General features: G+C 70.0%; 56 protein-coding genes and 1 tRNA gene (2 of these 57 cut by a window edge). 33 read left to right on the top strand and 24 right to left on the bottom strand.

The genetic code is table 11. From position 1 onward, the window contains the following. A protein-coding gene (locus tag ACWCOV_RS01680) for a hypothetical protein (RefSeq protein WP_449827281.1) crosses the window boundary here: on the bottom strand, window positions 1–69 show its start. 291 nt of this gene lie to the left of the window's left edge; only the first 69 of its 360 coding nucleotides appear in the window; it begins with the start codon at window positions 67–69; its stop codon lies beyond the left edge, outside the window. Window positions 70–271: 202 nt separating this feature from the next. Here ACWCOV_RS01680 and murI point away from each other — a divergent pair, with 202 nt between their 5' ends. Genes murI through ACWCOV_RS01660 form a run of 4 tightly spaced genes read left to right on the top strand, consistent with a single transcriptional unit; the run spans window position 272 to window position 2,819 of the window. After that, a complete protein-coding gene (gene murI, locus ACWCOV_RS01675; RefSeq protein WP_360472023.1) occupies window positions 272–1,075 on the top strand; it encodes a glutamate racemase in 804 nt (267 codons plus the stop codon). Further along, on the top strand, window positions 1,072–1,251 hold the full coding sequence (locus ACWCOV_RS01670) for a hypothetical protein (RefSeq protein WP_449827280.1): 180 nt from the start codon (window positions 1,072–1,074) through the stop codon (window positions 1,249–1,251). The genes murI and ACWCOV_RS01670 overlap by 4 nt, the downstream gene beginning before the upstream one ends. A 10-nt stretch (window positions 1,252–1,261) precedes the next feature. Then, complete coding sequence (locus ACWCOV_RS01665; RefSeq protein WP_449827279.1) at window positions 1,262–2,008, top strand: MBL fold metallo-hydrolase; 747 nt, start codon at window positions 1,262–1,264, stop codon at window positions 2,006–2,008. Then, complete coding sequence (locus ACWCOV_RS01660) at window positions 1,989–2,819, top strand: alpha/beta fold hydrolase (protein WP_449827278.1); 831 nt, start codon at window positions 1,989–1,991, stop codon at window positions 2,817–2,819. Before ACWCOV_RS01665 ends, ACWCOV_RS01660 begins: the two co-directional genes overlap by 20 nt. A 141-nt stretch (window positions 2,820–2,960) precedes the next feature. Here the strand turns inward: ACWCOV_RS01660 and ACWCOV_RS01655 are convergent, their stop codons facing one another. The 3 genes from ACWCOV_RS01655 to ACWCOV_RS01645 all read right to left on the bottom strand — a co-directional run bounded on the left by ACWCOV_RS01655 (window position 2,961) and on the right by ACWCOV_RS01645 (window position 6,130). Further along, entirely contained in the window at window positions 2,961–3,707 is a 747-nt protein-coding gene (locus ACWCOV_RS01655; protein ID WP_449827277.1) for a DNA glycosylase AlkZ-like family protein, read from the bottom strand. A 256-nt stretch (window positions 3,708–3,963) separates the two neighbouring features. Further along, window positions 3,964–4,794 carry an SAM hydroxide adenosyltransferase gene (locus ACWCOV_RS01650; protein ID WP_449827276.1) on the bottom strand — a complete coding sequence of 277 codons (831 nt, stop codon included), beginning with the start codon at window positions 4,792–4,794 and terminating at the stop codon, window positions 3,964–3,966. A 163-nt stretch (window positions 4,795–4,957) separates the two neighbouring features. Further along, window positions 4,958–6,130 (bottom strand): Gfo/Idh/MocA family protein, encoded by a 1,173-nt coding sequence (locus ACWCOV_RS01645; protein ID WP_449827275.1) that lies wholly within the window; start codon window positions 6,128–6,130, stop codon window positions 4,958–4,960. A gap of 147 nt (window positions 6,131–6,277) precedes the next feature. Between ACWCOV_RS01645 and ACWCOV_RS01640 the strand changes: the two genes are divergently transcribed. From ACWCOV_RS01640 to ACWCOV_RS01615, 6 genes are all read left to right on the top strand, one after another. After that, window positions 6,278–7,111 (top strand): SGNH/GDSL hydrolase family protein, encoded by an 834-nt coding sequence (locus tag ACWCOV_RS01640; protein WP_449827274.1) that lies wholly within the window; start codon window positions 6,278–6,280, stop codon window positions 7,109–7,111. Between the two features lie 10 nt (window positions 7,112–7,121). Next, on the top strand, window positions 7,122–7,838 hold the full coding sequence (rph, locus tag ACWCOV_RS01635) for a ribonuclease PH (protein WP_449827273.1): 717 nt from the start codon (window positions 7,122–7,124) through the stop codon (window positions 7,836–7,838). Beyond that, a complete protein-coding gene (gene rdgB / locus ACWCOV_RS01630) occupies window positions 7,835–8,440 on the top strand; it encodes an RdgB/HAM1 family non-canonical purine NTP pyrophosphatase (RefSeq protein ID WP_449827272.1) in 606 nt (201 codons plus the stop codon). The genes rph and rdgB overlap by 4 nt, the downstream gene beginning before the upstream one ends. Window positions 8,441–8,442: 2 nt before the next feature. Next, window positions 8,443–9,039: a hypothetical protein gene (locus ACWCOV_RS01625; protein WP_449827271.1), complete on the top strand. Its 597-nt coding sequence runs from the start codon at window positions 8,443–8,445 to the stop codon at window positions 9,037–9,039. A 100-nt stretch (window positions 9,040–9,139) separates the two neighbouring features. After that, complete coding sequence (locus ACWCOV_RS01620) at window positions 9,140–9,535, top strand: hypothetical protein (RefSeq protein ID WP_449827270.1); 396 nt, start codon at window positions 9,140–9,142, stop codon at window positions 9,533–9,535. 94 nt (window positions 9,536–9,629) lie between these two features. Next, a complete protein-coding gene (locus ACWCOV_RS01615; RefSeq protein ID WP_449827269.1) occupies window positions 9,630–12,569 on the top strand; it encodes a helix-turn-helix transcriptional regulator in 2,940 nt (979 codons plus the stop codon). On the opposite strand, the gene ACWCOV_RS01610 is transcribed toward ACWCOV_RS01615, so the two are convergent. The 6 genes from ACWCOV_RS01610 to bcp all read right to left on the bottom strand — a co-directional run bounded on the left by ACWCOV_RS01610 (window position 12,566) and on the right by bcp (window position 18,058). Continuing rightward, a complete protein-coding gene (locus tag ACWCOV_RS01610; protein WP_449827268.1) occupies window positions 12,566–13,264 on the bottom strand; it encodes a SagB/ThcOx family dehydrogenase in 699 nt (232 codons plus the stop codon). The genes ACWCOV_RS01615 and ACWCOV_RS01610 overlap by 4 nt on opposite strands. Window position 13,265: 1 nt before the next feature. After that, window positions 13,266–15,137: a TOMM precursor leader peptide-binding protein gene (locus ACWCOV_RS01605; protein WP_449827267.1), complete on the bottom strand. Its 1,872-nt coding sequence runs from the start codon at window positions 15,135–15,137 to the stop codon at window positions 13,266–13,268. Next, a complete protein-coding gene (locus ACWCOV_RS01600; protein ID WP_449827266.1) occupies window positions 15,134–15,400 on the bottom strand; it encodes a hypothetical protein in 267 nt (88 codons plus the stop codon). Before ACWCOV_RS01600 ends, ACWCOV_RS01605 begins: the two co-directional genes overlap by 4 nt. 60 nt (window positions 15,401–15,460) lie before the next feature. After that, window positions 15,461–15,541, bottom strand: a tRNA-Leu gene (locus ACWCOV_RS01595). A 54-nt stretch (window positions 15,542–15,595) separates the two neighbouring features. Then, window positions 15,596–17,200 (bottom strand): substrate-binding domain-containing protein, encoded by a 1,605-nt coding sequence (locus tag ACWCOV_RS01590; protein ID WP_449827265.1) that lies wholly within the window; start codon window positions 17,198–17,200, stop codon window positions 15,596–15,598. Between the two features lie 390 nt (window positions 17,201–17,590). After that, window positions 17,591–18,058, bottom strand: a complete 468-nt coding sequence (gene bcp, locus ACWCOV_RS01585; RefSeq protein ID WP_449827264.1) for a thioredoxin-dependent thiol peroxidase — start codon at window positions 18,056–18,058, stop codon at window positions 17,591–17,593. A gap of 103 nt (window positions 18,059–18,161) precedes the next feature. Between bcp and ACWCOV_RS01580 the strand changes: the two genes are divergently transcribed. From ACWCOV_RS01580 to ACWCOV_RS01555, 6 genes are all read left to right on the top strand, one after another. Further along, window positions 18,162–19,760, top strand: coding sequence for a circularly permuted type 2 ATP-grasp protein (locus ACWCOV_RS01580; RefSeq protein WP_449827263.1), 1,599 nt, complete (start codon window positions 18,162–18,164; stop codon window positions 19,758–19,760). Between the two features lie 16 nt (window positions 19,761–19,776). Further along, window positions 19,777–20,721 (top strand): alpha-E domain-containing protein, encoded by a 945-nt coding sequence (locus tag ACWCOV_RS01575; protein ID WP_449827262.1) that lies wholly within the window; start codon window positions 19,777–19,779, stop codon window positions 20,719–20,721. Then, window positions 20,718–21,560 (top strand): transglutaminase family protein, encoded by an 843-nt coding sequence (locus ACWCOV_RS01570; protein ID WP_449827261.1) that lies wholly within the window; start codon window positions 20,718–20,720, stop codon window positions 21,558–21,560. The genes ACWCOV_RS01575 and ACWCOV_RS01570 overlap by 4 nt, the downstream gene beginning before the upstream one ends. 58 nt (window positions 21,561–21,618) lie before the next feature. Then, a complete protein-coding gene (locus tag ACWCOV_RS01565) occupies window positions 21,619–22,608 on the top strand; it encodes a glucose 1-dehydrogenase (protein ID WP_449827260.1) in 990 nt (329 codons plus the stop codon). A gap of 75 nt (window positions 22,609–22,683) precedes the next feature. Then, the gene (locus ACWCOV_RS01560; RefSeq protein ID WP_449827259.1) at window positions 22,684–22,956 is read left to right on the top strand and encodes a DUF3618 domain-containing protein; all 273 of its coding nucleotides are present in this window, start codon (window positions 22,684–22,686) and stop codon (window positions 22,954–22,956) included. After that, window positions 22,953–23,291 carry a GroES family chaperonin gene (locus tag ACWCOV_RS01555; protein WP_185759412.1) on the top strand — a complete coding sequence of 113 codons (339 nt, stop codon included), beginning with the start codon at window positions 22,953–22,955 and terminating at the stop codon, window positions 23,289–23,291. Before ACWCOV_RS01560 ends, ACWCOV_RS01555 begins: the two co-directional genes overlap by 4 nt. On the opposite strand, the gene ACWCOV_RS01550 is transcribed toward ACWCOV_RS01555, so the two are convergent. From ACWCOV_RS01550 to ACWCOV_RS01540, 3 genes are read right to left on the bottom strand one after another with little or no spacing between them, the layout of a single operon-like run. Beyond that, entirely contained in the window at window positions 23,282–24,397 is a 1,116-nt protein-coding gene (locus tag ACWCOV_RS01550) for an amidohydrolase family protein (RefSeq protein ID WP_449827258.1), read from the bottom strand. The two genes, ACWCOV_RS01555 and ACWCOV_RS01550, sit on opposite strands and share 10 nt — an antisense overlap. Continuing rightward, window positions 24,387–25,448: an FAD-dependent oxidoreductase gene (locus ACWCOV_RS01545; RefSeq protein ID WP_449827257.1), complete on the bottom strand. Its 1,062-nt coding sequence runs from the start codon at window positions 25,446–25,448 to the stop codon at window positions 24,387–24,389. The genes ACWCOV_RS01550 and ACWCOV_RS01545 overlap by 11 nt, the downstream gene beginning before the upstream one ends. Continuing rightward, entirely contained in the window at window positions 25,445–26,089 is a 645-nt protein-coding gene (locus ACWCOV_RS01540; RefSeq protein WP_449827256.1) for an FMN-binding negative transcriptional regulator, read from the bottom strand. The genes ACWCOV_RS01545 and ACWCOV_RS01540 overlap by 4 nt, the downstream gene beginning before the upstream one ends. A 46-nt stretch (window positions 26,090–26,135) precedes the next feature. Between ACWCOV_RS01540 and ACWCOV_RS01535 the strand changes: the two genes are divergently transcribed. After that, window positions 26,136–27,608 carry an amidohydrolase family protein gene (locus tag ACWCOV_RS01535; protein WP_449827255.1) on the top strand — a complete coding sequence of 491 codons (1,473 nt, stop codon included), beginning with the start codon at window positions 26,136–26,138 and terminating at the stop codon, window positions 27,606–27,608. On the opposite strand, the gene ACWCOV_RS01530 is transcribed toward ACWCOV_RS01535, so the two are convergent. Continuing rightward, on the bottom strand, window positions 27,605–27,982 hold the full coding sequence (locus ACWCOV_RS01530) for a DoxX family protein (protein ID WP_449827254.1): 378 nt from the start codon (window positions 27,980–27,982) through the stop codon (window positions 27,605–27,607). The genes ACWCOV_RS01535 and ACWCOV_RS01530 overlap by 4 nt on opposite strands. 87 nt (window positions 27,983–28,069) lie before the next feature. Here ACWCOV_RS01530 and ACWCOV_RS01525 point away from each other — a divergent pair, with 87 nt between their 5' ends. The 9 genes from ACWCOV_RS01525 (at window position 28,070) to ACWCOV_RS01485 (ending at window position 36,653) form a co-directional block, all read left to right on the top strand. Further along, window positions 28,070–28,540, top strand: coding sequence for a MarR family winged helix-turn-helix transcriptional regulator (locus tag ACWCOV_RS01525; protein ID WP_449827253.1), 471 nt, complete (start codon window positions 28,070–28,072; stop codon window positions 28,538–28,540). Between the two features lie 41 nt (window positions 28,541–28,581). Beyond that, window positions 28,582–29,178, top strand: coding sequence for a TetR/AcrR family transcriptional regulator (locus tag ACWCOV_RS01520; RefSeq protein WP_449827252.1), 597 nt, complete (start codon window positions 28,582–28,584; stop codon window positions 29,176–29,178). 29 nt (window positions 29,179–29,207) lie between these two features. Next, on the top strand, window positions 29,208–30,110 hold the full coding sequence (locus tag ACWCOV_RS01515) for an alpha/beta fold hydrolase (RefSeq protein WP_449827251.1): 903 nt from the start codon (window positions 29,208–29,210) through the stop codon (window positions 30,108–30,110). Further along, entirely contained in the window at window positions 30,110–31,210 is a 1,101-nt protein-coding gene (dapC, locus tag ACWCOV_RS01510; protein ID WP_449827294.1) for a succinyldiaminopimelate transaminase, read from the top strand. Before ACWCOV_RS01515 ends, dapC begins: the two co-directional genes overlap by 1 nt. A gap of 84 nt (window positions 31,211–31,294) precedes the next feature. Continuing rightward, window positions 31,295–32,659, top strand: a complete 1,365-nt coding sequence (locus ACWCOV_RS01505) for a M15 family metallopeptidase (RefSeq protein ID WP_449827250.1) — start codon at window positions 31,295–31,297, stop codon at window positions 32,657–32,659. Beyond that, window positions 32,656–33,429 carry a hypothetical protein gene (locus ACWCOV_RS01500; RefSeq protein ID WP_449827249.1) on the top strand — a complete coding sequence of 258 codons (774 nt, stop codon included), beginning with the start codon at window positions 32,656–32,658 and terminating at the stop codon, window positions 33,427–33,429. The genes ACWCOV_RS01505 and ACWCOV_RS01500 overlap by 4 nt, the downstream gene beginning before the upstream one ends. A gap of 45 nt (window positions 33,430–33,474) precedes the next feature. Continuing rightward, the gene (locus tag ACWCOV_RS01495) at window positions 33,475–34,629 is read left to right on the top strand and encodes an amino acid deaminase/aldolase (protein WP_449827248.1); all 1,155 of its coding nucleotides are present in this window, start codon (window positions 33,475–33,477) and stop codon (window positions 34,627–34,629) included. Next, window positions 34,626–35,924, top strand: a complete 1,299-nt coding sequence (locus ACWCOV_RS01490) for a D-arabinono-1,4-lactone oxidase (RefSeq protein WP_449827247.1) — start codon at window positions 34,626–34,628, stop codon at window positions 35,922–35,924. Before ACWCOV_RS01495 ends, ACWCOV_RS01490 begins: the two co-directional genes overlap by 4 nt. Before the next feature lie 9 nt (window positions 35,925–35,933). Then, on the top strand, window positions 35,934–36,653 hold the full coding sequence (locus ACWCOV_RS01485; RefSeq protein ID WP_449827246.1) for a PIG-L deacetylase family protein: 720 nt from the start codon (window positions 35,934–35,936) through the stop codon (window positions 36,651–36,653). Here the strand turns inward: ACWCOV_RS01485 and ACWCOV_RS01480 are convergent, their stop codons facing one another. From ACWCOV_RS01480 to gndA, 4 genes are all read right to left on the bottom strand, one after another. Continuing rightward, window positions 36,654–37,064, bottom strand: coding sequence for a hypothetical protein (locus tag ACWCOV_RS01480; RefSeq protein WP_449827245.1), 411 nt, complete (start codon window positions 37,062–37,064; stop codon window positions 36,654–36,656). 220 nt (window positions 37,065–37,284) lie between these two features. Further along, complete coding sequence (locus ACWCOV_RS01475; RefSeq protein ID WP_449827244.1) at window positions 37,285–37,821, bottom strand: DUF6817 domain-containing protein; 537 nt, start codon at window positions 37,819–37,821, stop codon at window positions 37,285–37,287. A gap of 300 nt (window positions 37,822–38,121) precedes the next feature. Further along, complete coding sequence (locus ACWCOV_RS01470) at window positions 38,122–38,544, bottom strand: DUF6319 family protein (protein ID WP_449827243.1); 423 nt, start codon at window positions 38,542–38,544, stop codon at window positions 38,122–38,124. Between the two features lie 113 nt (window positions 38,545–38,657). Continuing rightward, window positions 38,658–40,097, bottom strand: coding sequence for an NADP-dependent phosphogluconate dehydrogenase (gndA, locus tag ACWCOV_RS01465; RefSeq protein ID WP_449827242.1), 1,440 nt, complete (start codon window positions 40,095–40,097; stop codon window positions 38,658–38,660). Window positions 40,098–40,277: 180 nt separating this feature from the next. On the opposite strand from gndA, the gene ACWCOV_RS01460 reads away from it, so the two are divergent. From ACWCOV_RS01460 to ACWCOV_RS01440, 5 genes are read left to right on the top strand one after another with little or no spacing between them, the layout of a single operon-like run. Beyond that, on the top strand, window positions 40,278–43,457 hold the full coding sequence (locus ACWCOV_RS01460; protein ID WP_449827241.1) for a DUF2961 domain-containing protein: 3,180 nt from the start codon (window positions 40,278–40,280) through the stop codon (window positions 43,455–43,457). After that, window positions 43,454–45,100 carry a family 43 glycosylhydrolase gene (locus tag ACWCOV_RS01455; RefSeq protein ID WP_449827240.1) on the top strand — a complete coding sequence of 549 codons (1,647 nt, stop codon included), beginning with the start codon at window positions 43,454–43,456 and terminating at the stop codon, window positions 45,098–45,100. Before ACWCOV_RS01460 ends, ACWCOV_RS01455 begins: the two co-directional genes overlap by 4 nt. Further along, entirely contained in the window at window positions 45,097–45,633 is a 537-nt protein-coding gene (locus tag ACWCOV_RS01450; protein ID WP_449827239.1) for an isochorismatase family protein, read from the top strand. The genes ACWCOV_RS01455 and ACWCOV_RS01450 overlap by 4 nt, the downstream gene beginning before the upstream one ends. A gap of 35 nt (window positions 45,634–45,668) precedes the next feature. After that, complete coding sequence (locus ACWCOV_RS01445; RefSeq protein ID WP_449827238.1) at window positions 45,669–46,976, top strand: cytochrome P450; 1,308 nt, start codon at window positions 45,669–45,671, stop codon at window positions 46,974–46,976. Beyond that, window positions 46,976–47,365 (top strand): VOC family protein, encoded by a 390-nt coding sequence (locus ACWCOV_RS01440; RefSeq protein WP_449827237.1) that lies wholly within the window; start codon window positions 46,976–46,978, stop codon window positions 47,363–47,365. Before ACWCOV_RS01445 ends, ACWCOV_RS01440 begins: the two co-directional genes overlap by 1 nt. Here the strand turns inward: ACWCOV_RS01440 and ACWCOV_RS01435 are convergent. From ACWCOV_RS01435 to tyrS, 3 genes are read right to left on the bottom strand one after another with little or no spacing between them, the layout of a single operon-like run. Continuing rightward, window positions 47,362–48,186, bottom strand: a complete 825-nt coding sequence (locus ACWCOV_RS01435) for an NAD(P)H-binding protein (protein WP_449827236.1) — start codon at window positions 48,184–48,186, stop codon at window positions 47,362–47,364. The two genes, ACWCOV_RS01440 and ACWCOV_RS01435, sit on opposite strands and share 4 nt — an antisense overlap. Then, a complete protein-coding gene (locus ACWCOV_RS01430; RefSeq protein ID WP_449827235.1) occupies window positions 48,183–49,370 on the bottom strand; it encodes a phosphotransferase family protein in 1,188 nt (395 codons plus the stop codon). The genes ACWCOV_RS01435 and ACWCOV_RS01430 overlap by 4 nt, the downstream gene beginning before the upstream one ends. Window positions 49,371–49,383: 13 nt before the next feature. Beyond that, a complete protein-coding gene (gene tyrS, locus ACWCOV_RS01425; protein WP_449827234.1) occupies window positions 49,384–50,604 on the bottom strand; it encodes a tyrosine--tRNA ligase in 1,221 nt (406 codons plus the stop codon). 208 nt (window positions 50,605–50,812) lie between these two features. On the opposite strand from tyrS, the gene idi reads away from it, so the two are divergent. Beyond that, entirely contained in the window at window positions 50,813–51,373 is a 561-nt protein-coding gene (gene idi / locus ACWCOV_RS01420; protein WP_449827233.1) for an isopentenyl-diphosphate Delta-isomerase, read from the top strand. On the opposite strand, the gene ACWCOV_RS01415 is transcribed toward idi, so the two are convergent. The 3 genes from ACWCOV_RS01415 to ACWCOV_RS01405 form a co-directional block, all read right to left on the bottom strand. Then, the gene (locus ACWCOV_RS01415) at window positions 51,368–52,363 is read right to left on the bottom strand and encodes a 2-dehydropantoate 2-reductase (protein ID WP_449827232.1); all 996 of its coding nucleotides are present in this window, start codon (window positions 52,361–52,363) and stop codon (window positions 51,368–51,370) included. The two genes, idi and ACWCOV_RS01415, sit on opposite strands and share 6 nt — an antisense overlap. 114 nt (window positions 52,364–52,477) lie before the next feature. Then, window positions 52,478–53,917: a HAMP domain-containing sensor histidine kinase gene (locus ACWCOV_RS01410; RefSeq protein ID WP_449827231.1), complete on the bottom strand. Its 1,440-nt coding sequence runs from the start codon at window positions 53,915–53,917 to the stop codon at window positions 52,478–52,480. A 3-nt stretch (window positions 53,918–53,920) separates the two neighbouring features. Further along, window positions 53,921–54,604, bottom strand: coding sequence for a response regulator (locus ACWCOV_RS01405; RefSeq protein ID WP_449827230.1), 684 nt, complete (start codon window positions 54,602–54,604; stop codon window positions 53,921–53,923). A gap of 166 nt (window positions 54,605–54,770) precedes the next feature. On the opposite strand from ACWCOV_RS01405, the gene ACWCOV_RS01400 reads away from it, so the two are divergent. After that, window positions 54,771–56,389, top strand: partial view of an ABC transporter substrate-binding protein gene (locus ACWCOV_RS01400; protein WP_449827229.1) — the 5' portion only. The gene runs 175 nt beyond the window's last position; 1,619 of the gene's 1,794 nt are visible here — the first part of the coding sequence; its start codon is at window positions 54,771–54,773; the stop codon falls past the right edge of the window.

Here is a 56,389-nt window from a genome sequence, read left to right as displayed (position 1 = left end):
ATTCTCCGGTTGCGGATTCGGTGCGGCGGTGGTGCTCAGCACCACCGCGACGTGGTGCGCCAGGTTCATGGCATCACGAGGGGCGGTCGAACAAACATCGCTCCAGAGTGGCGCGCATCACGCGAAAAGGCAATTCCGGAGAGTAAAGATGTGGACAAGTCCGGCGTGTCGTTTGATGACCTTAGGTAAGCCTGACTTCAGAACTGCCCGATCGCGGGTTTGTCCACAGGCGCGGCCGGGTGCGTGGGATCGGCCGGTTAAGCTTTCCGGCGTGGCTGACGCACCGGTGGGGATCTTCGACTCAGGCTTCGGGGGACTCACGGTTGCGCGGGCAGTGCTCGACCAGTTGCCGCACGAGCCGATCCTCTACCTGGGCGACACCGCGCGGCAGCCGTACGGCCCGAAGCCGATCGCCGAGGTGCGCGAGTATGCGCTGGAGTGCCTCGACCACCTCGTCGAGGCCGGCGTGAAGATGCTCGTGATCGCCTGCAACTCGGCCAGCGCCGCGATGCTCCGGGACGCTCGCGAGCGGTACGACGTACCGGTCGTCGAGGTGATCCTGCCCGCGGCCCGCCGCGCGGTCGCCGCGACCCGGAACCAGCGCGTCGGCGTGATCTGCACCCGGGCGACCGCGGCCTCGCTGGCCTACGAGGACGGCTTCGCCGCCGCGCCGCAGGTGGAGCTGTTCACCCGGGCCTGCCCGAAGTTCGTCGACTTCGTCGAGTCCGGCGTGACGTCCGGCCCCGAGCTCCTCGAGGCCGCCCACGAGTACCTCGACCCGCTCGTCGAGGCCGGCGTCGACACCCTCATCCTCGGCTGCACGCACTACCCGTTGCTGACCGGCGTGATCTCCTACGTGATGGGTGACAACGTCACTCTGGTCAGCAGCGCCGAGGAGTGCGCCAAGGACGTGTACGGCGTGCTGACCAAGACCGGCCTGCTCCGCCCGGACAACCTGCCCGAGCCGCGGCACCGGTTCGTCACCACCGGCAGCCCGGCCGAGTTCGCCGCGATCGGCTCCCGCTTCCTCGGCCCGGTGCTGTCCGGCGTCGACCAGTTCGCCTGGATCCGGTGACCCTCCGCCAGAACCTTGCCGCGGACCTGCTCGTCGCGGGTGTGACGGGTCTCGCACTGGATGTTGTCCATGGCACCAGATCGAGTGTGGACGTGCGCGAAATCATTGCCAGGCAACTGGATCAGCTCTTCGGTGACGCCACCGGCTTCCCTGCGAAGCAGGCAACCCGCCGGTAATGTTCAAGCTATGAAGCTCACCGTGCTCGGCTGCTCCGGGTCCGTCCCCGGGCCGGACTCGGCCGCCTCGGGCTATCTGGTCACCGCCGACGGGTTCAACCTGATCCTGGACCTCGGCAGTGGCGCGCTCGGCTCGCTCCAGCGGCATCTCGCCGTACCGGAGATCGGCGCGATCGGCCTGTCCCACTTGCATCCTGACCACTGCATGGACCTGTGTGGCCTGTACGTCTCGGCCAAGTACGCGCCAGGCTCCCCGATCCCGCGGATCCCGGTCTACGGCCCGCCCGGTACGGCGTACCGGATGGCGCTGGCCTACGACCTGCCGCTCGACCCGGGGATGGAGGAGGAGCTGGAGTTCCACAGCTGGAAGGACGTTCAGCAGATCGGGCCGTTCACGGTGCGCACCGCGTCGATGGTGCACCCGGTGCCGGCGTACGCGATTCGTGTTGAGCACGGCAACAAATCGCTCGTCTACACCGGCGACACCGGGCCGAACGAGGCGCTGGTCGAACTCGCCCGCGGCGCCGACCTGCTGCTGTCCGAGGCCGCGCTGCAGGACAACAACCCGCGCAACCCGACCGACCTGCACCTCACCCCCGCCGACGCCGGCGAACAGGCCAAGAAGGCCGGCGTCAAACGCCTCGTCATCACCCACGTCCCACCCTGGTACGACCGCGACACCCAAGCCGAGAACGCCCGCAAGACCTACCCCGGCCCGGTCGACGTCGCCACCCCCCATGCCGTTTTCGACATCTGACGGCGTCCGGCTCTGGAGCACGACCACGGGTACGGCGACCTCCGCCGCACCCGTCGTGATCCTGCACGGCGGTCCGGGCCTCTGGGACGACTACGCCGTCCTCGCGGAGATGCTGGACGACCTGACCGTCGTCCACCGCTTCGACCAACGCGGCTGCGGTCGCTCAGGCCCCTCGGACGTGCAGACGATGGCGCGGCTGGCGCAGGACATCGACGAGCTGCGCGCGTACTGGGGGCACGAGAAGATCGTGGTCGTCGGGCACTCGTTCGGGGCGACGCTGGCATTGGTCTACGCCGCGTCGTACCCGTCGTCGGTCGCCGGTGTCGTGTATCTCGACGGGGTCGGGGTCGGTGACTGGCGTACGGCGTACGACGTGACGCAGCGGCGGCGGATGACGCCGGAGCAGCAGGCGCGGCTGGAAGCGTTGGGCGCCGCGGACCGGTCGGCTGACGAGGAGATCGAGTTCCGGGTGCTGTCGTGGTTCACCGACCACGCGGACGCCTCGAGGGCGATGGAGTGGGCGCTGGAGAGCGCTTCGGTCGACCTGCCGATCAACTTCGCGGCGAACAATGCGCTCGGTGCCGAGATCAAGTCGTGGCCGGCCGACTACGTGGCTGGGCTGGCGGCGGGGCTGCCGATGCACGTGACCTACATCCACGGTGACGGGGATCCGCGGCCGGCGTCCGCCGTACAGGATCTGGCCGCCCACACTCCGCGGCACACCTTCCACCTGATTCCCGGCGCCGGCCACTCGCCGTGGCGCGAGCAGCCGGACCTGGTGCGGGAGGTGCTGCGGACGGCGCTGCGCTAGACAAACTCCGGAACTCCGTACGCGCCGGTGCCGTGGTCGGTGTCGTGATGGCCACCCACGAGATGACGCCTGACCTGTCCCCTGCCGGACAGCCTTCGACTGATGGATCAGGCCTTCGAGCACCTGCAGGCGGGGTTGCCGCTATAGCTCGGTGATGGCGACCGACATGGTCGCGCCGGGGATCGGCATGGACAGCGCCTCGGCCTCGATCGCTGCTCGGTCGCCGGGGGAGAGGGGTTTGACGGCTCGGACGTCGACGTCGCCCTTCCGGCGGCCCCAGGTCCCGACGAGTCTGCCGTCCAGCATGAGCCCGTTCGGGTGGAACGTGTCGTGCAGATGGATGCGTGGCTTCTGTCCCGGAGCGATGAACAAACCGTGCTTGTCCTGGCCGAACAGCCGCAGTTCCGGCGCTGCCAGGAACCGAACCCCGGTCGCCTCCGGTGCGGCGCGCACTGCAGCTTCGTCCGCCGTACGAATCCAGCCCTGCCGGCCTTCGAGGTCGACCGGCATCAACTCGCCGGCCAGCTTCCGCCAGACCTCGGCCGCATCCGGCTTCGACAAGCCCGCCCACCACGCGAACGCCTCGACCGTGGTCGGTCCGAACGCCTGCACGTGCCGCCGGCACAGCTCTAGGTGCGCGTCCCAGAAGTCGATCGCGGGCCGCGGAACCTCCCGCACGTACAGCGCACTCGTCGTCCACCGAAGCGCCAATCGCCCGCTCCCGCACGAACCCCGCAGCTCCGGCCCACGTCCACCCCGATGCTCTCCACCGGCCAGGTCACGGCAGATCCGGTCGGCCTTCTCCTCGATCGCCTTCCGCTCCGCCGGATCCAACGGCAACCGCCCAACGGTGAAGACCCCGAAGTCAGCCTCCGGCAACACGTACACGGCCCACCGCGGACTGTAGGTCTGAATCAGCCCCGGACTCTCCCAAGCCCCCGCCTCGCACCCGTCCACCCGCGCATGCAACCCCACCAACGCATCCCGGGGAGCCGTGTCCTGCAAGCCAAACCGAGCCGCCTGCACGTAGCTCCCGACCGGCAACCGCACCCCCAGCCGATTCACCGACAACCGGTACCGAACAGCCTGCTCATAACTGACTGAGAGCCCTCGAGACATAGAAGATCTCTAGCCGCCAAGCGGGTCAGCAGGCGCTGTGGAGCGGGGTGTCGCCTGGTTGGAGGTTGAAGTGGGCTGCGGCGGAGGCGTTGCGGATGACCAGTTCCAGGTAGCCGGTGCCGGAGCTGCCCGGGATCAGGCCGGGGGTGTTGCGGGGGACGGCCGTGAGGTGCGGGTAGCAGGTGACGTCGGTGATCGTGGTGGCGCCGGTGGGGGTGCGGTGAGTGATGGGGAGGGTGGCTCCGAGGGCGAAGCCGGCTTCGGATGGGAGGCAGTTGAGTTTGCAGTTGCCGAAGTTGTCGATGACGCTGACGGTCGGCGGCTCGTCCGGGGTGAGCGGTACGACGGTTGGCGTCGAGGCGACCGGGCGGTCGTCGGCGACCCACCTGGCGAGCAGCGGCAGGTACCACAGGCTGCGGAACTGGGTGTCCGCGATTGTGTCCACGTCGGCGGGCGTGAGGTTCGTCCACGTTGCCGACGACAGGACCTCGCGGATGTCCGTGACGAACACCTTGTCGACGTCGAACTCCCGCCGTACCAAGGCCAGGGCCCGTGGGTTGAACGTGCTCGCGACCAGGTGCCGGCCGAACCAGAAGTAGCAGAACGGCACGCCGTTGGGCCACGCGCCGTCGCGGGGCGCGATGTTGAGCAGCGTGATGGTGGGATGGCCGTCCTCACCGAGGGACTGCGTCGATCTCAGACAGTCCAGCAGGGTCAGGGCCGCGAAGGCCTCCGGGTCGGGACCGTCGGCGGCCACGATGGTCGGGGACTGGCCGAACAGCGCGCCGATGCGGGTGCTGAGCCGGGCCCGGGCGTTCCCGACGGAACAGTCGGTGATGTAGGTGATCGGGTACACGATTCTCCAAGGACGTTTGCAGCCGGAACGAAAAGAGAGAGGCCCCCGACGCGTCGGGGGCCTCTCTCGCTGCAAGCATCAGTGCGTGCGCCGCTAGAGTCTTCCGCATCGAGGGCTCAGCATTCGCATGGCGGCGTACACGGTCACGGACGCGATGGTAGCACTACCGCGTCTGACCGCCGTCGAAATAGGCGACCAGGGCGGGATCCAGGGCCGGGATGTCGATCGGGGTGCCGTGCTCGCGCAGGGACGTGGTCGCGGCGTACCCGGCGGCGACCGCGGCGCGGGCCGCGATCGGGGAGGTGAGGGTCGCGCCGCCCTCGCGGACGAACCGGATGTACTCGTCGACCAGCCGCGGGTCCGCCCCGGCGTGGCCGCCGTCGGCGTCCGGGATGTCGACCACCAGGTCGGCGTCGTCGCGGTACCCGGACCGCTTGCTGTTCCACACCTTCACCACGCCACCCGGGCCGTCTCCGAAGTTCTCCAGCCGGCCCTCGGTGCCGATCACGGTGTAGTTGCGCCAGTAGTCCGGCGTGTAGTGGCACTGCTGGTAGGTGAGGTAGACCCCGTTGTCCAGCAGGAGGTTCGCCATCGACAGGTCCTCGACGTCCATCACCGGAGCCATCCCCTTCTGGGACAGCGGCGGCCAGTTCGACTCGGACACGAAGTCGGCGAACCGCTGCCCGGACCGGTCCAGCCGGTCCTCGATCCCGCCGTACAGGGTGAGCGCGCCCATCGCGTTCACCCGGGTCGTGTAGCCGCCGGCCAGCCAGTGCATCACGTCGATGTCGTGGGCGCCCTTCTGCAGCAGCAGGCTGGTGGTACGGCGCCGGTCCGCGTGCCAGTCCTTGAAGTAGAAGTCCCCACCGTGGCCGACGAAGTGCCGGCACCAGATCGCCTTCACCTCGCCGATCGCGCCGGACTGGATCAGGTCGCGCATCGTCAGTACGACGGGCATGTGCCGCATGTTGTGGCCGACGTACAGCCTCGAACCGCTCTCGTACGCCGCCTGCAGCACCCGGTCGCACCCGGACGTGGTGATCGCCAGCGGCTTCTCCACGAACACCGCGACGCCGGCCCGGAGAAAGTCGATCGCCGGGTCCTCGTGCAGGTCGTCCGGGGTGGTCAGGAAGACCCCGTCGAGCTTCTGGTCGAGCAACTCGCTGTGGTCGGCGTGCGTGGTGGCGTCCGGGTACTGCGCCTGCGCGGCGTCCCGCTGCGCGGCGGCCGGGTCGGCGAGGGCCACGACCTCGGATCCCTCGCCGGGGCGGTGGGCATAGTGCGCGATGCGGCTCCGGGCCCCGAGGCCCACCACACCGAACCGAAGATCAGTCATAACCAGGCAACTCCTGCACATAGTTGTTTGCAGCACCCTAACTCCGAGCACTTCCGTCCTTCAATCACCCTTCCTCCAGCTGGAATTGCCCCAGTCGTCATCCGGGCAACACCAGCGGCTCGACCGGTGACGTCACCATGACGGAATGTGAGCCTCCACTACGTGGCACTGGGGGACTCGACCACCGTGGGTGTCGGGGACCCGATGAACGGCAGTAGCACGACCGACCTTGCCGGTGCCGGCGCGCGCCCGGGCGAGGGGTGGCGGGGCTGGGCCTCGCTGCTCGCGGACGCCTTGGCCAGCTCCCACCGTGTGACGTTCGCCAACTTCGCGACCAGCGGCGCCACCGCGACCGCGGTCGCGACCGACCAACTGCCCGACGCGGTGTCGACCGGGGTTCCGATCGACCTCGCCTCCCTGATCGTCGGCGTCAACGACACCCTGCGCTCCACCTTCGACCCCGGCCGGATCCGCGACTGCCTGCACCTGTGCGCCGAGCAGCTGACCGCACGCGGCGCGCTGCTGCTCACCGTCCGGTTCCACGACCACGGCCAGGTGTTCGGGTTACCGGCCTGGCTGCGCCGGCCGCTGTGGCAGCGGATCGAGCAGGTCAATCTCGCGTACGACGACCTGCACGCGAGGTACGGCGGGATCCGGCTGGACATGGCCGACTACCCGGAGGTGTACCGCCGGGACTTCTGGAGCGTCGACCGGCTGCACCCGGGGGAACGCGGTCACCGCCGGCTGGCCCGCGGGTTCGCCGACGAACTCGCCCGGCGTGGCCTGCAGATCGCCGTACCGCCGGATCTGGACTGCGCCTACCGGCCGCCGAGCCGGTGGGCGGACGCGGTCTGGATGGTCCGCGAGGGTGTGCCCTGGCTCGGCCGCCGGGCGGGCGATCTGACCCCCTGGGCAGCCCGGATGGCAGTGAGCCAGCTGAAGCCGGCCACCAATGCGGAGGTGCGGCGCGCGGAGGCATAGGGTCGGGGGCATGGCGCGTATCGATGGACGTACTCCCGACCAGCTTCGGCCCGTGACGCTGACCCGGAAGTGGCTCGACCACGCCGAGGGCTCGGTGCTGGTCGAGTTCGGCCGCACCCGGGTGCTGTGCGCGGCGAGCGTGACCGAGGGCGTGCCGCGCTGGCGGAAGGGCTCCGGGCTGGGCTGGGTCAGCGCGGAGTACGCGATGCTGCCGCGGTCGACCAACACCCGCTCGGACCGCGAGTCGGTGAAGGGCCGGATCGGCGGCCGCACGCACGAGATCTCCCGGCTGATCGGACGTTCGCTGCGGGCCGTGATCGACTACAAGGCGCTCGGCGAGAACACCATCCTGCTGGACTGCGACGTGCTCCAGGCCGACGGCGGCACCCGGACCGCGGCGATCACCGGCGCGTACGTCGCCCTCGCGGACGCGGTCTCGTACCTGCGCGACCGCAAGCTGCTCAAGTCCGAGCCACTCACCGGCTCGGTGTCCGCGGTCTCGGTCGGCATCATCGACGGCGCCCCGATGCTCGACCTCTGCTACGAGGAGGACGTCCGGGCCGAGACCGACATGAACCTGGTGATGACCGGCGAAGGCAAGTTCATCGAGGTGCAGGGCACGGCCGAGGGCGCGCCGTTCGACCGCTCCGAGCTGGACAGCCTGCTGGAGCTCGGTACGGCGGGATGCTCGGAGCTCACCAAGCTGCAACTGGAGGCGCTCGCGTGAGTCGCGTTCTGCTTGCGTCGAACAACAAGAAGAAGCTCGAGGAGCTGCGCCGGATCCTGACCCCGATCGTGCCCGGTATCGAGGTGCTCGGGCTGGGCGACGTACCGCCGTACGACGAACCGGCCGAGACCGAGCCGACGTTCGAGGGGAACGCGCTGCTGAAGGCGCACGCGGCGATGGCGGCGACCGGGCTGCCGTCGATCGCGGACGACAGCGGGATCTGTGTCGACGCGCTGAACGGGATGCCCGGCGTGCTGTCGGCGCGCTGGTCCGGGCCGGCCAAGGACAACCACGCGAACAACGTGCTGCTGCTCGGCCAGCTCGAGGACGTCCCGGACGAGCGGCGCGGGGCGTCGTTCATCGCGGCCGTCGCGTTCGTCCGGCCGGACGCCGAGGACGAGATCGTGATCGGCGAGATGCGCGGCCGCGTCATCCACGAGCTGCGCGGCACCGGCGGGTTCGGGTACGACGTGCTGTTCGCCGCCGACGGCTACGACCGGACGACGGCGGAGCTGTCGATCGAGGAGAAGGACGCGATCAGCCACCGGGGCAAGGCGTTGCGCGCGCTCGCCCCGATCGTGGCGAAGGCGCTGGGAGGGTAACCATGTTGTTCGCCGGATCGGATCGCGACGGCGTCGCGGACGGCAGGATCACCGCGGCGTACCGGCGCTGGGCCGAGGCGCGCGTGGTCGAGGGCCGGATCTACCGCACCAACGCCGGCCGGATCGAGATCGACAGCGTCCGCGAGGTCAACCCGGACCTGATCGCCGACAACGACGAGGACGTGGCCGCCGCGGACCGCCGGAACGCGAAGGACGTGCGCCGCCGGCTGCGCGGCAACGAGGACTGGCCAACGTTCCTGATCAGGTTCCACCTGGTCGAGGGCCCCGACCCGCGCGAGCAGCTCGCCGCCCAGTCGACCCTGACCGCCGCGGACCTGGAGGACCTGACCGCGCGCCTGGAGAAGTTCGACTCGCTCAGCAACCACGGCCCCTGGACCACGGCCACCCTGCGCCTGATCCAGGCCAAGCCGGCCACCCGGGCCGCCGACCTCGCCGCCGAGCTCGGCCGCGAGACCGCCCCCTTCAAACTCGACGTCCGCAAGCTGAAGAACCTGGGCCTCACCCACAGCCTCGAAGTCGGCTACGAGCTCAGCCCCCGCGGTACGGCCTACCTGGACGCACACACATCTGAGGGGTAGCGCGCGGTTTCTGAGGGGTTGTCTCCGATGTGGGGGTAGGGGCTGGAATCCGATCGTGAGATCAAGCGGCGAATCCGCCGCGGATCTCACAGGAGGAATCATGAACCGCAGGTGGTCAGCCCTCGCACTGTCCGCAACCGCAGTGGGCGCGTTCGCGTTCACCGCCACCGAAGCCGCCGCCGACCCGCATCCCGACCGGGAGATCACCGCTGTCGCGACGGATCCGCCCGGCTGGCCGGACGAAGGTACCGGCTATCCGGCCGACGGCGCCAAGGTCCCGGAGTACAACTACCCGAACTACGACCCGGCGTACGAGCAGCAGTACCGCGACCCGAGGTACGGCGTGACGCCCGTGCAGGACACGCCCGCTGCCCAGGTCAGCAAGGCCGACACCGGAGACACCGCGCTGCAGGTGGGCGCCTCCGCGCTCGGCGCCGCCGGACTCGCCTTCGGCGGAATCTGGATGCTCCGCCGGCACCACCGCGCCGCCGCCTAGGCGTATCTGGAGGAGGGGGACCAGCTGTCCGGCGGGCCTGCACGCCGGACAGCTGGTACAGACAGGCCAGACCGGCTGGCGCAGACTGAACTCTGTGAGAGGGGGAGCAGCCGGTCTGGCGGGTCGGGTCGAGGAAGCGGAGGTCCTCGCATCCGCGATCCGGGGAGCAGCCGAAGGGCGGCCGTGCGCGGTCTTCGTGCATGGTGAGGCAGGCGTGGGGAAGACCCGCCTGGTCCAGGCCGTCTGCGCCGAGGCCGCGGACCGCGGCGTCGTCGTCCTGTGGGGACGCTGCGTCCGCTTCGGCGCGGTGGATTCGCCGTACGGTCCGCTGGTCACCGCACTGGAGGGTTGGGTCGAGTCGGCCGAACCCGCTGAGGTGACCGAGGTGCTCGAGGCCGTCCCGGCGGCGGGCGAGTTGTTGCCTTCGCTGGGTGGCTTCGCCGACGACCGTGAGGTCCGGCTGTTGTCCGTGGTCGATGCGCTCGTGATGGCGATTGCGGCGCGCCGGCCGGCCGTTCTGGTCGTGGACGACGTGCAGTGGGCCGATCCGGCGTCCCGCGACGCACTCGCCTACCTGGTCGCCGGATTCCGCCGGCAGCGGCTGGCGGTCCTGACGACATGTCGCGACGAGGAGCTTGGCACCGGTCATCCGATGCACAGCTGGCTGGCGGATCTGCGCCGGCTGCCGGCGGTGAGCGTCGTACGGCTGGACAGGTTGAGCTGGGACGAGACCGAGCAGCAGGTAGCCATGTTGCTCGGCGGGCGTCCACATCACCACCTGGTGGACGACGTCGTACGACGGTCCGACGGCAACCCCTATCTCAGCGAGCTACTCCTCGAAGGAGTTCCGGTGACCGCCGACGAACTGCCCGCCGGTCTGCCGGCCGAGCTGAGCGGCGCGTTGCTTGCTGCCTGGCACCGGCTCCCGGCGACGGCGCGCGAGGTCATGCGGCTGCTCGCGGTCGCCGGACGGCCGACCTCGATCGACGACCTCAGGGAAGTCGCCTCGGCGCACGGCATCGGTCCCGGCGCGGTGACCAGCGCGCTGGCCGAGGCGACCGACACCGGGATCACCGTCACGCAGGGTGCGGGCCTGTGCTGGTTCCGGCACTCGCTGCTGGCCGAGGTCCTGTACGCGACCTTCGTGCCCGGCGAGGCCGAGTCGGTGCACGCCGCCTGGGCCAAGACGCTGGCAGCCCGTACGGCGACCGGCCTTGACGAGGTCCAGCGACAGGGCGATCTCGCGCTGCACTACGAGGCCGCAGGTGACCTGAAGGCCTGTTTCGAGGCGTCGCTGCGAGCGGCCGACCTGGCCAGCGGGATCAAGGCACGGCGTGAGGAGGCGGGCCACCTTCGTCGGGCGGCAAGCCTGTGGTCGACGGTCAACAGGGGCAAGGTGGACGACGAGGTGCGCCTGCTGGAGCGGGTCGCGCGGGCGAACGACCTCGTCGGCGACGGCGAGGCGAGCTTCCAGGCGTGGAGCCGCGCGCGCGAACTCGTCGACGAACGCACAGCACCCCTGCAGGCCTGCCGGCTGCTGAGGCGGTGGGCGGACTCGGCCTTCGCGACGGGCCGAACCCGCGGGCGCCCGATCGCCGAGGCGGAGCACGCGGTCGAGCTCAGCCGGGACTTCCCCGACAGCGAGGAGTACGCCGAGGCACTCGCGTACCTGAGCTGGTGCCAGTGGTGGAACAACGAGCTCGAACTGTCCGCGACGTACGCCGAAGAGGCCGTGCAGGCGGCTCACCGATCGGGCGCGAAGGCAGCCCTCAGCCTTGCGTACGCCGCCCGCGGCAACGCGGACCGCCTCGGTGAGCGCGCGGACCAGGACACCGCCACCGGCTTGGGGTTCGCCGAGGAGACCGGCGACCCGGAACTGATCTGGCGGATGCTCGTGATCCGCCAGAACTACCTGAGCCGGCGCGGCCGGGTGACCGAATGCATCGAGCCCACCAAGCGATTCCTCGCGTTCGCCCTCAACGCCGGGGCGCAGTCGGTCGCGGTGTTCGCGGCCGGACTGCTGTCCCATCACCTGTTGATGTTCGGGCGGTTGCAGGAAAGCGCGCAGGTCATCCGGGAGGGTCTTTCCCTGGCGGGTCTGCCGAATGCGGCCGCGATGGTCCGCCTGAGTGCGGCCGCGTTGGCGGTGCGGCAGGGAGACACGGACGTCGCGGGCCAGCACCTCGAGCGGGCGAAGGAACTGATCCCGGGACTCGAGAGCCGGGTCGGCCTGTTCTCGCAGCCGGTCCTGGCGGAGTACTTGCTTGCCACCAGCCGGGCCGGGGAGGCGCTCGACCTGCTGTCGCGCACGATCGGCGCGCAGAACGTCGACACCCGCGACGCCGACGAGTTGTTGGTGTGGGGAGCACGCGCCGCGGCCGAGCTGATGGGGACTGCGAGGGACCGGCAGGACCGCGATGCCATGCAGACGACCCAAGTTGCCTTCGACGACCTCCGCGCGGCGCGTCAGACAATGCAGCCTGCGGCGTTCGAGCCCGGTGGACCCGATGACCTGATCCAACCGGCGATGCGGGCGTTGTTCACGGCGTTCGAGTCGTCCACCTCGGCTGCCTGGGAGGACGCCGTACGGCGGTGTGCCGTCGCGGGACTGCGCTGGGACGAGGCCGTCGCCTCGTGGCGGTGGGCACAGGCGCTCCTCGACGAAGGAGCCGCCCGGTCGGTCGTCGCCGTACCGCTGCGCTCTGCGCACCGGTTTGCGAGCGAGGTCGGTGCGCAGCCCCTGCTGGACCAGGTCGAAGCCTTGGCTGCACTCGGTGGCGTTCCGCTGCAGGAGCCGACTCGACCCGTACCGGACGAGGCGCCGGAACGCCTGCGTTCATTGACGAAGCGGGAGCACGAGGTGCTCTCCTACCTGGTGGTCGGCCGGACGTACGGCGAGATCGCGAAGGCGCTGTTCATCAGTGAGAAGACGGTCAGCGTGCACGTGTCGAACCTGCTGCACAAGACCGGTACGTCGTCCCGTCACGAGGTGGCCGCACTGGCGGTCCGGCTCGGCCACCCGCCGACGGACTAGCCGCCGTCCTCCAGTCGGCCGAGCGCGCGGCGGGCAGTGCGGTCGACGGACGCCGGTCGGCCGACGGCTGCGCCGTACAGCGGGATCTCGGCGCCGAGCTTCAGCAGACCGGACAGTTCGTCGTCGAGGAAGCCCCCGAGGTTGACCACGCCCAGGTCGAGACCGGTCGCCGCGAGTACGACGTTCTGCGCGACGTGACCCGCTTCGAGCAGCAGATAGCGGTGCCCGCGGTCACCGTATTTGTCCATCGTGCGCGCGGACAGCACCAGGACGACGGCAGCCTCGGCAGCCCACGGCTGGTCCAGGAACAGCCGACTGACCAGGGTCGCGGGGACTGCGCTCGCGCGGACTCGCTCCAGGCCGTCCGCTAGCGGGACGTAGTGGTAGATGCCGGCGGGCAGGTCGTCGACGCTGCGCACGATCACGCTGAGCTCGAGCGGGTACAGCCCGCCGCCGGACGGCACCGCTCGATCGACCACGTAGAGCGGGCCGTCGTCGGTCACGCCGGTGCTGCCGTACCCGGCCCGCAGCAGCGTGGCGAGCTCCGGGAAGCCGATCGGCCGGTCCTGAAACGCGCGGCACGACGCCCGGTCGCGGATCAGGTCGGCCAGTGGCAGGTCGAGCTTCATGCCCGGCGGCAACGGGATCCACGGTGCCGTCGGGTCCTCGCGTCCGGGCGTGGGAAAGTCGGGCATCTCAGGCCAACGGGTGCGGGGCGAGGTTGAGCTCGTCCAACCGGGCCGGCGTCGGGCGCAGGCCGAGCCGGGCGGGCATCTCCAGCAACCGGGACCCGCCCAGCCGCGCTTGGTTCGCGCCGAACCAGATCGGCACGAAGCCCGGCACCAGACCGCGCACCACCCGGACACCAACCGCCTCGACATCAGGCGGCGTCACGTCCACCGCGAGCACGTCCGACGCCACCTCGGCCAACGACCGAACGAGCGCCTCCAGGCTGTCGTCGCCAGGGGACGCGTCCGGCCACGACAACCGCGGGCTGTCCCGAAGGAACCCCAGGCCCTCGGCAGCGGGATCGGCGTACACCAGGTCGTGGTCGTCCAGCGTCGCGACCTTGGCCGGTACGGCGGCCAGCTCGGCCATCCGAGCCCGGACAGCCGGCAACCGGAGCCGACTGCGCAGCAACGGTCGAACCTGCGCCACCTCCAGCACTGCGGACCGAGCAGCGACCACCGGGTCCATCGCAGCAGCGGCCCCGACCACCGCGGCCGGTGCCCGGTCGGACCACGCCACGGCGAGTACGGCGGTTGCAGCCGTGTCGGTCGGGAGCAGATGCACCGTCAGGTCGACACCACGCCGTGCATGGGTCGCGGCGATCCCGCGGACGACCTCGTCGGGCACGTCGGAGGCTGCCACGCAACGGCCAGCCAGCTGATGCGTCCAGGCGATCGCGAACGCGTCCCGCTCGACGACCTCCAGCAACGCCCGCCGCGTGGCGCTGTCCCGATCCGGCCCAGCCGCGAACCCGTTCGACGTGGCCGGGAACAGCGCGGTCGGGGACCGGTAGCCCAGATGCGTTGCCAGCAAGGGGATCCAGACCTCCTGGCCGGTGACCAGCGACTGCGCCGGCACCCACTCCAGCTCGGTCTCCGGCCGCCACGGCTGGAACGGCAGGTCGTCGTACTGGTGGTCGGCGAACAGCACCAGGTCCCGCGGGTGCAGGCCGGGGCGGTCCAGTCCGTCGTACGTCGAAGTGAGCTTGCGCTCGGGTCGCCAGGTCATCGCGGCGTACCGCTCGAGGGCCTCGCCGAGTGCGCCGTCGCGAGCCGCACGCCGGGTCCAGCCCTTGCCGGTGCAGGAGATGAACGCGTCGCGGCCGGTGCGGAAGTGAGCGTTCGCCAGCTCGGCACGCACGATGTACGGCCGCTCCGGCTCGTCGACGTCCTTCGGCATCACCTCCAGGACGCGAACGACCCCGGACAGCCGATCGACCGTCCGCCGTTCGACGTCGTCCATGTCAGTGCGGACCGCAGCCGATGGTCGCTGGACCTTCGCACACGCCGGACAGTCCGGGCGGGGCAGCACCGGATGCAGTTGCTCGGCGCCCGTCCGTGCGTCGAGCGTCAGCACACCGCCAGCTAGGTCCGCCTGCAGCGCACGAGTGACCATCGGCAGCAGGGCGGGCGGCACGGGCCGGGCCGCATCCGGTGCGCGACGGGCGTCGAGCTCTTCCTCGACTGCCATCGCTGCCGCGAAGTCCTGCTCACACGCGAGCGCACGCATCCGCCAGCACAGGTAGCACGGACCCGCACCGGCCAGCACCAGCGGACCAACGGTCGCCCTAGGTCCTCGTACGGCGACGTGCAGCGTCGGCACGCCCAGCCGCAGCCCGATCGTGTTCACCCAGGAGTGCAGCACCGGAAGCGCGCCGTCATCGGCAGCGATCACCAGATCGGCGCCCGTCATCACCGCCGGCAACTCGTCGCGCTGCTCCGGGTACGGCGCGCGCACCCGGTGGGCAGGCGGATTCGGCGACCCGGCCAGGGCCGCAATGAGCTCCGGATGACCGATCAGGGCGACATGCGTCCCGGACAGCCGCCCGGGCGAAGTCATTCGCCGAGGTTCGCGAACCGCTGGACGGCGCCGGCGTCGTGCTCGCCGATCCCGCCCTGCTCACCTGGTGTCTCGAAGATGCCCATCATGGCGCAGCGCAGCCCACCGAGATGGGCCGACGAATCGAGCCCCGAACCCGTGTCCCCGGCCAGGATGTCCCGGACCTTGACGTAGGCCTGCCACTCCTGTTCGGTCACGGTGTCCAGCCCGTCCTTCATGGCCTGGACCTTCGCCTTCAGGTCTTCCAGCTCCTGGACAGCCATCGTTCCCCCTCCCGTCGTCCCCAGTCGCAGTATCGACCCGGGGCGGACGGCAGCTCAAGGTGCCAGAGGCGGGACTCGAACCCGCACGCCCGGGGGCACCGGCACCTAAAGCCGGCGTGTCTGCCGTTCCACCACTCTGGCTGGAGGAGTCGCCTCCCCGCAGGACATCCTAGGGGAGGCGACTCGGCGTCGTGGTCAGCGGCTTTGCAGGGCGTCGATGAAGACCTGGCGCAGGTCGCCGGGGTTGCGGGCGACGTAACTCTGGCCGCCGGTGGCCTTGGCGAGCGCGCGGAGCTCGTCGGCGTTCGCCTCCGGTCCCATGCCGAGCGCGATGATCCGGACCGGGCGGGCCGGGTCGGTCAGGCTCTCCAGGGTCTTGACGGTCTGCTCCAGGGTGGGGCTGCCCGGGTCGTCGTTCTTGCCGTCGGTGAACAGCAGGATCGAGTTGACCGCGCTGGAGTCGTACTGCTGGCGGACCGCCCGGACGGCCGCGATCGCGGTGTCGTACAGGCCGGTGCTGCCGTTCGGGATCGGGCGCTGGATCTTCAGGTTGTCGAGGATCTTCTTGCGCTGCCGGTCCGACAGCGGCGCGATCGGGACCAGCTCCTTGTAGTCGGCGTCGTCCGGCCCGATCTTGGTGGAGAACGTCCACAGGCCGAGCGAGGCGCTGTTCGGGAACAGCGACAGGCCGCCGCCGGCCGCCTCGATGGTGAGCTGCATCCGGGTCTTGGCGCCGACCTTCTCCGCCATCGAGCCGGAGATGTCGATCACCGCCAGCGAGTGCGTGGACAGCGACAGCCGGGTCCAGGTCAGCAGCGTCTTGTCGATCATCTCGCCGTTCGGCTTCGGCAGCTGGGTGACGTCACCGACCCCGCGGCCGCCGCTCAGCGGGCTGAGCTGCGCGTCCCGGAAGCCCAAATCGTCCCGGGCCTGGCCGGACGAGTCGGTCAGCAGCTCGGCGGCGAGCGACTTGGCGGCGTCGGTCGCCTGCTGGGCGTCGGACTTGGCCGTGACCACAACCGGGTAGTCCAGCACCAGAGTGCCGGTGGACGGCACGATCGCCCGCAGCTGGGCGTCCGGGTGGGCGTCCTGGTACTTCACGAAGGTCTGCTCCGACACCGGCACGACGACCTTGCTGCCGTCCTGGTCGGCGCGGCCGAGCAGGGCGTTCGGGTCGGTGTACGGCTTGGCCATCGAGCCGAGCCGCTGCGCCAGCGGTACGACGACCGACGCGACCTGAGTGTCGGACGCCGACGTCCGCTGCCGCTCCGACTGGATCGCGAGCAGCGACAGCGCGCCGGGCGACGTGCTCAACGGGTCCAGCAGGGCCGGCTCGGCGCCGCCGAGAGCGCGCAGCCAGGACGAGGTGTCGGCGAAGTTGGTGTTCCGCCCGACCAGCACCAGCGGTGAGGAGGCGACGGACGGTACGGCGACGGTCGGCACGCTCTGGCCGTCGTCGGCCTGGGCGACCCAGAGCGAGGAGTCCGGGATCCACAGGTCGGGACGGTTGTCGCTGTTGGCCGCGATGTCCTGGGCGACCTTCGCCGAGGGGGACGCGCTGATGGTGAACTGCAGACACGGAGTTCCGTCGTCGCCGCCCTTGCCCGCCAGCGACTTGGCCGCCGACTCCAGTGCGGGCTGCAACTCGGGCGTGGTGCTGAGCGAGATCTGCGTGGGATCGTCGCACGACTGGCTGCCGCCGCTCAGGAAGCCGTCGGCTCCCGCCTCGGATCCGAAGGACCGGACCACGAACACGGCGCCCAGCGAGATCACCAGAAGCCCGACCGCGGTGATGTACACCGATCGACGGTTGTTGTTACTTCGCGTCACCGCAGAGGAATGTTTTCCCATCGCGGCAGGTCCCTCCCTCCCAGAGGCTGACTGCGCGCGCAGATTACCCGGTTTCGGCTGGTCACGGCGAAGAACGCCGTGGTTCCGGACACACCCCGGGACGGACCGCAACGGGACGCTGGTGGGTGCGGGAGTACCGGTCTTTCACAGGAACCCTGAAAAACTCACCGACGGTAGTGCGACGGCTGCGGTCCGCTGAGATCGACGTGTGATCCAAATCACACTGGATCGCCTACTCAAACGACCGTTCCATGGACCAGTTGCATGAAACGGTCGAAGGTTTCCCTCCGCTGAGGTGACCGGGCAGGTTGCTCGGTAACGGTGACCCGGAGGTCAGGCTCAGAGACCCAGGTCGCGGCGGAGCTTGGCGACGTGGCCGGTCGCCTTGACGTTGTACTGCGCCACCGCGATCTTCCCGTCCGGGTCGACGACGAAGGTGGAGCGGATCACGCCGGTGACCTTCTTGCCGTACATGGTCTTCTCACCGAACGCGCCGTACGCGGTCAGCACCTGCTTGTCCGGGTCGCTCAGCAGCGGGAACGTGACCGCGTCCCGCTCGCGGAACTTGGCCAGCTTCGCCGGCTTGTCCGGGGAGATGCCGAGGACGGCGTACCCGGCGGCCTGCAGCGAGTCGAGCGAGTCGCGGAAGTCGCAGGCCTGCTTGGTGCAGCCCGGGGTCATCGCGGCCGGGTAGAAGTACACGATCACGTTCTTGCCGCGCAGGCCGGCCAGCGAGACCTCGTTGCCGTCGGCATCCGGCAGGGTGAAGTCGGGTGCGGTGTCGCCGACGGACAGACGTTCGGACATCAGGGCCCCTCCACGGATCGGTTGACTGTCCGCAATGTTACGTGCGGGATAACTGAGGAGCGTTCCGGGTGCGAGCGCGGCCGGACTGGGTGAAGATGCGCAGATGAGCCGCGCACCGTCCCGCCCCGCGGGCCCTCAGCTGTTCGACGGGTACCTCGACCCGCGGCGTCCGCACGCCGGCGCGTACGACGAGATGTTCGACCCGGTCGACGGGGTCCGGACGGCGTACAAGCGGTTGCACGACTCGCTCGAGCCACTGCAGCCGGGCGACCTGACTGCCCGGTCCGAGGCGCTGGACCGGGCGCTCGTCGACCAGGGCATCACGTTCAGCCTGTCCGGCCAGGAGCGGCCCTTCCCGCTGGACCTGGTGCCGCGGGTGATCACGGCCTCGGAGTGGTCCCGGCTGGAGCGCGGCATCGTGCAGCGGGTCCGCGCGCTGGAGGCGTTCCTGGCCGACATCTACGGACCGCAGCAGATCGTCGCGGACGGCGTGCTGCCGCGGCGGCTGATCACGTCGTGCGAGCACTTCCACCGGCAGGCGGCCGGGATCGCGCCGCCGAACGGCGTCCGGATCCACGTGGCCGGGATCGACGTGGTCCGCGACGAGCAGGGCGACTTCCGGGTGCTGGAGGACAACCTGCGCAGCCCGTCCGGGGTGTCGTACGTGATGGAGAACCGCCGGACGATGGCCAGGGTGTTCCCGGATCTGTTCGCCAAGCACCGGGTCCGCGCCGTCGGCGACTACGCCGTCCACCTGCTCCGAGCCCTCCGAGCGGCCGCTCCACCGAGTGCGACCGACCCGAACGTCGTCGTGCTCACGCCGGGCGTCTACAACTCGGCGTACTTCGAGCACTCGCTGCTGGCCCGCCAGATGGGGGTGGAGCTGGTCGAGGGGCGCGACCTGTTCGCCCGCAACAACGTGATCTACCTGCGGACCACCGAGGGCGAGCAGCGGGTGGACGTGATCTACCGGCGGATCGACGACGACTTCCTGGACCCGGTGCAGTTCGTGCCGGACTCCGTGCTCGGTGTCGCGGGCCTGGTGAACGCGGCGCGGGCCGGCAACGTGGTGATCGCCAACGCGATCGGCAACGGTGTCGGCGACGACAAGCTGATCTACACGTACCTCCCGGAGATCCTGAAGTACTACCTGGGTGAGACTCCGCTGCTGCCGAACGTCGACACCTACCGCTGCTGGCTGCCGAACGAGCAGACCGAGGTGCTGGACCGGTTGGACGAGCTCGTCACCAAGCCGGTCGAGGGCTCCGGTGGCTACGGCATCGTCTTCGGACCGGATGCCTCGCCGAAGGAGCTGCTGGCTCAGCGGCGCCGGATCAGGGCCAATCCGCGCGGCTGGATCGCGCAGCCCGTCGTACAGCTCTCCACTGTGCCGACCAAGGTGGGTGAGCGGCTGAAGCCGAGACACGTGGACCTGCGGCCGTTCGCGGTGAACGACGGCGATGACGTGTTCGTGCTGCCGGGTGGACTGACCCGGGTCGCCATTCCCGAGGGCAGCCTGATCGTCAACTCGTCGCAGGGCGGCGGGTCGAAGGACACCTGGGTGCTGGCGCCCAGAGCCTCCGGCGAGGACGCCGAGCTGCGCGGCCGCGGGCTGGGTGCGACTGGCGTCAAGTCCGACGAGGCCTCGACGCCCGAGCAGGGGCCGGAGCTGAACATCGCCCAACAGCAGCAGCAACAGTGATGGGGAGGTGCTGACGATGCTCGCACGCAACGCCGAGTCGCTGTACTGGATCGGCCGGTACGTCGAACGCGCGGACGACACGGCGCGGATCCTCGACGTGTCGGTCCATCAGCTGCTCGAGGACGCGACGGTCGACGCCGACACCGAGAGTCGCACACTGCTGTCGGTCCTGGGCATCACGCCACCGGACGGCACCCACTTGGACGTGTGGGGCCTGACCGAGCTGGTCGCGATGTCGCCGGAGACCGGATCGATCGTGTCGTCGATCGGGAGTGCCCGGGAGAACACCCGCGTGGCGCGCGAGGTGGTGTCCAGCGAGCTGTGGCAATGCATCAACGCCATGTGGAACGCCGTACCCGAGCGGCAGCGGGCTGCTCGCCGGGTCGGGCCGCACGAGTTCTTCACGTTCGTGGAGGACCGGGCCGCGATGTTCGCCGGGCTGGCGGACTCCACGATGAGCCGGGACGACGGCTGGCGGTTCCTGGTGCTCGGCAGGTCGGTGGAGCGGGTGGACATGATCGTGCGGCTGCTGATGTCCCGGGTGGGCGACAAGCCGACGTCGCCGGGGTGGGTGACCGTCCTGCGCTCTGCGGGTGCGCATGACACGTACCTGAGGACGTATCGCGGGGCGCTGGACGCCTCGCGCGTGGTGCAGTTCCTGCTGATGGACAGGCTGTTCCCGCGGTCTGCGTTCCACGCACTGACACAGGCCGAGTCCTGCCTGGAGGCGCTCGACCGCGGGCCCTCTGCCCGGATCGGCGCCGGTGCTGAGGCGTCACGGCTGCTGGGGAAGGCGCGGAGTGATCTGGAGTTCCTGCGACCGGCTGAGCTGCTGGACGACCTCACTGGCCGGCTGCAGGCGTTGCAGACCACAGTGCGCGAGGTCGGCGAGGCCGTGTCGCGGCAGTACTTCCATGCCGTGCCGTGGATCGAGTGGAACAACGCGGAGGTGAACCTGTGAAGTGGCGTCTCCGGGTGGTCCATACAACCGGCTACCGCTATGCGACGGCAGTCAGTCAGTCCTACAACGAGGCGCGGCTCACCCCGCGCAGCGACGACCGGCAGAACCTGATGGTCGCCCGCCTCGAGACCGTCCCGGCGACCAGGGCCTACAAGTACACGGACTACTGGGGCACGGAGGTCAACTCGTTCGACCTGTACACGCCCCACACCGAGCTGAAGGTCGTTGCCGCGTCCGTGGTGGAGACGACCGAGGAACCCGCGCCGACCGTCGACGCCGGCTGGACGCAGATCCGGGCAGAGGAGAACCTCGACCGGTACGCCGAGTACCTCGAGTGGACGACGTACGTGCCGAAACACCGTGAGCTCGCCGCGGTGGCCCGGTCGCTGCGCAAGGGCCGTACGCCGCAGCAGACCGTGCTGGCGGTGTCCAAATGGGTGCACGACACGCTGAAGTACCAGCGCGGTACCACTGGCGTGCACTCGTCGGCCGTCGATGCCTGGCAGGCCGGAGAGGGCGTGTGCCAGGACTACGCGCACCTCACGCTCGCCATGCTGCGGGCGGTCGGCGTACCGGCGCGATATGTGTCCGGTTACCTCCACACCAAGCCCGACGCAGCCGTCGGCGAGACAGTCGTGGGTGAGAGCCACGCGTGGATCGAGGCGTGGACCGGGGAGTGGTGGGGCTTCGACCCGACCAACGACATCCCGATCGGGCACCGGCACGTCTGGGTGGCCACTGGTCGCGACTACGGCGACGTGTCCCCGCTGAAGGGCATTTACTCCGGCGGCGCGGCGACTGCAATCGAGGTGACCGTCAACATGACCCGGTTAGCCTGAGCGCATGCGGGCGATGACAGTCACGACGGGGCAAGCTGACTCAGCCGCGGTAGGAGAGGTGGAGGAGCCGCCCGACTCGGACGGTTCGATCCTGGTCGAGGGAATGCTCACCGGGATCTGCGGCACGGACGTGGAGCTGGTCTCCGGCGGGTTCGGCCGGGGACGGCCGGGCTCCGACCAACTGGTGATCGGCCACGAGTCGCTCGGGCGGGTCCTGGAGGCTCCGGAAGGCTCCGGCTGCAGCCCCGGCGACCTGGTCGCCGGTGTGGTCCGCCGGCCCGACCCGGAGCCCTGCCCGGCCTGTGCGCGCGGTGAGTGGGACTTCTGCCGCAACGGCCGCTACACCGAGCGCGGCATCAAGGAGATGGACGGGTACGGCGCCGAACGGTGGCGAGTCGACCCGTACTTCGCCGCCCCGGTCCCGCAGCAGCTAGGGCACCTCGGCGTGCTCGTGGAGCCGGCCAGCATCCTCGCCAAAGCGTGGGAGCAGGTCGACCGAGTCGGATCGCGCTCTTGGTACGGGCCGGAGCACGTGCTCGTCACCGGAGCGGGTCCGATCGGCCTGCTCGCGGCTCTGATCGCCACGCAGCGCGGGTACGACGTCCACGTGCTGGACCGGGCCACGGAAGGGCCCAAGCCCGAGCTGGTCCGGGAACTCGGCGGCACCTACCTCACCGACCTGGCGGACCTGGGTGTCATGCCGGACGTGGTGATCGAGGCGACCGGCGCCGGGCAGGTGGTGTTCGACTGCGCCGAGCTGCTCGCTCCAGCCGGTGTGATGTGCCTGACCGGGATCTCGCCCGGTCCGGCGACCATCGACGTACCGCTGGACGCTCTCAACCGCCAGCTGGTCGTCCGCAACGCCGCCCTGGTGGGTTCGGTGAACGCGGCCAAGCGGCACTACGCGGACGCCGTCGACATCCTCCAGGCCGCCGACAAGGCCTGGCTGGAGCGGATGATCACGCGGACCGTGCCGCTGTCGGAGTGGCCGAGCGCATTGGTCCGGGAACCGGAAGACATCAAGGTGGTCGTCGACTTGCAGGGATGACCTGCGAGGATGGACTCAGCAGGGCCCGCCCGGCCATCCCGGGGCAGGTCCAGGAGACGAAGGGAGTGTCGACAGGTGCCGGACACGCAGGCTCGGACCGCCGAGCAGATCGAGGCGGACATCGCCGCCACCCGCGCGCGCCTGGCCTCGACCGTGGACGCGCTGGTCGACCGGGCGCATCCCAGGAACGTTGCCAAGCGGCAGATCGAGTCGGCGAAGGCCCAGGTCTTCGACGAGCGCGGCCAGCTGCGGACCCAGAAGATCCTCGCGGTCGGCGGCGCCGCGGCCGGCGTGGCCGGCGTGGTCGCCGTGCTGCTGCTGATCCGCCGGCTGGTGGGCCGCCGGTGACTCCTCGCAAGCGGCTCTCGGACGACAAGCTGCCGATCCGGATGCTGCACGACCGGGTGCTGGTCTCCCTCGAGCAGGAGGGTGAGCGGAAGTCATCGGCGGGCATCCTGATCCCGGCCACGGCCCAGATGGGCCGCCGGCTGGCCTGGGCGAAGGTGGTCGCGATCGGAGCCAACGTGCGGACCGTCGAGGTGGACGACCGGGTGCTGTTCGACCCGGAGGACCGGGCCGAGGTCGAGGTCCGCGGTGACGACTACATCCTGCTCCGCGAGCGCGACCTGCACGCGGTCGCGGCCGGCCGCCTCGAGGACGGCCAGACCGGCCTCTACCTCTGATCGAGGCCGTACAGGCGGACGGCGTTCTCCCGGGCCCACAGCGTGGCCACGCGTACGGCGTCGTCCGTAGACCAGTCGTCCTGCTCCACGAAGCCACCGAGGACAGAGCTGACCGCACGCCGCCACAGCGTGGCGCCGAGGAAGTGCAGCTCCGCCGGACCCGACGCGTCCGATGAGTAGAGCAGCTTCGCGAACGGCGCCAGCTCCAACCCCTCGGCCAGTACGGCGGCCGCCCGCGCACCGACGTACATGGTGGTGAGCCCGAGGTCCAGGTGGACGTGAGGGAACACATGTGCGAGGTAGGCCGCGTTGCGGTGGTACGGATAGCAGTGCAGCAGCACCACCCGCGTGCCGAGCGGCTCGACGAGACGCAGCCACTCGGTCAGCAGCACCGGATCGGTTCGGTGCAGCTGCAGATCCGTGTCGCCGAGGCCGACGTGCAGCTGGAGTGGCAGCCTGCGTCGCGCGCCAGTCCACAGCAGCCAGCGCAGCAGCACGGGATCAGCGACCCGCTCAGCACCCGACGCGTACCACCGATCCAGAGCGGCTAGTAGGTCGGCACGACTCGGCTCAGCCGGGTCGAAGTCGAACCCGTACCGATAGGCCACGATGCTCTTCAGCCCGACCGCCCCAGCAGTCCGCTCCTCCAACCGCCGCACCAGCGCATCAGGTACGGCGGCCACATCGGACTCCTGCGTGGCGACGTACTCGAGCTCGGACTCCAGCCGCACCACCTCGTGCGCGCGGGAGCCACTCAGGTTCGCCAGCTCGTCGACATCGGTGACTGCACCGCTCGAGTAGCCGGTGTCGACCAGGTAGTCGCTCACGCGGGCGGCACGCAGGAACAAGCTGTTCACGTCACCCGCGTGGGCACGGGCGGTCAGATACTCGTCCGCTGACGCGTGTGGAGCCAGTCCCAGCAGCGGAGCGCAGTACCGGCGGATTGCCAGGCCCAGCTGCGAGTCGAAGGTCGACATCCACGGCGGGACGGGCCGGTCGGACTCGGTGATCAGCTGCTCGAAGCCGGCCTGGTCGAGCGGTCCTTTGACGGCGCCGTGCACGTGGTGATCCACCAGCTCCAGGCCGTCCACGTGTTCAGGCAACATGGCTGCTCAACCGGAAGCGCGAAGGGACCGACGCCTCGCCGGTCACGAGGCCACGGACGAACTCGCCGACCAGCGGCACGAACTTGAAACCCTGCCCGCAGAACCCGGCCGCGACTGTGATCGGCCCGACCCGGTCGATGACGAAGCTGTCCGTCGGCGTGTTGTCGTACAGGCACCTGATCGCGGTCGACCTGGTCGTGTCCAGGCCGGGGAACCACTCCTCGACGTACCGCACCAGCCGCTTGTCCCGCTCGGGCTCGACCTCGAAGTCGCGGGTATCGGGATCGACAACCACCCCCGAGCTGTGCAGCCCGACCTTCACGCCGGACCCGGCCTCGAACAGCCCGTAGGCGTCCGGACCCCAGTGCACGAAGGAAGGCCAGTCCGAGTCGCCGGACACCGGCTCGAAGAACCGCGGCTGCTCCTGCGTCACCTGGAACGGCGGCAGCGGCACCAGCCCGGTCAGCAACTTCGGCGCCCACGCACCGGCCGTCACCACGACCTGCCGCGCCTGCACAGCCCCACCAGGTACGTCGAGCTCGACCACGTCGCCCTCGATCCGCATGGCCTGCACCGGCGACAGCTCCCGGAACTCCGCGGCCGCCACTCGCTGCAGCGCACGGACAGTCCGGTCGGCGTACAACCGCCCAGAGCCCGGCTGAAACAGCACAGGGGTCTCGAAGCGCATGCCCGGCCACCGCTCCGACGCCTCGGTTGCCGTGAGCACCTGTCCGGTCGGGTGCAGGGCCCGGAAGGTCTCGACGGTGCGCTCGTCGACGCCGTGGTCGAGTCCGCCGGTCACCTCGAACAGCGTCTCGCCGGACTCGTCCTCCAGCGCCCGCCACAGCCCACGCGCCTGCTCGGTCAGCTGCGCGACCTCGGCGTTGTCCGCGGCCGGCCGGAACAGCCGTGTCCCGCCGTGCGACCCGCCCCGCACATGCCCGAGCTCGTACTGCTCGAGTACGACGACCTCGCGCCCGGCGGCCGCCAACGCGCGCGCAGCCGCCGATCCCATCGCGCCCGCGCCGACCACTGCCACGTCGTACGTCATTTCATCCGGCCCTCGTCGTCGTACCGGGCTCGCATCAAGTCCTCGACCGCCTGGTGGTCGGAGCGCGGCGAGCCGTGCAGCGCGGCCATCGTGCTGACCCGATCGCCTTCGGGCCGGTTCTGACCCATCTTCACCTTCGCGGACACTTGGTCGACCCGCAGGGTGAACGCCTGCAACTCCGGCAGCAACTCGTTCGTCCGGTCCCGCGCCCACTCGTCGCCCCGCCAGCGCGCGTCCGGGTCGGTGGGGTTGAGCGCCTCCTCGTGGTCCTTGACGAGCCGCGCCAGGTGCGCCCGGACGGCGTCCGGGTCGTCCAGCGGCACCGCCTGCCCACGCAGCTCGATCGCGACGAAGTTGTACGTCGGCAGGCCCCGGCTCGCGTACCACGCCGGGCTCACGTACACCGACGGCCCGAGCACGCTGACCAGGATCCGGGCACGCTGCCGGACCGACTCCGCGAACGGGTCGCGGGCGGCCACGTGGGCGACGATCTCCAGGCCGTCGTCCCGCCGTACCTGGACCGGGACGTGCGCGATCCGCAGGTCGGGCTGGTCCGTCACCAGCGTGGCGAACGGCTGCGCCTCGATCAGCCGGACCACCTCGTCCAGGTCGGGCTCCGCGTAGTCGGGGGCGACGTACATGCAGGCTCCGTTCCGTTGTCGACCGCTCTCCCTGCAGAGTAAGGCCATGACTCCTGCCGACCTGCTGCTCCGCAACGCCCGCCTGGTCCGCGACGGCGCGCCGGCCGAACCGGTCGACGTGCTGATCTCCTCCGGAGCGATCTCGTCCATCGGGTCCGTCGAGCCGGACGGCGCGGAGGTGGTCGACCTCGAGGGCCGCTACCTGATGAATGGGCTGTGGGACCACCACGTGCACTTCCAGCAGTGGGCGCTGTCACGTCAGCACCTCGACCTGTCCGGTACGGCGTCCGCGCGCGAGGTCGCGGATCGGGTCCGGGACCGGCTCGCCACCAACCCGCCACCGGCCGGCGCCGCTCTGCTCGGGTACGGGTTCCGCGACGGGCTCTGGCCGGACCGGCCGCTGAAGTCGCTGCTCGACAACGTGTCGGGCGACGTACCGGTCGCGCTCGCCAGTGGCGACCTGCACTCGGGCTGGCTGAACAGTGCGGCGATGCGGGAGATCGGTGCGGTGGACCGGCCGAGCGGTCTGCTCCGCGAGACCGAGTTCGCGCCTGTCATGAAGCTGCTGGCGACCGCGCCGGCCGTGGTCGGCCAGTTGGTCGCCGATGCCGCGCGTACGGCGGCCTCCCGCGGAGTCGTCGGCGTCGTCGACCTGGAGAACGCCCGGAACACGGAGGTCTGGAGCTCCCGGTACACGGCCGGCATCGACTTCCTCCGGGTCGAGTGCAGCGTCTACCCGGAGAACCTGGACTGGGCGATCGCGCAGGGGCTGCGGTCGGGGGATGCCGTACCGGACACCGGCGGCCTGGTGACGATGGGGCCGTTGAAGGTGATGACGGACGGCTCGCTGAACACACGGACGGCGTACTGCCACGACCCGTATCCGGGGATCGCGGACGACGCCTACGGGCTGCTCGTCGTACCGCCGGAGGTGCTGGTGCCGCTGATGCAGCGCGCCTTCGACCACGGGATCACCAGCGCGATCCATGCGATCGGGGACCACGCGAACCGGCTGGCGCTCGACGCGTTCGAGAAGGTCGGCTGCGCGGGGACGATCGAGCACGCGCAGTTGCTCGCGCCGGAGGACTTCCCTCGGTTTCGCGAGTTGGGGGTGGCGGCGAGCGTGCAGCCGGTGCATGCGCTGGACGATCGCGATGTAGCCGATCGGCACTGGGCCGGGCGGACTGGCCGGGCCTTTGCGTTCGGTGGGTTGCTGGCGGCGGGGGCGGAGTTGCGGTTGGGGTCGGATGCGCCGGTGGCGCCGCTCGATCCGTGGCTGTCGGCGGCGGCCGCCGTGCATCGCTCGGACGACGAGCGGGAGGCGTGGCATCCGGAGCAGGAGATCTCGCTCGGTGCTGCGCTGGATGCCTCGACCCGCGGCGGCCGGACCCCGCGTGCCGGTGGCCCGGCCGACCTCGTCGTACTCGACGCCGACCCGATGCTCGCCCCCGTCGCCGAGCTTCGCGCCTTCCCGGTCCACTCGACCCTGGTGGCAGGCCGGTGGACCTGGCGGTCCTAGAAGCTGTTCGGGCCGAACCGGAAGATCGCGACCACCAGTGCGAGGATCAGCAGGACGGCGTTGATGGCGATCGGCTGCGTCTCCTTGCGGCGGGCGTGCGTGATCGCCGCGCCGACCATCAGGACGGCGAGGCCGGTCGCGGCGAGCGGGACCAGGATCGGGGCGATGTCGAGGACGGCGGGCAGGATCAGGCCGAGCGCGCCGAGCAGCTCGGCGGCGCCGATCAGCTTGACGGTGCCGGCCGAGAAGTCCTCGACCCACTGCAGGTTCGGGTTCGCGAGCAGCTTGCGCCGTTCCTGCGTCAGCTTCATCACGCCGGCGCCCAGGAACACGGCGGCCAGCAGTCCCGCGACGATCCACAGAAAGACGTTCATGTCCCACTCTCAGTCATTGGTTGACGTTTCAACTCAACGCTAGACCCGGATGACTTGAAGCGTCAACTAATGCCGTAAAATGTGGTCATGGACGACGGGGCGCGGTGGCTGGACCAGGACGAGCTGGCGAGCTGGATGGCGTTCGCCGCCCTCATGTTCAAGCTCCCTGGCGCCCTCGACTTCCAGCTCCAGCGTGACTCCGGGCTGAGCCATTTCGAGTACCTGGTGCTCGCCGGGCTGTCGGAGTCGCCCGGGCGGTCGCGGCGGATGAGTGACCTGGCCGGCTTCGCGAACGGCTCGCTCTCGCGGCTGTCCCATGTCGTCAAGCGCCTCGAGCAGCGCGGCTTCGTCGAGCGTCGCCCTGCCGAGGATGACGGCCGCATCACCGTCGCGACCATCACCGACGCCGGGTACGACGTCCTCGTGGCCGCCGCGCCTGGTCACGTGGCGACCGTCCGCGAGCTCGTCATCGACGCCCTGACTCCGGACCAGCTCGGCCAGCTGAAGACCATCGCCGACCAGATCCTCGCGAAGGTCGATCCGGGAAAATCCTGCTGAACTGCTTGCGGCTTAGCGAACGGTCGTGCTTTTCTATTGCTGTGGGAAAGGGTGAGCAGACGCGGGCTGCGGTGCTGGACGAGGCTGCGCGGGTGGTGAGCGCGGCCGGGTTGAGCGGTCTCACCATCGGCCTGCTGGCCGACCGCATGCAGCTGTCGAAGAGCGGTCTGTTCGCGCACTTCCGCTCCAAGGAGCAGCTTCAGGTCGCGGTGGTCGAGCGCGCCGCCGAGCTGTTCGCCGAGCGCGTCGTCCGCCCCGCTCTCCAGGCGCCGCGCGGCGAGCCGCGGCTGCGTGAGCTCTTCGACCGCAAGCTCCGCTGGGACAACGGCGACCTCGCCCTGCCCGGCGGCTGTTTCTTCGCCAGCGTTTCCGCCGAGCTCGACGACGCGCCGCCGAGCCCGGTCCGCGACCGCGTCGTGAGCGCCGAGCGCGACTACGGCGACCTGCTCGCCAACGTGTTCCGGACCGGCATCAGCGAAGGCCACTTCCGCCCCGACGCCGACCCCGACCAGTACGCCTTCGACATCCGCGGCGTCCTGCTCTCCTACCACCACGCCAGCCGGCTGCTGGCCGACCCCAAGGCCGAGGATCGAGCACGCACCGCCTTCGAGGCGCTCGTCCGGGCGGCTCGCCTCTGACCCTTACCTGACGATCTGGAGTAGTCGACGTGGCGGCAAAGAAAAGCACGAACGTTCGATTCTTTAGAATCGGCTTCGGCCTGTTCGAGCGGGTCGCGCCGGGTGTCGGCACCGGCTTGCTCAACCGGCTCTGGTTCCGCGTTCCCGCCGTACCGGAGCAGGCCCGGCGTCCGCGCGGTGAGCTTCCGGGCGCGACCCCGTTCGAGGTCGAGGGGATCCGCGGGCAGTCGTACGGCGAGGGGCCGACGGTCTACCTCGTCCACGGGTGGGGTGGTTGGGGGTTGCAGCTAGGCGCCCACATCAAGCCGCTCGTCGACGCGGGCTTCCGGGTGGTCACGTACGACGCACCGAGCCACGGCGACTCGGCTCCGGGCCGCGAGGGCAAGGGCTCCTCCACCCTCCTCGAGCTGGCCGACGCGCTGAAGACAGTGGTTGCCGCGCAAGGTCCGGCGTACGGCGTGGTCGCGCACTCGCTGGGCGCACCCGCAACCGCGTTGGCGATGCGCGACGGGCTCGACGTCGACCGCCTGGTCTTCATCGCCACGGCCACTGACTTCACCGACTGGCTCGACCAACTCCAGGCGGCCCTCGGCTTCGGGCCGCGGATCCGGGCCGGGTTCCTCCGGCGCTTCGAGGCGCGCTTCGGCCCGATGGACTCCTTCCGGATGGACGCGGTCATCCCGGCCATCGCGGAGCGGCGCGCGCTGCCGCTGCTCTTGCTCGTCCACGATCGCTCCGACCCGGAGACGCCGTACCAGGGCAGTGTCGACGTCACCGGCCACTGGCCCGGCGCTCGCCTGGAGACGAGCGACGGCCTGGGCCATCGCCGGGTCCTGCGTGACCCCGACCTGGTGAAGAAGGCGGTCGAGTTTCTCGCGGAGCGAGCGCCGGCCGACCGGCGATCCGGCCGGCAGGAGAGAATGCGGGGGTGATCTTCGAGACCTCCAGCCGGTTGCCGGACTTTCCCTGGGACAAGCTCGCGCCGTACAAGCAGAAGGCGGCCGCGCATCCCGACGGGATCGTCGACCTGTCCATCGGCAGCCCGGTGGACCCGGTGCCGGACCTGATCCAGCAGGCGCTCGCGGACGCGGCCGACGCGCCGGCGTACCCGACCACCATCGGTACGTCGACTGTGCGGCAGGCGGCCGTGGACTGGATGGCCCGGCGTCTCGACGTGCCCGGTGTGGATCCGCAGGCCGGTGTGCTGCCCGTGATCGGCACCAAGGAGCTGATCATGCTGCTGCCGACCTTGCTCGGGATCGGCGCCGGCGACACCGTGCTCATCCCGGATCTCGCCTACCCGACGTACGAGGCCGGTGCTGCGCTGGCTCGGGCGACGAGCGTTCCGGTCGCCGACCCGACGACGTACGACGGGCCGGTGCGGATCGCCTACCTCAACTCCCCGCGGAACCCGTCGGGTGAGATCACCTCGCCGGAGGATCTGCGCCGCGCGGTCGAGTGGGCGCGGGCGAACGACGTACTGCTGGTGAGCGACGAGTGCTACGCCGAGTTCGGGTGGGACGCGCGGCCGGTGTCGGTGCTGCACCCGGACGTGTGCGGGGGCAGCTTCGACAACCTGCTCGCGGTGCACTCGCTGTCGAAGCGGTCCAACCTCGCCGGGTACCGCGGCGGCTTCGTGGCCGGTGACGAGACGGTCGTCGCCGAGTTGCTTGCCGTGCGCAAGCACGCCGGCCTGATGGTGCCGTCGCCCATCCAGGCGGCGATGGCGGCCGGCTTCGCGGACGACGCCCACGTCGACGCGCAGCGGGAGCGGTACCTGCGGCGCCGCGCCGTACTGCGTGATGCCCTGACCGACGCCGGCTGGGTCATCACCCTGTCCAACGGCGGTCTGTACCTGTGGGCCGAGCATCCGGAGCACGACTCCTACGGCTCGGTCGGCGCGCTCGCGGAGCGCGGCATCCTGGTCGCCCCGGGCGCCTTCTACGGTACGGCGGGGGAGCGGCACGTCCGCGTGGCCCTCACCGGCACCGACGAGCGTATCGACGCCGCGGTGAAAAGATTGCAGGAATAACAGAACTTCCGCGTCCTGTGTGACGTCTTCCTCTTTGGCTGCATCTTTAGTGGGTAAGTTGCGGTTGGGGAGAGGGGCGATCACATGACGTGGCGGGTCTTTGGGGTGGGTTTGGCTGCGGTGCTGCTCGCGGCAGGCTTGCACGCGCCCAGTGCTTCGGCGGTCGACGAGCCGACGCCGACGCCGTCGGTGGCATCGGAAACGCCACCGCCGGAGGCTGTCGAGGAGCCCACGCCGACGCCCACTGCACCGGCGACCCCAACGCCCACGCCGACGCCGACGCCGACTCCCACCCCGACGCGGACCGCGGCTGCCGCGGAGTGGGAGATCACGCTGGACCCGGTGGCCGCGTCCTGGGAGGACCGGCCGACGGTGTTCACCGGCAAGATCAACCAGCCGATCACCGGGTCGTACATCACGCTGTGGCAGCGGGTCCCCGGCGCCTGGGTGCTGCGGGCATCGACCCGGACCACGACCGGCGGCGTCTACAAGTTCAGCTACGTCTCGGCCACGCCGGGCACCTGGGCGTTCCGGACCATGATCGGCGTCAAGGCCGAGACCGCGCTCGCGATCTCGCCGTACCAGTCCTCGAACATCCAGGACCGCAAGATCGTGCTGAACACGCCGGCGCCGTGGTACGCGACGCTGACCGGCGTCTCGGTGACCGGCCGGATGACCCCGGCCGAGCCGGGCAAGGAGCTCGCGCTGCAGGACTACCTCGGCAGTGGCAAGTGGCGGCTGCTCGCGATCGGCACGATGGACTCCAAGGGCGGCTTCCGCCTGCGCGTGCCGGACGACGTCCCGGCCACCCGGACCGTCCGCGTGGTGACGCGTTGGGTGACCCAGCCACAGATGGAGTACTCCGGCCTGGCCACGGTCGTCGTCAAGGCGGCCCTGAATCCCAAGGTGTACGCCGTCTCGGCCTCGATGGTGCCGTACACGTACCGCGCCGGCTGCCCGGTCACGCCGTCGTCGCTGCGGCTGATCCAGCTCAACTACTGGGGTTTCGACGGCAAGGTGCACCGCGGTGAGCTGATCGTCCGGGACGCCGCCGTGCAGAAGATGATCACGGTCTGGACCTCGACGTTCGCGTCCAAGTTCCCGATCCGGCAGATGCGCCGGGTGGACCGGTTCGGCGGCAGCGACATCAAGTCGATGGCCGCGGACAACACGTCGGTCTTCAACTGCCGCCGGGTCACCGGCAACCCGTACGCCCTGTCGCCGCACTCGTACGGCTGGGCCATCGACATCAACACCGTCGAGAACCCGTACCTGGCCGCCAACGGCGTCTGGTACCCGTCGAACGGTCTCGCCTACCGCAACCGCTCCGTCGTCCGCCCCGGCATGCTCTTCGCCAGCAGTACGGCGACCAAGGCGTTGATCAACCAGGGTTACTTCTGGGGCGCCTACTGGAGCAAGCCCGACTACCAGCACTTCCAGCCGAGATGAGAGCAGTCGCTGCTGCGACGGTCCTCTCGGTGCTGCTGGTGGGGTGCAGCGCCGAGGAGAGTCCGCAAGCTGCTCCCATAACCCCGTCCATCCCCGAGACAGTGGGCGGGACCGTGCCGGTGCCCACCAACACGCTGAGCACGGTCAAGCCAACGGACGCCGCTGTGCCGCCTGAGTTGCCGGAGGAGGCGACGGCTCCACCACCGGCAACCGCCGGGCCACTCACTGCGCGCAACCTGCCGGCACCCGACAAGCTGGGTGCGGGCTGGAAGACGTACGTCGACCCGGGCGGTGCAGAGGTCGGCTTCCTGGGCAACGACACGTGGACCCGACGACGTGAGCCGCACCAGGCGGCGTACGAGGCGTTGCCGGTCGGGTGCACCGGTCAGTTGCCTTCCGGCTCGTTGCCGGTCCCGCAGTACGCACTGCAAGGCGCCTACCGCACAACAGATGGAAAGCCGGGCACTGCGCTCCTCCTGCGCTTCACGGCCGCCGACAAGGCCACGGCGTACCGCACTGGGTATCAAGCACGCATGGCAGCCTGCGGCGAGGGCGGCGACCTCAGCGTGAAGCAGCTGTGGTCGGAGGACACCGCAGCAGCCGGAGTACGGCGCTACGGAGGCGACGAGGCCGAGCAGTACGTCGACGTATCCGTGGTGCAGGGCTCCACGGTGGCCCTGCTCGCCGCCGCGTCCGCCGAGCCTGACACGCAGTCGGACTGGGCGCACGGCGTTGCCCGGGCGCTGCAAGCCGTGATCGACGTCCCGTAACAGAAGTTTATTACCTTTCAGTATTTCTTGTCCTACACTCCCGTTATGGGTGACTTCGACCGCTATGCCCGCCGCACCGCGGACCTCGACGCGCCGTACGCGGTGGTCGACCTGGCCGCGTTCCGGCGGAACGCGGACGACCTTGTCCGCCGCGCCGCGGGGACACCGATCCGGATCGCGTCCAAGTCGGTCCGCTGCCGCGCGCTGATCGCCGCGGCGCTGGAGCGGCCCGGGTTCCGCGGCGTGATGAGCTACTCCCTGCCTGAAGCGCTCTGGCTGGCCGGCAACGGCGTCGACGACATCCTGCTCGGCTATCCGACCACCCACCGGACCGCGTTGCGCTCGCTGGCCGAGGACCCCGAGGCGGCTTCGAGGATCACGCTGATGATCGATTCGCCCGAGCACCTGGCGTTCATCAAGTCGGTGACCGCCCGCGGCGCCCGGATCCAGGTCTGCCTCGACGTGGACGCGTCACTGCGCATCCTCGGGCAGCATCTCGGCGTCCGTCGTTCCCCGCTCCGGACTCCGGCGGACGTCGCCGACCTCGCCCGCAAGGTGGTCGCCGACGACGCCTTCGAGCTGGTCGGGGTGATGTTCTACGAGGCGCAGATCGCTGGTCTGCCGGACACCTCGCCGGCCGTCCGCTGGGTCAAACGCCGCTCGGCCGCCGAGCTGGCCGACCGCCGCGGCGCCGTGGTCGATGCGCTCAAGCAGTTCGCCCCGTTGCGGCTCGTCAACAGCGGTGGCACCGGCAGCCTCGAGGTCAGCAGCGCCGATCCGGTCGTCACCGAGGTCACCGCCGGCTCCGGCCTCTACGGCCCGACCCTCTTCGACAAGTACGACGTCTTCCAGCCGGCGCCCGCGGTCTTCTTCGCCCTGGACGTCGTACGGCGGCCGGCGCCGCGGATCGCCACGCTCTTCGGCGGCGGCTATGTGGCGTCCGGTCCGGCGAAGAAGTCACGGCTGCCGTTGCCGAGCTGGCCGACCGGGCTGAAGCTGCTCGGCACGGAAGGAGCCGGCGAAGTGCAGACTCCGGTCCAGGGGGCCTCCGCCGACACGCTGCGGCTGGGGGACCGGGTGTGGATGCGCTACGCGAAGGCGGGCGAGATGCTGGAGCGGTTCGATGTCGTGCACGCGATCGACGGCGAGGAGCTGACCGCGCTCGCGACGTACCGGGGCGAGGGGAAGAACTTCGGATGAGCACCTGGCGGAACTGGGCCGGCACCGAGTCGGCGACCGGTGTGGAGCTGCTCCGCCCGGCCTCGGCCGACGAGCTCGCGGCCGCGGTCAAGGCCGCCGCCGAGCGAGGCAAGAAGCTGAAGGCGGTCGGCTCCGGCCACTCGTTCACCGGGTGCTCGGTGCCCGAGCAGGTGATGATCCGCCTCGACGGGCTGTCCTCGATCACCAACGCCGACAAGGCGTCCGGCCGCGTCACGGTCGGCGCCGGCACCGGCCTGCGCAAGCTCAACGCCGGGCTGGCCGCCTTCGACCTGGCGATGGCGAACCTCGGCGACATCGACAAGCAGACCATCTCCGGAGCGATCTCCACCGGCACGCACGGCACCGGCGCGCGACTCGGCGGCCTCGCGACCCAGGTCGTCGGGCTCGAGCTGGTGACCGCTGACGGCTCGGTGCTGCACTGTTCCGCCGAGGAGAACCCGGACGTCTTCGCCGCGGCCCGGATCTCCGTCGGCGCGCTCGGCGTGATCACCTCGCTGACACTGCAGTGCGTGCCGGCGTTCCTGCTGCGGGCGCAGGAGATGCCGCTGCCGCTGCCCGAGGTGCTGGACGGCTTCGACGAGCTTGCCGACGGCAACGATCACTTCGAGTTCTACTGGTTCCCGCACACCGGCATCGCGCTGACCAAACGCAACAACCGGGTCGCCGCCGGCGTCGGCGCCTCCCCGGTCGGCCGGATCCGCGGCTGGGTCGACGACGAACTGCTGTCCAACAAGGTGTTCGAGCTGACCAACCGGCTGGCGACCCGCCGGCCCGGGCTGGTGCCGCGGATCAACCGGGTCGCGTCCCGCGCGCTGTCGGCCCGGGAGTACGTCGACGCGTCGTACAAGGTGTTCTGCTCCGAACGCAACGTGGTGTTCCGCGAGTCCGAGTACGCCGTACCGCGAGAGCACGTGGTCGAGGTCATCCGTCGGCTCCGGGCCTGGATCGACGCCTCGGGAACGCATTACCCGTTCCCGATCGAGGTCCGGGTGGCCGCGGCGGACGACATCTGGCTGTCGACGGCCAACGGGCGCGACACCGCCTACATCGCGATCCACCAGTACCACCGGCTCGAGCACGCCGAGTACTTCCGCGCCTTCGAGCGGATCGTCGCCGACTACGACGGCCGGCCGCACTGGGGCAAGTTGCACACTCTGACCGCGGACGACCTGCGCGCTCGGTATCCACGGTTCGACGACTTCCTCGCCGTACGGGACCGTCTGGACCCCGACCGTGCCTTTTCGAACCCTTACACCCGGCAGGTCTTCGGCTAGCCTGCGGGGATGACCGGTGTGGAGAAACTGGACGCAGTAGCCGAGGACTGGCAGAAGGCGCTGGCGATCGTCGCGCACCCGGACGACCTGGAGTTCGGGTCGGCGGCCGCGGTCGCCCGGTGGACCAGGCAGGGCAAGGAGGTCGTCTACTGCCTGCTCACCTCGGGTGAGGCCGGCATCGACGGCGTCGCGCCGGACGAGTGCGGACCGCTGCGCGAGGCCGAGCAGATCGAGTCGGCGCGGATCGTCGGAGTGACCGCGGTCGAGTTCCTCGGCCAGCCGGACGGCACGATCGAGTACGGCGTCGCGCTCCGTCGCGTGATCACGTCCGTGATCCGGCGGCACCAGCCGGAGATCGTGCTCACCAACAACTTCCGTGCCACCTGGGACGGCGACGTGCTGCTGAACCAGGCCGACCACATCAACACCGGTCGCGCCACCCTCGACGCGGTCCGGGACGCGGCCAACCGGTGGATCTTCCCGGACGCGGGGGAGAAGTGGAACGGCGTACGGCAGGTCTGGGCCTCCGGCTCACCCACCGGCCGGCACGCCGTGGACACCACCGAGACCTTCGACCTCGGCGTCGAGTCGCTGCGCGCCCACAAGGCCTACATCGAAGGGCTCGGCTACGACTTCGACCCGACTGAGTTCCTCGAAGGCATCTCCCGGACGACCGGCACCCGCCTCGGCACCAAGTACGCGGCCCCCTTCGAGGTCTTCACGCCCTGATCATTCCTTGGGGAGCTCCAGGGCCGCGTTCAAGTGCGGTGGATTGGGAGACGGCCGGCGCGGCTCGCGGTCTCCCGCCGCACCGCCGGGCGGGTCCTGTGGGGTGTGCCAGGACCGGACGAGGACCCGGCCCTTGCGAGACAGCCGGTGCAGGTCGATCTGCTGGACCTGGCTGGCCGGGATGCCGAGCTGGGCGAGGCTGCGGTTCGCCATGCTGCAGGCGGCGTCGTGCTTGCGCGGCGACAGCTTGTGCTGCAGCACGACCGCGATCGTCCCGTCGGGCAGGTCCTCGACCCGCTGGAAGCGCATGCCCTTGTCGAGCGTGTGCGACTTGAGCGCAAGGTCGATGTAGTCGGTGTCGGACAGTCGTCGGTCGGTCTTCGCGCGGGCAACCACTTCATACCGGGCCATGCCTCGATCATCCGTCGCGCACAGCAGGTTTTCCAGGAGGTCCGGTTGGCAGCTACCTGCCCGCATCCAGCCACTTCTGGTGGGCTCACCCGGAAACCCGTGGGCTTGAACAGTAAATAGCCTGTTCAAGCCCACCACTGGCCGCGCCATCCCTCCAGACTTGGCGGCAATCACAACCCGAGCCGGGCGGGCGCCCGGCGTGCGGTGTGGGGGCGGTGGGTTACAGCTGAAGGATTCGGTAGGCCTCGGCGAGCACGGCCGGCGACGCGAGCGACTGCCAGCGCGGGACCTGGTCCTGAAGGAACGGACGGAGCTTGGGCTCCAGGGCCGGGGCGTGGTCGAGAACGTCGAGCTCGTTGACGATCGTGAGGTCGATGAAGTCGCGGAGGTCGGCACCGGACAGCTCCTCGGAGGTGCCGGTGAAGCGGTCCGTGACCGTGCGGTGCTCGGCCAGGTCGCGCCAGGTGGTCTCGCGTTCGCAGGAGCCGTAGCGGTAGACGATCAGCTCGGCCTCGGGCCCGATGACGGCTTCCAGGACGGACCGTTCCTGCTGCCAGTCGAACAAGTGGGTCGGGAACCCATCGGTTCCGTACGCCGCGTGCGCGAGGCCGGCCAGCACCAGGGTGTCGGACGCGCCGAGGGTGGTGAGGCGCTTGGCGACGCGGTGCAGGTGGACGTACAGGCTGCCGCCCGCGTGTTCGAGCTCGTCGGCGCCGCGCACCAGCAACAGCGATCCCATGTCCTGAAAAGCGCTCATCTGACCCCTTCATCCGGAGTGGCCAGGGCCCCGCAGGGACGGCCCAGGCAATCACGGTAAGGCTTCGCTCACCCCCTCGCCCAGAGATCCGGCGCGGCGGCTTCGTCACATTGTCTTTTCGGGTCCGGCGTGCGGGTGCCGCTGCCGCATACGTCGGCTGTGGGTGCGGGTAGCTGACGTTTGGTGCTTTCCGCCCTCGTGCGGGAGGTGCGCACGGAAGCTCGCAGTGCCGGGTGGAAAGCACCAAACGTCAGCCGTTGTGGAACAGGCCGCGCCTCTGGCTGAGGCGAGTGCCGGGGGTCAGTCCAGGTCGGCGAGGGCCTTGCGGGCGGCTTCGAGCTCGGCTTCGAGGGCGGCCACCTTGGCGGCCTGCTGCTCGCGGGCGGCTTCGATGACCTCGTCGATCGGGGTGGAGAGGTCCTCGTGGAGCTCCTTGGCGGCGCGGGAGACCGCGGCGGCCGCGACGGCCAGGTTGCGGGCCAGGTAGGTGCTGCCCTGCTTGAGCTCGGCGTGCCACTCGCCGTCGGCCGTGCCGGTGACGGTCAGCGTCAGCTCGAGGGTCTTGGTCTTCTTGCCGGCCGCCTTCTTCGCCGGAGCCTTCTTCGGCTTCTCCTCGGCCACGACAGCCTCCGGAGCCGGCGTAGGGTCGGCAGCCGGGGTCACGGTGTCGGGAGTGTCGGCGACGTCAGCCGGTGCTTCTGCTGCCAGAGTGTCTACAGTCATCGTTGCGGCGATCTCCTTCGGAACATCGCCCGCCGTGAGCGGGCTGGCGCTGAGCGTCTATTAGAACATACGTTCGAAGCCCGGCGCCAATCCGCCTCACACCGCGACAAACCTCAGGCCTGCGACTCCGACCGGTCGCCCGACCACTCGAGGTGGAAGGTGCCCTCGCGGTCCGTCCGCCGGTAGGTGTGCGCGCCGAACAGGTCACGCAGACCCTGGATCAGCGCGGCCGGCAGCCGCTCCGCCCGCAGGCCGTCGTAGTACGACAGCGCGGCCGAGAAACCAGGCGCCGGCACGCCGACGGTAGCGGCAGTGGCGACGACCCGGCGCCAAGCCTCCTGCCCGCTCGAAATCGCGTCCTTGAAGTAGTCGTCGACGAGCAGCGACGGCAGGTCGGCGTCCCGGTCGTACGCCTCCTTGATGCGGTCCAGGAAGCGCGCCCGGATGATGCACCCGCCGCGCCAGATCGTCGCCATCGCACCGAGGTCGATGTCCCACTCGTACTGCTCGCTCGCCGCCCGGATCGCGTCGAACCCCTGCGCGTAGGCGACCAGCTTGGACGCGTACAGCGCGTGCCGCACGTCGTCGATGAACGCGTCCCGGTCCACGTCCGCCTTCGTCTCGGCCGGCCCCGGCAGCGCGCCGGCGGCGGCCGAGCGCCGTACGACGTCGCCCGACAGCGACCGGGCGAACACGGCCTCGGCCATCCCGCTCACCGGGATGCCCAGATCGAGCGCAGACTGCACGGTCCACCGACCGGTGCCCTTCTGCTCCGCCTGGTCCAGTACGACGTCCACGAACGCGCCGCCCGTGGTCGGGTCGGTCTGGCTGAGCACCTCGGCGGTGATCTCGATCAGGAACGACTCGAGGTCGCCGGTGTTCCACTCCCGGAACACGTCGGCGAGCTCGGCCGGCGAGAGGCCCAGGACGTGCCGGAGCAGGTCGTAGGCCTCCGCGATCAGCTGCATGTCGGCGTACTCGATGCCGTTGTGCAGCATCTTGACGAAGTGCCCGGCGCCGTCCGGACCGACGTGCACGCAGCACGGCTCGCCGTTCACGTGGGCGGAGATCTTGGTCAGCATCGGCTCGAGCGCGGCGTACGACTCCGGGGAGCCGCCCGGCATGATGCTCGGGCCGTTCAGCGCGCCCTCCTCGCCGCCGGACACGCCGCTGCCGACGAAGTGCAGGCCCTTCTCGCGCAGCGCGGTCTCCCGGCGCCGGGTGTCGGCGAAGTGCGCGTTGCCGGCGTCGACGACGATGTCGCCCTCGTCCAGCAGCGGCACCAGCTCGTCGATGACCGCGTCGGTCGGCTCGCCCGCCTTGACCATGATGATGATCTTGCGCGGCTGCTCCAGGGACTCGACCAGCGCGGGCAGGTCGGCGGCGGGCACGAACTCGCCCTCGTGGCCGAACTCCTTGACAAGGGCGTCGGTCCGGCTCTGCGACCGGTTGTGGACGGCGACGCGGAACCCGTTGCGCGCCAGGTTCCGGGCCAGGTTGCGGCCCATCACCGCGAGGCCGGTGACGGCGATCTGGGCTGGAGCAGAACTCATCGAATCTCCCGCAGGTCAGTGTGGTGTCGGGACCCAGTCTGTCGCGCGCGGCAAGCCCGCGATCCGGCGGGCCCGACCCGTGGGACGGCCAGGCAATTGCGCCCGAGGTCTTCTCAACCACCCGATCGCGATGGTAGACATCTCAGAAATCGATTTCCCACGAAGTCGGAAGGCCGCCCAATGCTCCGTCGTGTCGCCGCGCTCGCCCTCAGCGCATTGCTCGCCCTCCCTGTTCTGACCTCCCCGAGTACGGCGTCAGCCGCCCAGGAAACCGCGCCATCCGGCGGGAACGGCCCGGTCGGCTGGGACGTGTACCGCAGCCTCGACCGCCTGCCCGAGCTCCAGACCGGCGTCCGGACCAAGCAGTTCTCCAGCTTCGGCCGTGACGGCACCAACAACGACGGCTTCGACGGCAAGTACTCCTGCCTGCGGACCACCGCGGAAGGCTGCGTGATCGCCGAGGACGAAGGCCCTGGCGAGGTCGGCACGATCTGGTTCACCCGCGACGACGGCAACGTCACCAAGACCGGCACGATCACGATCGAGCTCGACGGCAAGCGGGTGATCCACACGTCCCTGCAGGACCTGGCCGACGGCAAGCTCGGCGCGCCGTTCGTCTTCCCGCTGGTCGCGAACGCGAAGGAGACCAGCGGCGGCGTCTACGTCCGGGTGCCGATGCCTTACCAGCGGTCGATGCGCATCACGACCCAGAGCAACCCGTACTTCTACCATGTCGGCTACCGCGAGTTCCCCGACGCGAGCGGCATCCGGACCTTCGACCCGGCCGACAAGGCCGAGGACGTCGTCGCCCTGCTGAAGGCGTCCGGCACGAAGGACCCCAAGCCGGCCCAGCCCGGCAACCAGACCAGGTCGACCGCGTTGAATCTTGCCTCCGGCAAACAGATCACGCTGGCCGACACCACAGGGCCGGGTGAGCTCAGCGCGCTCCGGCTCAAGCTGCCCGAGATCACCGGCCTGGACCTGAAGTCGGTCTCCGACGACGGCCGCGCGTTCACCGGCAGCAGCAAGTTCACCGTCAAGATCGACCCGGCCAACACCGGCGTCAAGCTGATCCGCCGGATGGACCTGCGGATCGGCAACCAGCGGGCGAAGGTGCTCGTCGACGGCGTCGAGGCCGGCGAGTGGGCGCCGTTGAAGGCGGAAGGAGCGCAGTGGCACGACCAGGTCGTCGACCTGCCGGCCGCGCTGACCGCGGGCAAGTCGCAGCTCACGGTCACCAACCAGTTCGTCTCGTCCGACCTCGACTTCAACGAGTTCACCTACTGGGCCGACTCGATCGTCGGCGGTACGGCGAAGCGCACCGACACCCTCGACCTCGGCCCGAACCACCTCGCCGAGGAGCAGGCGCACGGCTACGTCATCACCCAGCAGAACTGGAGCGGCACGCACTCCATGGCGTACGCCGCCACCGAGGAGGACGCGGCCCGCGTCAAGCCGTCCGACTCGCTCCTGGCCGGCGTCCGCGTGCAGGTGACGATCGACGGCAAGAGGCGGGTCGACGCCCCGATCGGCGAGTTCTTCGGTTCCGGTCTCGGCGAGAACCCGGTCCGCTCGCTGTTCTTCGCGATGGACCCCGACGGCTGGTACTCGTCCTGGTGGCCGATGCCGTACGCCGCGCGCGCCACGGTCACTCTGGTCAACAAGTCGACGTACCCGCTGACCGGGCAGGCCGAGGCGACGTCGGTGCGGGACGCGCGCAAGGCGGTCGACCTGCTGACCGGGAAGACCGGCTACTTCACCGCGATCTCGCACCGTGGCGAGACCACGCAGGGCAGCGACTGGACGTTCGCGGACGTCAGCGGACGCGGGAAGTTCGTCGGCGTCTCCCAGACGATGGAAGGCTTGCTTGCCGACGGCAACACCCGCGGCTACCTCGAGGGTGACGAGCGGGTGTACGTCGACGGCGAGCGGACGCCGGCGATCCACGGCACCGGGACCGAGGACTACTACGAGTCCGGCTGGTACTTCAACGCCGGCACCTACTCGACGCCGTTCCACGGCAACTCCGCGCACGAGGTCAAGGCCGGGTTCTGCACCTACGAGTGCGACGGCGCGTGGCGCTTGCACATCACCGACTCGATCGGGTTCCAGAACCAGCTGGACTTCAGCATCGAGCACGGCCAGCAGGACGACCACCCGGCGATCTACGGCTCGACCGCGTTCCTCTACACCGCCGCGCAGTTCGGCGCGCGCGAGACCGATCGGATCGACACCGGCTCCGCGCAGAGCCGGCAGCAGCACGGGTACGTCGACACCGCGACGCAGGCAGATCTGACGTCGGTGTACGAAGGTGAGCACGACGACATCGTGCTGACGGACCAGATCCGGTCCACCACGCAGCCGATCAAGTTCACGGTGCAGGTCGACCCGGCCAACCGCGGCGTGACGCTGCGCAGGACGAGCGATCAGAACGTGTCCGGCCAGTCGGCCAAGGTGTTCGTCAACGGCAAGGACGCCGGCACCTGGTTGCAGCCGCTCGGCAACGATCGGCAGCGCTGGCTGGACGACAACTACCAGTTGCCTGCGGCACTCACCTTCGGCCGCACCAAGCTCGACCTCGAGCTCCGGCCGGCCGGGCCGAGCTGGACGGCATCGTCGTACGTCGTCCAGTCCCTGGTCCTCCCGTACGACGACAAGCGGGCACCCGGCCAGGTAGCGGCCGTCACCGCGACCGGGCGGACGAACAACGCGATCGACGTGCGCTGGTCCGACGCGGCAGACGAGAGCGGCATCGCGAAGTACAACGTCTACGGCGCGAAGGCCGGAGGCGCCGAGAAACTGATCGGCACGAGCCCGCTGCCGGGGTTCCTGCACCGGGACCTCGGGCTGCACGAGACCTGGTCGTACCGGGTCGCGGCCGTCGATCTCGCCGGGAACGCCGGGCCGAAGTCGGCAGTCGCCCAGGCGACGACCGGCAATACGTTGCGGGTCGAGGGGGAGTCGATGCTGCCGCCGGTCTCGTCGACCGTGCCGGTGGATCCGCAGGGCAACTGCTGCGGGGTGAGCTGGTCGAACGGCACCCAGGCGTGGATCCACGGAACCAAGGCCGGGGACAAGGTCGTCCTCGGCTTCACCGTCCCGACCACCGGCTCCTACGACCTGTCGACGGTCCTCACCAAGGCCGCCGACTACGGCATCGCAGAGCTCGAGGTGGCGGGAGCCAAGGTGACCTTCGACGGCTACGTGGCGGCCGGAGTCACCACGCAGCAGGTTGACCTGGGGACCGCGCAACTCACCGCAGGCAGCCATCAGCTCACCATCACGCTGACCGGCAAGAACCCAGCCGCGACCGGCTACCTGGTCGGCCTCGACTTCCTCGACCTGGTGCTCAACTCATGATCCGCAAACTGCTCGCCGCAATGGTCGGCCTGGCTGTCCTCACGACGCCGCTGCAGGCCACGGCGTCTCCCGAGCGGGTGCGCATCACGCCGTACGTCGAAGTCGACAAGGTGGTTGCGGCCGGCGCCTTCACGAAGGTCTACGACCCGAGTGTGGGCGAGACCGGGCCCTGGTACTACAACGACCACACTCTGGTGCAGGACCAGGACACCGGAACCTGGCATGTGTTCGCGATCACGCACGCGGAGCCCGCGAACCCGCTTGACGAGAAGAGCTTCGGGCACGCCACCGCGCCGACTCCCAACGGTCCGTGGACCAAGCAGCCGCCGGCGCTGGTCGCCGACCCGGCGGCGGGCGAGAGCCACATCTGGGCGCCGTACGTGCTGTACGACGCCGGGACGTACTACATGTACTACGCCGCCGGCACGCCCGACCACACGGCGTACCGGATGCACCTGGCGACGTCGACCGATCTCGTGCACTGGACCCGAGACGCGGCCAACCCGCTGTTCACCGACGGATTCGACGGGCGCGACCCGATGGTGCGCAAGGTCGGCGACCAGTGGGTGATGTATTACACGGCCAACTCGACGCCGGCCGGCGGAAACCACATCGTTGCCTACCGCACCAGCACCGACCTCCGGCACTGGAGCGAGCGCCGGACGGCGTTCCAGCACCCGGCGACCGGGACCTTCGGTGGCCCGACGGAGTCGCCGTACGTCGTCCAGCGCGGCAGTGACTGGTATCTGTTCGTCTGCTGCGACGGCGGTTACGAGGTCACCAAGGTGTACAAGAGCAAGGACCCGCTGCACTTCACGGTCGATCAGCTGGCCGGGACGATTCCGGCGCACGCGGCCGAGGTCGTCCAGGACGGCAGCGACTGGTACGTCACCGGAGCGGGCTGGGGCAAGGGCGGTCTGTTCGTCGCGCCGCTCGACTTCGCCAAGGTGCAGGTGACCAAGGGCAGCGTGGTGAGTACGGCGCACTACCGGGCGACGATCGAGACGAGTCCACGCGCGGCGCTGACCGGTCTGCAGGTCGACCCGGCCGGTCGCCGTGACTACCGGCCGGTCCTGGACTCGAGCGGCCGCTCGACCGCGCCGTACCTGGCGGTCGGGAACTTCGGCGCCACCGACCTCAGTGGCCCGGCCGCTCGTGTGGATGCGGGCCGCTCGTCGTTGCGGCTGCGCGGCGTCTCCTTCGGAGACGAACCGGTCACGGCGGACTGGTCTTTCGACTTCGGCGCGACCACCTTCGACACCCGCCTCGACTGGACGGTGCACGACGACACGAACGCTTCGGTCTGGGAGGTCGCGCTGAACGTCGACTCGGCGCTGACCGACCAGGGTGACCCCGGCGGGTTCGGGCGTACGGGCGACGTCCCAGGGCTGCCGCGGTGGTCGATGGCGACCGGCGACGGGCTCAGCGTTGTCACGGCGTACCGGCCGGGCTCGGCCTGGTCGGCGGACAACCACTGGTACGACCCGACGAACGGCTCGGTCGCCTGGCAACCGCTCTGGCAGCCGGGCGGACGGCCGCTCCCACCAGGCTCGTACGACGGTGGCCAGTGGCGTCTCGGGTTCTCCGGCACGGAACGGGACGTCGCCTTCGCCGAAACCCTGGCCGCTAGTCTCGATGGGTGACCACACTCAGGCTTGACCCCCGCACTACCGCACTGGTTCTGATCGACCTGATGCCGCGGATCGTGGCGCTGGACACGGCGCCGCTGAGCGGACCTGAGGTGCTCGAGCGATGCGTTGCGCTGGCGAAGGCGACCCGGTCCGTGGGCGGGTTGGTCGTGAACGTGCGGGTGGAACGGCCTGGGGTCGAGGTGCAGCCGGCCGGCAGCGGGTTCGCGCCCGGCGCGACTCCGGAGCCGGGTGATCTGGAGATCGTGAAGCGGACGATCGGCGCGTTCGGCCGGACCGGGCTGGACCACGAGTTGCAGACCCGCGGGATCGAGACGGTCGCGCTGGCCGGGATCGCGACCAACTTCGGCGTCGAGTCGACCGGGCGGGCCGCCGACGACCTGGGCTACGACACGATCTACATCTCGGACGCGATGACCGGGCTGGACGGCCGGGCCCACGAGTTCGCGGTGTCGACGATCTTCCCCCGGCTCGGCATCACCTGCTCCGGCACCGAGTACGTCGCCGCCCTCAGCCCGACCTCCTGAGTTTTGTCACCTGCCCGCTCGGGCACTGGGCGGGCATGCTCCCCACTGCGACGTTTCCGGACGCCGCCATGGCGATCCGCGACGTACTGCTGCCGATGGTTGCGCAAGGCGCGATCCTGCGTCGCCGGGCGGCCTCCAGGACAGCCGAACTGCTGCACGCCGACGACCACGCACTCCGCCGGGTCCGAGCGTTGCGGCACAAGTACGGCGAGGGGCCGCTGCTGATCCGCCTCCCGGGCCGGACCATCGCGCTCGTCCTGGACCCCGGCCACGTCCACCGCATCCTGCACGAGACGCCCGAACCGTTCTCCGCGGCAACCAGCGCCAAGGTCGGCGCGCTGAACCACTTCCAGCCGCACGGCGTCCTCGCCACCGACCCGCCGCTGCGCGCACCGCGCCGCGAGCTGAACGAGGAAGCGCTCGACACGCACCAGCCTGTTCACCGCCACGCCGAGTCGATGACCGCCGCCATCACCGGGGAGCTCCACCTCGAAGGCACCTTCGGCTGGACCGACTTCCGGGCGGTCTGGTCACGGATCGTCCGCCGGATCGTGCTCGGCGACGAGGCTCGCGACGACACCGAGCTCACCGACCTGCTCGACGTACTGCGGTCGAACGCCAACTGGGCCGCGGTGCATCCACGCAACCGGAATGCGCGCGAGAGGTTCGACCAGAAGCTCGCGGAGTACGTCGAGCACGCCGCTCCGGGCAGTCTCGTCGATGCGCTGATGCTGGGCTCGATCAAGCGGGACAGCCGGACCGTCGAGACCGGGGGAGGGCTCGATCCGGCCGGTCAGGTGCCGCACTGGTTGTTCGCGTTCGACGCCGCGGGCATTGCGCTCTGGCGACTGCTCGCCGTACTCGCGACCCGGCCTGACGTCGCCGAGCAGGTCGCCAAGGACGACTCACCGCTGCGGGCGTACGCGGGCGGCGCCGTTCTGGAGTCACTGCGGTTGTGGCCGACGACTCTCGTCGTACTGCGCGAAGGCCGGACCGAGACCTTCTGGGACGCCGGCACGGCGCCGGCCGGGACCGAGTTCGCGATCGTCACCTCGGTCTTCCACCGCGACGACGAGGCGCTCGACTTCGCCAACGACTTCATCCCCGAGATCTGGCTGGATGGCCGCTCGGACGGGTCGTGGCCGCTGATCCCCTTCAGCGAAGGCCCGGCAGTCTGCCCCGGCAGGAACGTCGTACTGCTGACCATCAGCACGGCGGCCCACCACCTCACCTCCCACTACGACCTCGACCTGGACCCCCACACCCGAGCCAAACTCACCCGTGGCCCGCTGCCGGCCACGTTCGACCACACCGCACCCCGCATGGGCTTCTGGAGGAAGTGATGAAGGCCAGACCGGCCGAGGTCGGCGACCTGCGACTGGCGACGATCGTCGTCAACGCCCTGGACATGGACCGAGCCGCCGACTTCTGGTCCCGAACGCTCGGCTACGACCGCCCGGACCGGATCGGCGGCACCGACCAGTTCGCCAAACTCACCGACCCCGCCGGCACCGGCCCCGCCGTGCTCATCCAGCGCACCGGCCACATCCCGTCCGATCCGGCGCCGGTCCACATCGACCTCTACACCACCAAGCGCGACGAACACATCGACCGCATCGTCGCCCTCGGCGCGACCCGCGTCGACGACTGGACCTACCCCGACGAACACGGCTTCATCGTCCTCCGCGACCCCGAGGGGAACGAGTTCTGCGTCATCCAGGTCGACGACTAGGCGAACAGTGCGGCGTTCGAGTGGGTCCAGTCCTGGAGGGTGCGGGGGGTGTGGCCGGTGACCTGGGTGACGGTGTCGTTCACCGTGGTTTCGTCGATGAGGCCGTCGGCGAAGAAGGCCTCGATCGCGTTGGCGTAGGGCGCGGGCATGGTGGACTGGAGTTCGGCGTGGGTCTCCGCACGGCTCATCGGGTACGGCGTCAGCGGCCGGCCGAGCGCCTCGCCGAGGATCTGCACCTGCTCCGGTGGGGTGAGGGCGACCGGGCCGGTCAGCCGGTGAATGGCGCCGGCGTGGTCTTCGGTGAAGGCGCGGACCGCGACGTCGGCGATGTCGAGGGGGTGGATCGTGGAGATCGGGACCTCGGGGAACTGCACGCGGACCACGTCACCCACGCGCAGCTGGTCCAGCCAGCGCAGGGTGTTGGACATGAAGGAGTTCGGCCGGAGGAAGGTCCACTCGAGCCCGGATGCCTCCACCGCCTCCTCGGCCGCGTGGTGGTACGCCGCGATCGCGTTCGAGGTGTCCGCGCTGTCCAGCGAGCTGCTCGACAACAGGACGACCTTGCGAACACCCGCGCGGACGGCGTTGTCCAGCAACTCCTCGACCCGGTCGTAACCGCTCAGCAGGAAGATGCCCGACACACCGTCGAGCCCGTCGACGAACGTGTCCGGCTGGTTCAGATCGCCGTACACCGGCTCGATCCCCGCCGGCAGGGCGACCTCCTTGCGCACCAGCGCGCGCCCCGGCAGCCCCGCGGCAACCAACGCCTGCACCACCGCGCCGCCCGCGTTGCCGGTCGCACCTGTCACCAGAACGGTCATGCCAGCTCATTTCTGTAGGCCCGCACGGCTGCCTGGAGCTCCGTGCGCGGGTCGTCCCGATGGTAGATGCGTTCGTCGGGCTCGATGTTGTCGAGGAAGGTCTGGTACATGACGGCGTAGATGAGGTGGTTCAGGACCGTCATCGGCCGGAGGGCGCGCGGGGGATCGGCGTCGCGCAGCCGGCTCTTCCAGGTGGCGGACCAGACGTCGAGAGCGTGGTCGCGCTTGGAGTCCGGCAGCCAGTCGAGCAGGCGCAGGATGTCGGTCGCGGGGTGGCCGACGAAGGTGTCGGCCCAGTCCACGATCGCTCGTGCAGTGCCGTCCGAGCGCCAGTTGCCGGGGTGGAAGTCGCCGTGCACCAACGTGATCGGGAGTCCCGCCGTCTGCAGGTCGGCGATCAGCCCGGGCAGTTGGGTAAGCAGATGCTCGACATCCGCGCGGTCGGTCGCGGGCAGCTCGACAACCTCGAGGAGACGCGTGACCTGACCAGCCAGGCTGTCCGGAAGCATTCGCGGGGCTCGCACTGCGTCGAGCTCGCCGGCGAGTTGCGCTTGTACGGCGACCCACCGGCTCACCACGTTCTCGACGGTGGCCGGGTCGGGCTCCCAGCAGTCGACGCCCGGGGCGTGGGCGAGCAGTGACCAGCGGTTGGCCATCGACCGGCCGAGGACGGTCGGCGCTAGCGTCTCGTCGTACCGCTGGACCTGCTCGATGATGTCGGCGTCCACGCTGGCGAACCGGCTCGTCGCCTTGACCCACGCGCCGTCGAACCGCATCAGGCAGGACAGGTTCCACGTCTTCACCTGGACCGGTTCACCGGGCCCGATGATCGACCGCGCCCACGCCACCATCCGCTCCGGCCCGTCCACCTCGGCCCAGGACGCCCGCAGCGGCTGCGGCGCGACGATCGCGTCCCAGCCGTCGTACGGCGTCTCGTCCAGCACACCGGACCGCGGTTCGCCCATCGCCTGCACGTGGTACACGGTCCGCCCGCCGCGACCGACCACGTCCTCGTCCGCATGCACCAGCCGCAGTACGACGGTCCGCACACCGAGCACCTGGTCGAGCCGGCGGGTCACCGCCTCGACCTCCGACCACCAGGCCGGCTCCACCTCGAACGCGGGCAAGCGGCCCACATACCGTGGCCCGACACTCACCAACGCCTCGACACTCTTCACTTCCACTCGCCAAGTCTGACTAAGCGCCGTCCGCCCGTCCCCTGAATTTCAGCCGGTGCCACGTCCGCGGACCCGACTTCAGTACGACGTCCGTCGTGAGCTCGACCGTCATCGCCGGGTCGTCGACCCGGGTTCCGTCGACCGTCACCGCACCCGCGCGAACCAGGCGGCGGAGATCGGAGTTGCTGTTCGCCGGCCGCGCAGCCTGCAACAGCTCGAGAACGGTCGGCGTCGACGCCTCGACCAGCACCTCCGGGAGGTCTGTCGGCTGACGGCCTTCCGAGAACGTCCGCGTGAACGCCTCGATCTCGGCCCGCGCCGCGCTGGCGCCGTGGTACCGGGTGACCACAGCCGCGGCCAGCCGGAGCTTGGCGTCGCGCGCCGCCGGTCCACCGACGGCCGCGGCCGCGCCGAGGCCGGCGACGGTGTCGAGCGGAAGCTCGGTGTAGACGTGCGCGTAGCTCTCCACCAGCGAGTCCGGGATGCTCATCAGCTTGCCGAACTTGTCCCGCGGGCTGTCGGTGAGCGCGATGTAGTTGTTCAGCGACTTCGACTGCTTCGCCCGGCCGTCGATCCCCGGCGTGATCGTCGTCGTGATCACCACCTGCGGCGGCGCGCCGAGGCGTTGCTGGAAGTGCCGGCCGAGCTGCTCGTTGAACAGCTGGTCGGAGCCCACGATGGTGAGGTCGCTGCGCATCGCGAAGCTGTCGTACCCCTGCAGCACCGGGTACACCAGTTCGTGCACCGCGATCTCTCGCCCGGCCGCGACCCGCTCGCGGAACATGTCCCGGGCCATCAGCTGCGCCTGGGTGACCTGGCCGAACAGGCTCAACAGCTCCGCGACGCGCATCCCGTCGTACCACTCGGAGTTCCGCCGGATCTCCAGCACCTCGGGGTCGGTGCGAAGCACGACCGACACCTGCTCGAGGAACGACTGGGCGTTCGCCTCGATCTGCGCCGGGGTCAGCATCGGACGGGTTTCGGAGCGGCCGGTCGGGTCGCCGACCCGGGTGGTCAGGTCGCCGAGCAGGAAGATGACCTGGTGGCCGAGGTCCTGCAGCTGCCGCATCATCCACAGGTTGACCGCGTGCCCGAGGTGCAGGTCGGGTGCGGTGCAGTCGACGCCGTACTTGATCCGCAGCGGCCGGCCGGACGCCAGCCGTTCGAGCAGCTCGCTCTCGCCGACGATCGTGTCGGTGGTACGGCGTAGTCGCTCGACCACCACCTGAGGTTCGGTCATGGGATTCCTCTCGCGAAAGGAGGCACCCCGCAGACGCCTCCGGGCAACAAAAAAGACACAGGAACGGGTTCCTGTGCCGGAGGCTCTGGGTGGACCGAGCTGCGGGGACTACCGAAAGCCGGCCCCTCCCAGAGCCGGTCGATACGCCACGCGTCGCTTGATCACGCTCGACAGGGTAGCAAACGGCCGTCGACTAGGCTCCTGGATTGTGACGGAGGAGCGCGTTGTGCTGCTGGACGAGGCCGGCCGGGCGATCGGGACCGAGGCCAAGGCCACGGTCCACCATGCCGCGACCCCGCTGCACCTGGCGTTCTCCAGCTACGTGGTCGACGAGGCCGGCCGCGTCCTGATCACCCAACGGGCGCTGGACAAGCCGACCTGGCCCGGGGTGTGGACCAACAGTTGCTGCGGGCACCCACTTCCGGGTGAGCCGGTGCCGGACGCCGTACGGCGCCGCCTCGTCGACGAGCTCGGGATCGTCGCGGACCGGGTCGACCTGGTGCTGCCGGAGTTCCGCTACCGCGCCGAGATGCCGACCGGCGTGGTCGAGAACGAGCTGTGCCCCGTCTACCGGGTCACCTGGACCGGCGACCCCACGCCGAATCCCGCCGAAGTGGCGGCGTACCGCTGGGCCGCCTGGCCGCTCGACCTCCCCGAGCTGTCCCCGTGGTGCGTCCTCCAACTCACCGAACTCCGCCGCCTCGGCCCCAACCCACTGACCTGGCCCACGGCCGACCTCGCCGACCTCCCGCCGGCCGCGCGCCTATGACAGCTCGCGGAGGAGATCCGGACCTGGCCAGGGGCGGCGGTTGGTCTCGGCCCCGCGGATCAGTTCCACGAGTCTGGCGTTGACTGGCGCGGTTCGGTCGAGGGATTCGGCGAGGCGGACGACTTCGCCGTTCAGGTAGTCGATTTCGGTGGTGCGGCCGGCCTGGAGGTCCTCCCACATCGAGGTGCGGGCGAGTGGGTCGATGGCGAGCATCTTGGCGGCGAGGCGGCGGAACAGGAAGTCCGGCAGCCGGAGGATCGCCGGGAAGCGGTGCATCGGGACCGGAAGGAGCTTGGCCGGTTCGATGCCGGCGGCATCGAGGAGCCCGAGTGTCTCGGCCTGCGCCGCGGCCAGGCAGCGCCGGTAGGAGCGTTGCGACAGCTCGTCCCGCAACGGCAGGTCGGAGAGCGCGTTGATCGGATTGTTCAAGTTCAGCAGGAGTTTCGCCCACTGCACCGGCAGGATGTCGTCGTGCTGCGTGAGCGGCAGCCCGGCCTTGGTGAAGGCTTCCAGGTACGGCGCCAGCCCCGGATGACGCTGGATGTCGAGCGCACCCTCGGTGCCCTGGTGAAAAACGCCGCCACCCCGGTTCAGCACGTTGAACGGGACCATCCCGGTCACCACGACCTGGTCGGTCAACCGCTCCCGCAGCAACTCGCCGTTGCGTACGCCGTTCTGGAAGCTGACGACGATCGCACCAGGCTTGAGCACCTCGGCCAGCTCGGCAGCCGCGCCGTCCGTCGCCGCCGACTTCACCGTCACCAGCACGAGATCCGCCTCAGCGGCCGCGACCGGTGACGTCTCGTACCGAACGTCTGCCGCCGCCACGCGCAGATCCGCCCCGAGGTAATCCGTCAGGCGCAGCCCGTGCGTGGCCAGCTCGTCCGCCAGCCGCTGCCGCCCGACGAACGTCACCGGCGCCCCGGTCGCCGCCAGCCGGCCGCCGACATAGCACCCGATCCCGCCCGCGCCGTACACCACGATCTTCATGAGTCCACATCCAATCGGATCGCACCGCGATCGGGCAGTGCGATGGCCTCGTTGATCTGCCGCTCGAGTCTCCGGCCGGCCGAGGTCAGCCGGACCCGCCCTGCTCGAAGTCATCTAGGTCGTCTTGGCGGGGAGTTCGACGACGAAGCGGGCTCCGCCGCCGGGGCGCTCGGTGACGTTGATGGTGCCGTGGTGCCACTGGACGTGCCGGGCGACGATGGCCAGCCCGAGGCCGACGCCCCGGCTGCGGTTGCTGGTCTCGCCGCGGCCGAAGCGTTCGAAGATCCGGTCCCGGTCGGCGGCGGGAATCCCGGGCCCGGCGTCGTCGACAGTGATCACGACGCCCAGGCCGCCGGCCTCGACCCCGACGCCCTTGCAACCGCCGGCGTGGTCCTCGGCGTTCTCGACCAGGTTGGCGATCACACGTTCCAGCCGGCGCTTGTCCGCCTGCAGCGTCAGGCCCTCGGCCTCCGGCTCGACCGTCGTCACGTCCCGCCCGGCGGCTGCGTTCGCGGCGGCGCGGACGAGATCGGCGATCCGCACGATCTCTCGGCTGCCCCGATCGCCACCGTCGTCCCGGGAGATCTCCAGCAGGTCGATCACCAGCCGCCGGAACCGTTCGAGATCGTCGCCGAGCAGCTCGACCGGCTCGCGTACGGCGCCCGGCAGCTCAGCGCGATGGTTCTGGATCAGCTGCATCGAGTTCAGCATCGTCATCAGCGGCGTCCGCAGCTCATGGCTGACATCCCCGGCGAACCGCGCGTCGGCCGCCACCCGGCGCTCCAGGTCGGCCGCGGTCTGGTTGAACGACCGCGCCAAGCCTCCCAGGTCGCGGTCGTCCTCGACCTCCAGCCGGGCATCCAGCTGGCCGCGCGCGACCGCGTCAGCCACCCGGGTCAGCGCGGCGAGCGGGCGGAGCGCCAGCGTGCTCGCGAGGCGTCCGACCGCGAGACCGATGAGCACGGTGACCATCGCCGCCACGATCAGCGTGAGTTTCAACGTCCGCAGCGTGTTGTCCAGGCTGCTCAGCGGATGCCACTCGAAGAAGACCTCTCCCGGTCCGCGCAGCGGTACGCCGACGGCGAGCACCGGCTGACCACCGACGACGAGGCGGCGTTGCGCCGTACTGCCGTTGCGGACCTCTTCGAGCAGGTCGGCGGGCAGGTCGGACGGCCGTCCGGTCATCGAGTACCACTGGCCGTCGTAGTACACCATCGAGGACGCGGAGTCGGTGGACGGCAGACTGTTCAGCAGGTCGATCACGCTGACGTTCGGCTTGAGTGTCGCGGTGCCGCACTCGACGTGCTCCCGGTCCGGCCGGCAGGGTTGCGGCGGGCCGAACAAGCCGTACTGGAACGCCGCGGCGTTGTCGGCCGTCTGCACCTGCGCCGACGTCTCGCGCTGGTCGGTGAGGTACTCCGAGACCACGGTCCAGGTGACGAGGGCGAGCACCGCGGACAGTCCGAGGGCGAGCAGCCCGTAGGCCAGCATGACCCGGCCGCGCAGGCTGAGCCCGATCCGTTCCCGCCCCCACCGCGCCAGCCGACTCCGCACCGGTCAGCTCACCAGGCGGTAGCCCAGGCCGCGCGCGGTGACCAGGTGCGACGGGCTGGCCGGGTCGTGCTCGATCTTCAGCCGCAGCCGGCGGATGTGCACGTCCACGATCCGGCTGTCACCGAAGTACCCGTAGCCCCACACCTTCGACAGCAGCTGCTCGCGGCTCAGCACCTTGCCCTCGGCGCCGGCGAGCTCGGCGAGCAGCTTGAACTCGGTCCGGGTCAGCGACAGCACGGTGTCGCCGCGGGTCACCTCGTACCCCAGCACGTCGATCCGCAGGTCCCCAACCACGAGCACCTCGGACTGCCGTGCGTTGGCCGGCTCGACCCGGCGCAGCAGCGCCCGGATCCGCGCCGACAGCTCCTTGGCCACCAGCGGCTTCGTCACGTAGTCGTCCGCGCCCGCCTCGAGCCCGGCGACCACGTCGTGGCTGTCGGTCCGCGCGGTCACCATGATCACCGGCACGTCGCTGGCCCGGCGGATCTCGCGGCAGACCGAGAACCCGTCGCGGTCGGGCAGCATCAGGTCCAGCAGCACCACGTCCGGCGGCTCCCGGCGCAGTGCGGCCATCGCGTCGTACCCGTTGGCGGCCTCGGCGATCTGGTAGCCCTCGTCCTCCAGGGCCAGCCGCAGGACCCGGCGGATCCGCGGCTCGTCGTCGACCAACAGCAAGCTGTGTGTCACCGGTCCAGTGTGACCCACAGCAGGCCCAACTGTGAGTGACGTCTGTCATGACTTCGTCATCCGCGCGCGGACCCCGGGTGACAAGGGTCTGACGGTTCTGTGACCGGCCTTCCGTACGGCGCTCGCGGTCCTAGCTTCGGCCCTATCGAGTCCCGGAGGAGGACCAATGGCCAGAAGACGGCTGGCGGCAGCATCCCTTGCCGCCGTGGCGACGCTCGCGCTCGCCGCATGCAGCAGTGGTGGCGGATCACCGTCCGGATCCGGCAGTACCGCGGCCACACCGGTCACCGGCGGCACCCTGAACATGCTCGGCGCCGGCGATGTCGACTACATGGATCCGAACATCAGCTACTACTCGGTCGGCTACCTGAACCTGCGGATGTGGAGCCGCCAGCTGTTCACCTACCCGGCCGAGCCGGGCGGCGCGAACACCAAGCCGGTGGCCGACCTGGCCACCGAGATCCCGACCAAGGACAACGGCGGGATCAGCGCGGACGGGAAGACGTACACGATCAAGATCCGGCCCGGCGCGCAGTGGAACACGAGCCCGGCCCGGCAGGTGACCGCGGCCGACATGGTCCGCGGCGTGAAGCGGACCGCGAACCCGGTCCAGCCGTTCGGCGGCATCCCGGACTTCGCGAACCTGATCGTCGGCTACAAGGCGTTCGCGGACGGGTTCGCCAAGGTGGACAAGACGCCGGCCGCGATCCAGGCGTACATCGACAAGACGCCGTTGCCCGGCGTGGTGGCCAAGGACCAGACCACGGTCGTCTTCCACCTCACCCAGCCGGCCACCTACTTCGTCGACATGCTCACGCTCCCGGCCTTCTCACCGGCCCCGGTCGAGGTGCTGAAGTACCTGCCGGCCAGCACCGAGCTCGGCAACAACTACCCGTCCGACGGCCCGTACAAGGTCGACTCGTGGGTGCCGACCAAGTCGATCACGTACTCGCGGAACCCGGCCTGGGACGCCTCCACCGACCCGGTCCGCAAGGCGTACGTCGACAAGATCGTGGTGAACGAGACCGTCACCCAGGACTCGGTGCAGCAGCAGCTGCAGACCGGCACGCCGACCGCCGACATGGAGTTCGACGTCGCGCCGCCGCCGTCCCAGCTGCCCGCGCTGCAGGCCAAGAAGGACCCGAACCTGACCATCGGCGACACCGCGGGCTCGAACCCGTACGTCATCTACAACACCGTCTCGCCGAACAACAACAAGGCGCTGGAGAACCCGAAGGTGCGGCAGGCGATCAGCTACGCGATCAACCGCGACCACATCCTGCAGGTGCTCGGCGGCAAGACGCTGAACCCGCCGCTCACCCACGTGCTGCCGGACGTGATCACCGGCTCCAAGCAGATCGACCCGTACCCGTACGACCCCGAAAAGGCCAAGCAGCTACTCGCCGAGGCCGGGTACCCGCACCTGACGCTGAAGTTCCTCTACCGCAACGCGACCGAGGGCAGCAGCAAGACGTTCCAGACGATCCAGCAGGACCTGTCCAAGGCCGGGATCACCGTCACCGGTGTGCCGTCGCCGAACGCGGACTTCTACGTGAAGTACCTGCAGGTGCCGGACGTCGCGCGGCGCGGGGTCTGGGACCTCTCGCTGGCCGGCTGGGGCGCGGACTGGTACGGCAACGCGGCGCTGTCGTTCTTCAACCCGCTGTTCTCCGGTGAGCCGTCGTTCCCACCGGTCGGCAGCAACTTCGGCCTCTACGACGACCCGGAGACCAACTCGCTGATCCAGCAGGCGATCGCGGCGCCGACGACGGACCAGGCCGCCGA

This window comes from Kribbella sp. NPDC002412 (genome assembly GCF_053592935.1).
Note: the sequence above shows the minus strand (reverse complement) of the source record. Positions and strands in the feature narration are given on the sequence as shown.

Bases quoted from the DNA above. Each gene is read 5' to 3' on its own strand.
- ACWCOV_RS01665 (WP_449827279.1), top strand. From the start codon at position 1,262: ATGAAGCTCACCGTGCTCGGCTGCTCCGGGTCCGTCCCCGGGCCGGAC.
- ACWCOV_RS01660 (WP_449827278.1), top strand. From the start codon at position 1,989: ATGCCGTTTTCGACATCTGACGGCGTCCGGCTCTGGAGCACGACCACG.
- ACWCOV_RS01645 (WP_449827275.1), bottom strand. From the start codon at position 6,130: ATGACTGATCTTCGGTTCGGTGTGGTGGGCCTCGGGGCCCGGAGCCGC.
- rph (WP_449827273.1), top strand. From the start codon at position 7,122: ATGGCGCGTATCGATGGACGTACTCCCGACCAGCTTCGGCCCGTGACG.
- ACWCOV_RS01625 (WP_449827271.1), top strand. From the start codon at position 8,443: ATGTTGTTCGCCGGATCGGATCGCGACGGCGTCGCGGACGGCAGGATC.
- ACWCOV_RS01620 (WP_449827270.1), top strand. From the start codon at position 9,140: ATGAACCGCAGGTGGTCAGCCCTCGCACTGTCCGCAACCGCAGTGGGC.
- ACWCOV_RS01610 (WP_449827268.1), bottom strand. From the start codon at position 13,264: ATGCCCGACTTTCCCACGCCCGGACGCGAGGACCCGACGGCACCGTGG.
- ACWCOV_RS01605 (WP_449827267.1), bottom strand. From the start codon at position 15,137: ATGACTTCGCCCGGGCGGCTGTCCGGGACGCATGTCGCCCTGATCGGT.
- ACWCOV_RS01600 (WP_449827266.1), bottom strand. From the start codon at position 15,400: ATGGCTGTCCAGGAGCTGGAAGACCTGAAGGCGAAGGTCCAGGCCATG.
- bcp (WP_449827264.1), bottom strand. From the start codon at position 18,058: ATGTCCGAACGTCTGTCCGTCGGCGACACCGCACCCGACTTCACCCTG.
- ACWCOV_RS01580 (WP_449827263.1), top strand. From the start codon at position 18,162: ATGAGCCGCGCACCGTCCCGCCCCGCGGGCCCTCAGCTGTTCGACGGG.
- ACWCOV_RS01575 (WP_449827262.1), top strand. From the start codon at position 19,777: ATGCTCGCACGCAACGCCGAGTCGCTGTACTGGATCGGCCGGTACGTC.
- ACWCOV_RS01550 (WP_449827258.1), bottom strand. From the start codon at position 24,397: ATGTTGCCTGAACACGTGGACGGCCTGGAGCTGGTGGATCACCACGTG.
- ACWCOV_RS01545 (WP_449827257.1), bottom strand. From the start codon at position 25,448: ATGACGTACGACGTGGCAGTGGTCGGCGCGGGCGCGATGGGATCGGCG.
- ACWCOV_RS01540 (WP_449827256.1), bottom strand. From the start codon at position 26,089: ATGTACGTCGCCCCCGACTACGCGGAGCCCGACCTGGACGAGGTGGTC.
- ACWCOV_RS01535 (WP_449827255.1), top strand. From the start codon at position 26,136: ATGACTCCTGCCGACCTGCTGCTCCGCAACGCCCGCCTGGTCCGCGAC.
- ACWCOV_RS01530 (WP_449827254.1), bottom strand. From the start codon at position 27,982: ATGAACGTCTTTCTGTGGATCGTCGCGGGACTGCTGGCCGCCGTGTTC.
- ACWCOV_RS01525 (WP_449827253.1), top strand. From the start codon at position 28,070: ATGGACGACGGGGCGCGGTGGCTGGACCAGGACGAGCTGGCGAGCTGG.
- ACWCOV_RS01505 (WP_449827250.1), top strand. From the start codon at position 31,295: ATGACGTGGCGGGTCTTTGGGGTGGGTTTGGCTGCGGTGCTGCTCGCG.
- ACWCOV_RS01500 (WP_449827249.1), top strand. From the start codon at position 32,656: ATGAGAGCAGTCGCTGCTGCGACGGTCCTCTCGGTGCTGCTGGTGGGG.
- ACWCOV_RS01495 (WP_449827248.1), top strand. From the start codon at position 33,475: ATGGGTGACTTCGACCGCTATGCCCGCCGCACCGCGGACCTCGACGCG.
- ACWCOV_RS01490 (WP_449827247.1), top strand. From the start codon at position 34,626: ATGAGCACCTGGCGGAACTGGGCCGGCACCGAGTCGGCGACCGGTGTG.
- ACWCOV_RS01485 (WP_449827246.1), top strand. From the start codon at position 35,934: ATGACCGGTGTGGAGAAACTGGACGCAGTAGCCGAGGACTGGCAGAAG.
- ACWCOV_RS01480 (WP_449827245.1), bottom strand. From the start codon at position 37,064: ATGGCCCGGTATGAAGTGGTTGCCCGCGCGAAGACCGACCGACGACTG.
- ACWCOV_RS01475 (WP_449827244.1), bottom strand. From the start codon at position 37,821: ATGAGCGCTTTTCAGGACATGGGATCGCTGTTGCTGGTGCGCGGCGCC.
- ACWCOV_RS01470 (WP_449827243.1), bottom strand. From the start codon at position 38,544: ATGACTGTAGACACTCTGGCAGCAGAAGCACCGGCTGACGTCGCCGAC.
- gndA (WP_449827242.1), bottom strand. From the start codon at position 40,097: ATGAGTTCTGCTCCAGCCCAGATCGCCGTCACCGGCCTCGCGGTGATG.
- ACWCOV_RS01460 (WP_449827241.1), top strand. From the start codon at position 40,278: ATGCTCCGTCGTGTCGCCGCGCTCGCCCTCAGCGCATTGCTCGCCCTC.
- ACWCOV_RS01455 (WP_449827240.1), top strand. From the start codon at position 43,454: ATGATCCGCAAACTGCTCGCCGCAATGGTCGGCCTGGCTGTCCTCACG.
- ACWCOV_RS01445 (WP_449827238.1), top strand. From the start codon at position 45,669: ATGCTCCCCACTGCGACGTTTCCGGACGCCGCCATGGCGATCCGCGAC.
- ACWCOV_RS01440 (WP_449827237.1), top strand. From the start codon at position 46,976: ATGAAGGCCAGACCGGCCGAGGTCGGCGACCTGCGACTGGCGACGATC.
- ACWCOV_RS01435 (WP_449827236.1), bottom strand. From the start codon at position 48,186: ATGACCGTTCTGGTGACAGGTGCGACCGGCAACGCGGGCGGCGCGGTG.
- tyrS (WP_449827234.1), bottom strand. From the start codon at position 50,604: ATGACCGAACCTCAGGTGGTGGTCGAGCGACTACGCCGTACCACCGAC.
- ACWCOV_RS01415 (WP_449827232.1), bottom strand. From the start codon at position 52,363: ATGAAGATCGTGGTGTACGGCGCGGGCGGGATCGGGTGCTATGTCGGC.